Raw genomic sequence first — 56044 nt, 5'->3', positions numbered from 1 at the left:
GCCGCCACGCGGGCCGTTTCGAGCCGGAATATTGCGATGACTGTGGCGTCCCGCTCTATGCCGACCCGCTCGGCGAAATCGTCCACGCCGAAATGCCTGAGGACGCGGAGCCCGCGCAGCCGCATTTCCATTGACCCATCGGCGCGGGCGCCATTGCGCCGCACTGTCGAAATCGGAAAGCCCCGCCTCGCGCGGGGCTTTTTTTATGTCATTCCTCTTATGCCTTTTGGACAGGCCGTCAAGTTGCAGGGAATTTGTCATCATAGGGCCGGTGACGCATCGTGACGCCTTCGGCTCCTTCGCCGGGCGCCTGCATCGCGTCACTTCGCCCGATTCATCTGGAGACATGGCATGCGATTCTCAATACTTAACTCAAACGCGGAACGACGCGATGGGCTCAAAGCACTACTGCGGCAAATCGACCGGCTGGCGCGTTTTAATGAAGCACAAGATTGGCGTCAGGTTGAACGCACGCTCAAGCGTCAGCGTCCCGACTTGCTCGTGATCGATTGGCAGGACTGGATGTCGGTCGCGGATACCCGTCATCTGCTCAGCCGCTACCCAGACCTGCGCATAGCCGTGCTGGCCGACGAAGTCTCGCCAACTGCCGTACGAAATCTTATGGACGAAGGCGTGCTCGGTGTGGTGCCGCGCGAAACCGACCCGTCCCTGATCGTGCGCGCTTTCGAGATGGTACTGCTGGGCGGCCACTATGTGCCGGCCGGAGCGTTGGCGCTCAGTCCGCCGCTGCCGCCGGATGCCACCATCCGGCCATTCGATGAGAAGAGCCCTCCACCGCGCCGCGTAAAACTTTCCAACGGCTTGTCGCCGCGCCAGGAGCAGATCATGCGCTGCGTCCATATGGGCAGCACCAACAAGATGATCGCGCGCACGCTCGGCATCAGTGAAGGCACGGTCAAGATCCATCTGACCAGCATATTTCAGCAACTCGGAGCGCCTAATCGCGCTGCTGCGGTCGCGCTATACAACGGTTGGCTGTCGGTCCATTTGCAAGTACTGCGCAACGATGGCGTAGGTCCGGTTCATCCTGTAATGGGGCAGGCCGGGGTGGTGCCGTTGCGGCGCCACACGGGGCGGCGCTTCCAGTATCCGTTGCCGTGTAACGACACGGTCGACACACTGCCAATGGCGGCCGAGCCGAGTACGCCTTATGGCGAGGTTCCAGCCGGGCCGCCGTCGGAGCCAGTTAAGCCAGGTTCCAAATGATGTCCGCCGGCGCGCGCGCCAGAATCGGAACGCGCACTTTCCGGCAGCGTTCGCGCCGGCTGGCATGGAATCCGCTCACACCTTTTCTCGTCCAACGAGTAATATGAGATACATGGGTTTCCTCTACACACCGCTTCCGTTCTGGGTCGCTGTCGGTGGCTGGATCGCCACTGCGATAGTGGTCGCGCTCGCGCTGTGGAAAAATCCTTTCAAACGACTTCAGGACGGCACACTTCAGCATGTCTGGCTCGCGATCATCGTCGCGGTGTCGGTGCTGTGGGCGAGCAACGCTTGGCTCGACGACGGCACCGTCATGCATCTGCTCGGCGCCACGCTGGTCGTCACCTTATTCGATTGGGCACTGGCGCTGATAGCAATGGCGATAGTCACCGGTCTTGCCGCTGTCGTCTTCGACGCCCCTTGGCAGGGCATCGCGCTGACTTTCCTCGTGTTCGGTGCGTTGCCTGTCGGCATCTCAACCTTGATTCAGCGCGCCAGCATTGCGTGGCTGCCGCGCAACCTCTTCATGTTTATCTTCGGCCAGGGTTTTGTCTCACCCGCGATTGCCGTATCGCTCACGGCGACTGCGGCGCTCGGCATTCACATCGCGCTCGCTGACGGTTCAATGACGGTGGTGCCGGCCGGCTACGCGCTCAGCGTACTTCTGCTAGCCACCGGCGAGGCCTGGTTCACGGGCATGTCGACCGCGTTGATCGCAGTCTACCGCCCGGCGTGGGTCACCACTTATGATGTGCGTCGATATCGATTGGGCGGACCACGCACCTGACACGGGCACGGCGTCGAGCACGTTTTCCGCGGCAATCGGCCATCTGGACACATGCACGCCTGAGCTCAGGCACCACGACGGGACAAAATATTTGTGTCAGGATTGAACTCATCCCTCTCGCCAGGCATCTTACGTGCCTTATGTCTTATTAGCGCCTAACGAAGAACTAGATGGATCGCACCAACGTACCGCGCCGATTGCTGCGGGTGGTCGGCTTGTTAGCAACATTTGCAGCGGGTCTCTCGCTCATCTGCACTGCTCCCGCATTCGCCGATCAACTCGAACAGCACAACGATCTCGTCAACAAATTTGTCAATGACATGCATGCAGACCCGCTAGTCGCGGACTGCGCCGCGCATGGCAATTTTGTTGCAAGCACATCGACTGCCTTCGATCATGTCGAGTTTCCACCTAGTTCTTTCGACAGCGCGCATGCGTCGGTCACGCCCTGGAACGACTCGTTCGACGAGGGCAAGCAGCGCGTCAAGGTAGACAACATCGTTACCGTCGAGGGTCTTGGTGTCCGCCAGAGCGGCGGCGGAGACCCCGCCGATCTCAAGTTCCGCTGCGGCTACGTCGGCACCCAGATGCTGGCGTTCAGCTGGAACGATCCGGTGCCGCCGGCCCGTGCGCATAGCTCCGGGTCTACGGGGTCGCGAGCGTCGTCGGGAAAGCATAAAAGTGTGAAGGGCAAGCACTCGGGAAGCGGCAAGACCACGAAGAAAGCGACCGGAAAGTCTTCGAAGGCAAGCTCGGGCAAATCTTCGAGAGCGACTTCCAGCAAGTCTTCGAGCAAATCGGCCACGAAGAAGGCACCGGCGAAAAAGCATCAATAACGGGCAAGCCCCGCAGCCGAGTCAAGCAGCCCGCACCACGGGCCATGCCCATGCCGGCACTCAACAAAAATCGGGGCACACACTTCCAGAGTGTGTGCCCCGTTTCTTTATTGAGCGTCCTGTTAGGCGAACGTCTCCACGTGCCGCAAAATCGCCTGCAGCATCGCGGCGCCCAGCGACGCGCTGCGTTCGCCGTTCCACCCCACCCGCTCGTCAGGCAGATTGGCGTTGTCCTTGAACGGCATCTCCAGCGTCAACGACAGACAGCCGAATTCGTTGCCGATGTACTTCGAAGCCAGCTTGAGCGCGTCCTCGCGATACTTGCTCGCGGCGTAGCCATGTTTGTCCTGGAAGTCCGGACTCGCATGCTTGAACGCTTCAATGAACGCCTTCTGCTCCTGCCCCTGCCGCTCGGTGAAACCCGGCAGCATTTCGGAGCCGGCCACGAACACGTACGGGAGTGCCTCGTCGCCGTGGATATCGAAAAAGAGATCGCAACCGGTCGCGTGAATTGCATCACGCACCACCAGCACCTCGGGACTGCGCGCGGCGTCCGGCGCCATCCACTCGCGATTCAGGTTCGCACCGGCCGCGTTGGTGCGCAAATTGCCGTGCACGCTACCGTCCGGATTCATGTTCGGCACGATATAGAACACCGCGTGATCGTAGAGCTTGCGCGCGACCGGATCACCCGCCCAATCGCCCCAACCCGCGAGGCGTTTTACGAGACCTTCGATAAACCATTCGGCCATCGTCTCGCCAGGATGCTGGCGCGCGATCAGCCAGATCTTCTTCTTGGGCGTGTCACCGGTTTGCGGCGTGCCCAGCGTCAGCAGCGACATCGGCCGGCCTTCGACAGTCCGGCCCAATTCTGTGAGCGTGGCCTGCGGCATCTGCTGAACCGCGCCTAGAAACTCCGAGTGACGTTCCTCGCTATACGGCTCGAAATACGCGTAGTAAACGCGATCGAAATCCGGCGTGTGGTCGATCGTCAGCACGCGGCCGTCGTAGGAAGTCGGCACGCGGAACCAGTTCACGCGGTCATAGCTGGCCACCGCCTGATAGTCGCGCCAGCCTTCGGCGAAGGCGCACGCCGCGGCATTTTCGAAACTCATCACGCAACGCTCGCCTGCCGCGCCGGACAACCTGAAATAAAACCACTGCGCGAATTCGGCGTGACTGTCGGGCCGCACGCGTAGACGGATATTGCCAGCGTCTTCGCAAGACAGCACTTCGATCGCACCTGCGTCGAAGTTGCTCGTAATCGATAACGTCATGATGTTGTTCCCTGCTTGTGTGTGCGGCAATCGCTTAGTCAGCGATGCGGCGGCGGAATACGTAAGTGGAATCGTTCGAGGCTTCGGCGTCGAACGCGTAGCCCTCGTAATCGAAGTCCTTCAACTGCTCGGGCTTGTCGAGGCGGTTTTCGACCGCGTAGCGCGCCATCAGGCCGCGCGCGCGCTTTGCATGGAAGCTGATGATCTTGTAGCGGCCGCCCTTCCAGTCTTCGAACACCGGCGTGACGATGGGCGCGTCGAGCAGCTTGGGCTTGACCGACTTGAAGTACTCACCCGAAGCGCAGTTGACCAGCACGCGCGACGCGACAGCGTTCTTCTTCAATTGCGCGTTCAAGGCCTGCGTGATCCGCTCGCCCCAGAATGCGTAAAGATCCTTGCCGCGCGTGTTGGCAAAGCGCGTACCCATTTCGAGCCGGTACGGCTGCAACAGATCGAGCGGGCGCAGCAATCCGTAGAGGCCGGAAAGCACTCGCACGTGGCGCTGCGCGTAATCCAGATCCGCCGACGACAACGTCTTCGCGTTGAAGCCTTCGTACACGTCGCCATTGAACGCGAGTACCGCCTGCTTGGCGTTGTGCGTGCCGAAGGTCGGCGACCAGTCCGCGTAACGCTGGAAATTGAGGTGCGCAAGCTGATCGGAGATGCTCATCAACGAGCCGATCTGCTGTGGCGACAAACGGCGCAATCCGCCGATCAATTCGGCCGCGTCGTCGACGAAATCGGGGATCGTGTGCTTTTTGACGTGCGGAGGGGTTTCGTAGTCGAGCGATTTCGCCGGCGACAGAACGATTATCATAGAGGCTTGCAGGCACGCCGTGCCTGGCGGTCAAAGACGAAAGCCAGATTGTAACGAATGCCCGGTTCCCATGCCTCACACGGCGCTTTGCGCGTTGTCCTCGATTCCAATGTGTGGATCGATATTCTCGTGTTCGACGATCCGCACACGCGGCCGATCCGCGCCGCGCTCGAAAGCGGTGCGCTGGCTGCGCTGATCGACGCGCGCTGTCTCGCCGAACTCGCCTACGTGCTCGACTATCCGCAATTCGTGCATCGAAATGTCGACAAGGCGACCGCGCTTGCCGTCGTCGCGCGGCTCGCGCAGCTGGTCGAACCCGCGGCGCCGGCGGAAGATGGCAGGCCTTTGCCCAAATGCAAAGACCGCGACGACCAGAAATTTCTCGAGCTCGCCCACGCCGCGCAGGCTGACTGGCTGGTGTCGAAAGATCGTGCGGTGTTGAAGCTCGCCAAGCGGATTGCGCGTGACTTCGGTTTCCAGATTGCGCAGCCGGCGCCGTTCGTCAGCGCCTATATGACAATTGCGGACGAGCCCGCGCCGGTATGACCCCTGGCCGGATGGCCAATGTCGGGCCGACTGCGCGCACACGGCGCCGCGATTCCCTACAATCAGGCTTCGCCCGTTTAAACGACGTCTTTCACCACCACCCGCCCACGCTCCGGACAGCGCCATGAATGCACCGCACGAAACGCCCATGAGTCCCTCGTTTCCATCGCGCCTGCCGGATGTCGGCACGACGATTTTCACCGTGATGAGCGCGCTCGCCGCCGAAAAAGGGGCGGTGAATCTCGGCCAGGGCTTTCCCGACTTCGGCTGCGATCCCCGCATTGTCGACGCGGTCGCGAACGCGATGCGCGACGGCCACAATCAATATCCGCCGATGGCAGGCGCAGCGCCACTGCGCCAGGCGATCTCGGACAAGATTGCGAACCTGTATGGCCGCCGCTACGATGCCACCAGCGAGATCACCGTGACGGCCGGGGCCACCCAGGCGCTGCTGACCGCGATTCTCTGCACGGTGCATCCGGGCGACGAAGTCATCGTGGTCGAGCCGAACTACGACAGCTACCTGCCGTCGATCGAACTGGCCGGCGGCAAGCCGGTTTTCGTCACGCTGGACGCGCCCGACTACAAAATCCCCTTCGACAAGCTCGCCGCCGCGATCACGCCGAAAACGCGACTCCTGCTGATCAACACGCCCCACAACCCGACCGGCACAGTCTGGCGCGCCGAAGACATGCGCAAGCTCGAAGAAATCGTGCGCGGCACCAACGTGCTGATTTTGTCCGACGAAGTCTATGAACACATGGTGTACGACGGCGCGCCGCACGAAAGCGTCGCGCGTTATCCCGAACTGGCGCAGCGCAGTTTCGTGGTGTCGAGCTTCGGCAAGACCTATCACGTCACCGGCTGGAAAGTCGGCTACGTCGCCGCACCCGCCGCGCTCACAGCTGAATTCCGCAAGGTGCACCAGTTCAACGTGTTCACGGTCAACACGCCCATGCAGATCGGCCTTGCGGAGTACATGAACGACCCGGCACCGTATCTCGATCTGCCCGCGTTTTATCAGAAGAAACGCGACTTCTTCCGCGCCGGCCTCGCGAACTCCCGCTTCAGGCTGCTGCCGTGCACGGGCACGTACTTTCAGTGCGTCGACTATTCGGCGATCAGCGATTTGCCCGAAGCCGAATTCGCGCAATGGCTGACCGGCGAGATCGGCGTGGCGGCGATTCCAGTGTCGGCGTTCTATCACGAGGCGCATGAATCGGGCGTGGTGCGCTTCTGCTTTGCCAAGCAGGAAGGCACGCTCGCCTCCGCGCTCGAGCGGCTGGCGCGGCTCTAGGATGCCCCTCGCGATGCCGCGAACGAGCCCACGTTCCTCGCCATCGCGCGCAGCAGCTCGGGCGTGTGTCGAACGTCCGGGTTCATTCCATCTGCGCCACCGGCCGTCAGGCGGCGCGCGACGCCGCGATATACGCCTGACGGTCTTCCGTCACGCGCTGCGCAGCAGGCCGTGCGTTGATCATCTTCACATAGCTTTTCCAGTCCACGCCGGCGTCGAGCAGAAAATCGCGGCCGTAGATGGTCTGCGTCGCCATGCCCACCAGCGGCAAGCTCACGTAACCTGCCGCGTCGGCAACACTGAAACGCTCGCCGCGCAAATACGGCCCGAACTTCGCAATCCGCTTGAAGCCGGCGATGTGATGCGCGAGCAGTTTCTCGACACGCCCCTTGGTCGCCTCGGTCACGGTGCCGCCAAAGAACGCCTCTTTGTAGAGATTGCGCGCGGTCAGTTCGAGATGCACGTCGATGAACATGATCAGTTCCCGCTCCTTGGCCGCCTCCCATGGGTCGGCGGAAAAAATCGCCTTGTCGGGAAATCGCGCGGCCAGATACTCGACGATGCTTTGCGATTCGCACAGATCGCCATGTTCGGTCTGGATATACGGCACTTTGCCGAGCGGGGAATGGCCGAGCATGGTCTCTTCCTGGCTCGGCAGCACGGACACTTCCTCAAACGGAATACCGTGTTCGAGGAGCACGAACTTCACTTTGTTGTAATAGTTAGAAAGCGCGAAACCGCACAGCTTGATCATCGGGTGTCTCCTTCCTTCGGGTTGTTTGAGACCGCTCGTCACAATCAAAGCAGCGGCCTTCGATCAATCATCCAGTAAATTGCACGATCGTGCTATTCTAAAATAATCATGGAGCCGAGCATCACAATGACCTCTCGCAATTTCAGCATCGAGACTATCGGCATTGTCGGAACCGGTGCAATGGGCCGCGGCATTGCCCAGATTGCCGCGCTGGCGGGCCTCACCGTGCGGCTGTACGATACGAACCCTACCGCGATCGGCGCCGCGCGTGACTACCTTGCCGAGACTTTCGCCAAATTGACCGCTAAAGGCAAGCTCGACCAGGCCCGCTCGCTCGCCGCTTTGGCGAACGTGAGCGCCGCGCAGGCCATCGGCGATCTGGCCGATTGCGATCTGGTCGTCGAGGCGATCGTCGAAAAGCTCGACGTGAAGCAGGCCCTCTTCCGCGAACTCGAAACCGTGGTAAGCGGGCGTTGTGTGCTGGCGTCGAATACATCGTCGTTGTCGATCACCGCGATTGCCGCGGGATGCACGAATCCGTCGCGCGTGGCCGGCTACCATTTCTTCAATCCAGTCCCGTTGATGAAGGTCGTCGAAGTGATCGACGGCCTGCGCGGCGACCCCGCCGCCGGCGACGCGCTGATGGATCTCGCGCGCCGCATGGGCCACACGCCGGTACGCGCGAAAGACATGCCCGGGTTCATCGTCAATCACGCCGGCCGCGGCATGAATACAGAGGGCTTGCGCGTGGCGGGTGAAGGCGTTGCGAGCTTCGCTGACATCGACCGCATCATGCGCGAGCAGGCAGGCTTTCGCCTCGGGCCGTTCGAACTGCTCGATCTGACCGCGCTAGACGTCTCGCATCCGGTGATGGAATCGATCTACCACCAGTTTTATGAAGAACCACGCTTCACCCCCTCGCCGATCACGGGCACGCGGCTCGCGGGTGGATTGATCGGCCGCAAGACGGGCGAAGGTTTTTATCGCTACGAAAACGGCAAGCAGCAAGTGCCCGCCGAAGCGCCCGCGCCGTCTGAACTGCCGCAACGCGTATGGGTCAGCAAGCGTTATCCGCAAGCGCATGAAGCCGTCGTGCAACTCATCGCCAAAGCCGGCGTGAAGCTCGACGAAGGCGCTACGCCCGCCGCGGATTCGCTGATCGTCGTCACACCGTTCGGCCATGACGCGACCACTGCCGCGGTCGACGAAGCGCTCGATGCAAGCCGCGTCGTCGCGCTCGACGCCCTATTCCCGCTGGTCACCGCGCAGCGCCGCACGCTGATGACGACACCCGCCACCAGCCGCGCCGCACGCGATACCGCGCACGCCCTATTCGCTGCCGATGGCATTCCGGTCACTGTGATCCACGACTCGACTGGCTTTGTCGCACAACGCGTGGTGGCGACGATTGTCAACATCGGCTGCGATATCGCGCAAAAGCAGATCGCAACGCCGGACGATATCGATCTCGCCGTGACGCTCGGCCTCGGCTACCCGCGCGGACCGCTTGCACTCGGCGACGCGCTCGGCGCGAAAACAATCCTCACGATCTTGCGCAACATCTTCAGCGTGCTCGGCGACCCGCGCTATCGTCCGTCGCCCTGGCTTGCACGGCGAGCGCAACTTGGCCTGTCGCTGACGCAACGCGACGCTGCGGATACCCAAACGGAGACACGACAATGAGCGCCGAACTGCTGACCTCGCGCCCGACCGAAAGCGAATCGACACTAGTCCTCACACTGTCGAACCCCGGCGCACGCAACGCGTTGCATCCGGACATGTACGCCGCGGGCATCGAAGCGCTCGACTCGGTGGAGCGCGATCCGTCGATCCGCGCCGTCGTGATTACCGGCGCGGACAACTTTTTCTGTGCCGGCGGCAATCTGAACCGATTGCTGGAAAACCGCGCGAAAGATCCCTCGGTGCAGGCCGGGAGCATCGACCTGCTCGGCGAATGGATTTCGGCGCTGCGCCTGTCTTCCAAGCCGGTGATCGCCGCCGTTGACGGAGCCGCCGCCGGTGCGGGCTTTTCGCTGGCGCTCGCGTGCGATCTGATCGTCGCCGCGGAAGACGCCAAATTCGTGATGTCCTACGCGCGTGTCGGCCTGACACCGGATGGCGGCGGCTCGTGGTTTCTCGCGCAAGCGTTGCCGCGTCACCTGGCAACCGAGGTGCTGATCGAAGGCAAACCGATCGGCGCCCCGCGTCTGCACGATCTCGGCGTCGTCAACAAACTGGCGAAAACCGGCACGGTGCGCGATGCCGCTGTCGCTTGGGCCGACGAGCTTGGCAAGATTTCGCCGAATTCGGTCGCGCGCATCAAGGGATTGATCGGCGCGGCAGGCACGCAGCCGCTCGCTGAGCACCTGGTTGCCGAGCGCGACAATTTTGTCGCGTCGCTGCATCACCGCGAAGGCCTTGAAGGGATTTCCGCGTTCCTCGAAAAACGCGCTCCGGTCTATAAGTGAACGAAGTGACAATGCCTGAATTTCAACTCCCCAAACGCCGCCGCATCTTCCTGATGCGTCACGGCGACGTGACCTACTTCGACGACTCCGGCCGCGCGATCGATCCTGATACCGTACCGTTGAACGCCAACGGCCGCGAGCAGGCGAGCGCGGCAGGCCGCGTGTTCGCCGAGCAGCAAGTCCGGTTCGATCGGGTGATCGTGAGCGGTTTGCCGCGCACGGTCGAAACCGCGCAGCGCGTGCTGGCCGGGACGGGCCAGCAGATCGAACTCGAAATCGAGCCTGCATGGCAGGAAATCCGCGGCGGCAAGCTCAGCAACATTCCGCTGCAAGATATCGAAGCCGCATTTCTCGGCGTGTTCGACGGCATCGTGCCGGAAAGCACGCGCTTTCTCGACGGCGAAACCATCGGCGCGTTATTCGATCGCGTGTTGCCCGCAGTGGCGGCGTTGCGTGAGGACACATCGTGGGACACCGTGCTGCTTGTGCTGCACGGCGGTGTGAACCGAGCGATTCTGTCGCACGCGCTCACTGCCGGCGGCCGCACGTTCTTTGGCCATCTGGCGCAGGCCACCGGTTGTATCAACGCGCTCGACGTCGGCGCCGCGCCGCGCGACTGGGTGCTGCGCATAATCAACTATTCACCGCCGTCGCCGCTGCATCGCGACGTCCGCAATACGACGATGGAAATGCTCTACGCACAATTCATTCAATACAAGCGTAGCTGAACCGAACTGGAGGAGACATATGGTGCAAGCCACACAGACTGGCGAACCAGAACACAAACCCGATTACTCGGCTTTCGAGGGCACACGTCCGGTCAACGAGCGGCAACGCTTCGACAGCGACGTGCTCGCGGCGTGGCTAGCCCAGCATGTCGACGGATTTTCCGGACCGCTCACGTTGGAACAATTCGCCGGCGGTCAGTCCAACCCCACGTTCAAACTGGTCACGCCGTCGCGCTCGTATGTGATGCGCGCCAAGCCTGGGCCGGCTGCGAAGTTGCTGCCTTCTGCGCACGCCGTCGAACGCGAATACCGCGTGATGCATGCGCTTGCCGACACCGACGTACCGGTCGCGAAAATGCTCGCCTTGTGCGAGGACGAAAGCGTGATCGGCCGGGCGTTCTACGTGATGGAGTTCGTCGAAGGCCGCGTGTTGTGGGATCAGTCTTTGCCCGGCATGGCGCCTGCGGAACGCACGGCGATTTACGACGAAATGAATCGCGTGATCGCCGCGTTGCATAGCGTCGACGTGACGGCAGTCGGTCTTGCCGGCTACGGCAAACCGGGTAACTACTTCGCACGCCAGATCGGCCGCTGGAGCAAGCAGTACATTGCGTCCGAAACCGAGCCCATTGATGCCATGCAGCGTCTGATCGAATGGCTGCCGCAGCATATGCCGGCCGAAACGAGCGAGCGCGCGTCGGTCGTACATGGCGACTACCGGCTCGACAATCTGATCTTCCATCCCAACGAGCCGCGCGTACTCGCCGTACTAGACTGGGAACTGTCGACGCTCGGCGATCCGCTCGCCGACTTCGCCTATCACTGCATGGCGTGGCACGTGGATCCGAAGCAGTTCCGTGGCATTGCAGGGCTCGATTGGGCAGCACTCGGCATTCCCGACGAAGCACAGTACGTCGAGCGCTATTGCAAACGTACCGGCTTCGAAATTCACGGCGACTGGAATTTCTATCTGGCGTACAACATGTTCCGTATCGCCGCGATCCTGCAAGGGATCATGAAGCGCGTCGTCGACGGCACTGCGGCCAGCGCCCAGGCGCTCGACGCCGGTCGTCGCGCGAAGCCGATGGCCGAACTCGCCTGGCGCTACGCACAAAAGGTCCGCTAACCGAAATCCGCGTACCGAGTTGCGCTCCCGATCAAACGTCATCTGTCATCCGTCATCCGCGAGGTCATACATGAATTTCGATTACACCCCGAAGGTTCAGGCGCTGCGCGAGAAACTGCTCGCCTTCTTCGACGAGCACATTTATCCGAACGAGCAAGCGTTCTACGCCGAAATCGCGCGCAATCGCCAGAACGGCAACGCGTGGTTGCCGACCGAGCTGATCGAACAACTGAAACAGAAGGCGCGCGACGCCGGCTTGTGGAATCTGTTCCTGCCTGAATCCGTACGCGGCGCCGGCCTGACGAATCTCGAATACGCACCGCTGTGCGAGATCATGGGCCGGGTGCCCTGGGCACCGGAAGTATTCAACTGCAACGCGCCCGACACCGGCAACATGGAAACGATCGAGCGCTACGGCAGCGACGACAACAAACGCGAGTGGCTCGAACCGTTGTTGCAAGGCCAGATCCGCTCGGCGTTTCTGATGACCGAGCCGGACGTGGCGTCGTCGGATGCGACCAACATCCAGACGAGTATCGTGCGCGATGGCGATTACTACGTGATCAACGGCCACAAGTGGTGGTCTTCCGGTGCGGGCGATCCGCGCTGCAAGGTGTACATCGTGATGGGCAAGACCGACTCTGAGGCGCCACGCCATCAGCAGCAGTCGATGATTCTGGTACCCGCCGACGCGACCGGCATCACTGTGCACCGCCCTCTCACTGTATTCGGCTACGACGACGCGCCGCACGGCCACATGGAAATCACGCTCGAAAACGTGCGCGTGCCGGCCTCCAACATGCTGCTCGGTGAAGGACGCGGCTTCGAGATTGCGCAAGGCCGCCTCGGACCGGGACGCATCCACCACTGCATGCGTTTGATCGGTCTCGCTGAACGCGCGATTGAATTGATGGCGAAGCGCTCGCTGCAACGCGTGGCGTTCGGCAAACCCGTCGCTGCGCAGGGCGTCACGCAGGAGCGTCTTGCCGAAGCACGCTGCATGATCGAGCAAGCGCGTCTGTTGACATTGAAGACCGCGTACATGATGGACACGCTCGGCAACAAAGGCGCACGCGGCGAAATCGCGATGATCAAGGTGGTCGCACCAAATATGGCGTGCCAGGTCATCGACTGGGCGATTCAGGCACACGGCGGCGGCGGTGTCAGTGACGATTTTCCGCTGGCGTATGCGTATGCATGCGCCCGAACGTTGCGCTTTGCCGATGGCCCCGACGAAGTGCACCGCAATGCGATCGCGAAACTCGAACTGGCGCGCCATATGGATGCCGGCGCGGCGGCTCGCGTCGAGACGCCGATTACGCGGGTTTGAAATCGAGGTTGGGGCAGTAGCCGGCGTCACGGCCAGCAGCATCGTTCGATCTGTGCTTTAATTTTCGTCAATTGCGGCGCCCTCTGCGGCGCCGCTTTCACGAAACAACGGAGCCACGATGATCGACGTCTATAGCTGGGCAACCCCGAACGGCCACAAGGTTCACATCATGCTCGAGGAAACGGGGCTCGCGTACGCCGCGCACGGCGTGGATATCGGCGCAGGTGACCAGTTCAAACCTGAGTTCCTGACTATCAGCCCGAACAACAAGATTCCGGCAATCGTCGATTCCGAGGGTCCCAAAGGCGCCGATGGCAAGCCGTTCGCGCTATTCGAATCGGGCGCGATTCTGATTTATCTCGCCGAAAAAACCGGCAAATTCCTGCCGACCGATCCGATCGCACGCTATGCAACACTGCAATGGCTGATGTTCCAGATGGGCGGCTTGGGTCCGATGCTTGGGCAAACGCATCACTTTCGCATCTACGCGCCGGACCCGATCGAATACGCGATCAATCGCTATACGAACGAGACGCGGCGCCTCTATGGCGTGATGGAAACACAACTCGGCAAGACGCGATATCTGGCCGGCAACGACTATACGATCGCGGATATCGCCGCGTTTCCGTGGACGCGCTCGTGGCAAAACCAGGGCGTCGAACTCGATGCGCTTCCGAATGTGAAACGCTGGCATGAGGAGATTGCCGCACGTCCGGCGGTGGTGCGCGGCGTTGAAGTGCTGGCATCGGCCCGCAAGCCACTCATGGACGATAAGGCTAAAGAAATGCTGTTCGGTGCGACGCAGTACGCGAAGCGTTAGTTTTGACGCGGCGTAGGCATCAGCGTCGGCAACGGCAACGATAAAAAAACGCGAGTCGGCATCACTGCCGCTCGCGCTGATTTGCTAGCGCGTACGCGCCGAAACGCTAGAAGTAATGCCGCGTGATGAACTCCGCAACACATACCGGCCGCTCACTCCCCTGCCGCTCCAGCGTCACATTCCACACGACCTGCACGCCGGCGTTGTCGACCTCGGTGACGGATGCCACCGCAAACTGCGCGCGCAATTGCGAGCCGACCAGCACCGGCGACGTAAACCTCACGCGATTCAGTCCGTAATTGACGCCCATGCGCTGCTTAAGCGCCACCGTCTTTCCGAGCAAGGCCGGAATCAACGACAGCGTCATGAACCCATGTGCGACCGGACCGCCGAACGGCGATTCACGTCGCGCCCGTTCGGGGTCGACGTGAATCCATTGGTGATCGCCGGTGGCTTCGGCGAAACGATCGACGCTTGCCTGATCGACCGTCAGCCATTCGCTAACGAGCGGCTCAGCGCCCACCAAAGCACGCAACGCCGATGCATCGCCAAACTTCGCGGCAGCCGCCGCACCGTTCGTCACGAGGCCGCTCCCGGATTGCGCAGTCCGAACAGCGCTTTCGAACGGACAGTGATCACCGTTTCGCCGTGCTGATTGATACCTTCCCACTGCGTCGACACAATGCCGCGATCCGGCTTGCTCGCCGAAACTCGCTTGTCAAGCACGGCGTTCATCATCGTGATCGTGTCGCCGACGCGCACCGGCTTCAGCCAGCGGATCTCGTCGATACCGGGCGAGCCCATCGACGTCGAGCCCGCGATTGCGTTGCGCACCAGCATGCCCATCATGACCGAGCACGTATGCCAGCCGCTCGCCACCAATCCACCGAACGGCGACTCCGCGGCTGCGGCGTCATTCAGATGAAACGGCTGCGGATCGAACTTTTCCGCGAACGCGACGATCTCTTCGCGCGTGAACGTATGCTTGCCGATTTCGGTACTCGTGCCGACCGTCATGTCTTCGAAACTCAAACCCATCGCCGCACCTCGTTTTTCAATTCGAAAGCTGATCAGGCTTCGGCCGTGACAAAGCCGGGCAGCGCGGCGAACCGCGCCAGATGGTGATCGACATCGCCCAATGTGGTTTCGATGATAGCAAGCCGTTTGAACAGATGCGCCGCAGCCACTTCGTTCGTCACACCCATGCCCCCGTGCAATTGCACCGCCTGCTGCCCGACGAAACGTGCAGCCTGACCGACTCGCGCCTTCGCGGCCGAGACTGCGCGACGACGTTCGTTCGCGTCTGCGCTGGGGTAACGCATGGCTGCGAGATAAGTGACCGAACGCGCCTGCTCGACGTGAATCAGCATGTCGACCATGCGGTGCTGCAACGCCTGAAACCGCGCGATCGGCTGGCCGAACTGCTGACGCGTCTTGGTGTATTCGAGGGTGGCGTGGTTCAGTGCGTCGAGCGCACCGACCGCTTCCGCGCACAGCAGCACCGTGCCGTAGTCAGCGATATGCTCGAGCGCCGCGGCGCCCGTATGTTGGCCTGCGAGCCGGCGTGCCGGTGTGCCATTGAACGCGAGCGTCGCGGCGCGTTGGCCGTCGATCGTGCGGTAATCGGTGATTTTGACGCCGGCCGCATCGCGCGCGACGACGAAGAGCGCGATCTCGCCATTCAGCCGAGCCGGCACGATCCAGTAATCCGCCTGCGCGCCATGCAGCACAACCGACTTTGTGCCGGTGAGCGTCTGCTGCTCTCCTTGCCCACTCGCTGCCGTCTCGACCTCGAACAGGTCGTAGCGTGCGTGTGGCTCGTGAAATGCCACTGCCAGCTTGATCTCGCCCTGGGCAGCGCGTTCGAGCAGCGCAGCATCTTCGCCCTGCCCGGTGCCCGCCAGTTGCAAGGCCTCGACACCCACCGCCGTTGCCCAATACGGCTCGACCACCAAAGCACGACCCAGCTCCTGCATAACCACCAGCATGTCGATCGGACTGCCGTTGAAACCGCCTTGACCTTCAGGCACCGGCAAGGCGGTCAGACCCAGTTCGGTGAAGGCCGCCCAGTGCGCATCCGACACGCCGGCTTCCGATTGCACAATCGCCTGGCGCGCTTCAAAACCGTAGCTCTTGTCCAGATAGCGGCGCAGCGCGTCAGCGAATTGTTGTTGTTCGTCGTTGAAAGTGAAGTCCATGCGCCGCTCCTCAAAGTCCGAGAATCATCTGCGCGATGATGTTCTTTTGAATTTCGTTCGAGCCGCCATAAATCGACGTCTTGCGGAAGTTGAAGTAGTACGCGGCCAGCGGTGCGGCGTCATCGTCGCCGGCGAGGCTATGTTCACGTTCGCCCTCAAGGAATGGCACGTCGAACGGTGCAGCGAGCGGCCCGATTGCTTCGACCATCAGTTCCGTCAACGCTTGTTGCACTTCCGTGCCCTTGATCTTCAGCATGGATGCCTCAGGTCCCGGCCCACGTCCGCCCGTTTCATTGGCCACCACGCGTTGCACGGTGACTTCGAGCGCCATCAGCTCGATCTCGAGGCTCGCGACTTTCGCTGCGAACACGGGATCTTGCAGCAACGGTTTGCCGTTTTTCTTCTGCTCCAGCGCGAGGCGCTTAAGGAATACGAGTTCGCGCTTCGATTGACCGACACGCGCAATACCCGTGCGCTCATGGCCGAGCAGGTATTTTGCGTAAGTCCAGCCACGATTCTCTTCGCCGACCAGATTCTCTACCGGCACCTTCACGTCCTCGAAAAACACTTCATTGACTTCGTGGTCTTCGTCGAGCGTGATGATTGGGCGCACGGTAATACCGGGCGTCTTCATGTCGATCAGCAGGAACGAGATGCCTTCCTGCTTTTTCGCGCCGCTGTCGGTACGCACGAGGCAGAACATCATGTCCGCGTACTGGCCAAGCGTGGTCCAGGTTTTCTGCCCGTTGACGACATAGTGATCGCCAACGCGCTCGGCGCGCGTGCGCAGCGAGGCCAGATCGGAACCGGAGCCCGGTTCGGAATAGCCTTGGCACCACCAGTCTGTACCGTCGAGAATGCGCGGCAAATAGTGACGCTTCTGCGCCTCGTTGCCGTACTTCATCAGAACCGGCGCCACCATCGAGACGCCGAACGGCAGCACGGACGGCGCGCCGATACGCGCGCACTCTTCCTCCCAGATGTGCCGTTGGGTCGCGTCCCAGCCGGGACCGCCGTATTCTTTCGGCCACGCGATGACCGACCAGCCGCGCGTGCCGAGCAGCGTGTGCCAGCCCGCGAAGTCTTTGCGGTTCAGACGCTTGTGGTTGAGTACTTTGTCGCTTAGCTCCTGAGGCAGATTCACTTCGAGCCAAGCGCGGATGTCTGCGCGGAACGCGTCTTCAGCGGGGGAATAGTCCAGATTCATGCGTAGTGTCTCCTGGCCGCAACCGCCCGCTGCCAGTGAGCCACTGCGCTATTGCAGCGGTTCCTTCAAGGCAGCCGGGATCGGCAGCGGCATCACTTCGATGCCTTCTTCGACCAAGGCTTTCGCGTCTTCCGGTGTCGTGACACCGCGAATATTGCGTGCAGGCGCTTCGTTATAGTGAATGCGCCGTGCTTCCTCGGCGAAGCGGTCGCCCACGTTCTCAGTCTTTTCCAGCACCTCGCGCAAGGCGCGCATCACACGCGCCTGCATTGCTCCCGTGCCCGCCGGGGCTTTCGTATCAGTCGCACCCGACAGATTCAGTCGAGGCGCCGACGGCAAACGGCTCACTTCGTTCGCACCGCAGATCGGACATTCGACGAGCTTACGGGACTGCTGCGATTCGAAGTCATCAGCCGAAGCGAACCAGCCTTCGAACCGATGGCCATGCGGACACTGTAAATCGAGGACCTTCATGTGGAATCAGGGCTTGCGTGCCAGTTTAGCGCAAAACGGAAATTTGTGAACGGTCGTTCGTAAATTTTTTACGGGCGGCACGTTGACGCCAGGCGTCGCTGACAAATCGAACGCGGTGGGCGATTTTAACGCTTTGCGCAACGGACTGCCGAAGACGGGTCCGATTGGCAAATGGCACACCGAACGCGGCCGTTGAATGGGCGCGCCAATCGCCTGGTGCTCGTGAGTTTGCGCGCTTACCTTTACCAGCTTCTACGCCACAAGGCATTCGAGTTGGCGGCCAAGCCGCGGCTCCAGTTCACGCGCCTCCTTGGCGAGGTTGATCTGCTTGGCCGATTTCGCGACATCGAATACGTTCGCCTTGATGTCATACCCGCCACGCGCGGTGAGCCAGCCAAGGATGTCCGACAGGTGCCACACCGACGCACTCCCTTCGTGGACCGGCGGCGGAAAATCGATTGCATGGTTCAGCATCAGCTTACGCATGTTTTGCCGCGATACGCCCGCGACCTCCGCGACATCCGTGAGGCCGACAAAATCAGGCCCCGCCTCGACAAGGCGCGCGGACGGCACCGCCCGCTTGATATCTTTAAGTGCGCTGACGAGCGCCTCGAACGCGGACGCCCCTTCGCGAGCAAAAACCAGCGCAAGGCGCCCCGGTTGCCCCACACCGATAGTAGCGTCGTCGCATCCGGCTTCGCCCAGCCGCTCGACGATCTCGTCAAGATCGCAGTCTTCCGTAGCGAGTCGGTATTTCAACGTGAACACATATTCCATAAACTACTCCTGCCTTCATTCAGCTTCGGCTTCCGCCCTTCGAACACTATGACTGCCGGCGTGTCGTGCAGTTGTCGACGATACGCCTGAGGTGCTTTGCGTGATTACCGGGATTCTTCGGCGTACTCCACACGCTCGATATGCAGAACTCTCCGCAACGACACTCTGCGTCGTTGTAAGGACCGTACATTTTCCCCCAGGCGTGACCTTTGCCACCGCCTTGCACACGCCAGCCGTTTTTTTCCGCGTAAGCCAACGCGGCCTCGACCTCTTTCTTGGAATGGATTCCACGAACCATCTATACCCTCCAATTTAGTGCGTGGGCGAATGGTTGTCAAGCGACAACCATTCGCCCACGCAACACAATCGAATCCGTCTCGCACTCTTCGTTATCCAAAATAAGTGAGATGGCAGACTCCGTTGTCAGACATCGATACTAGAGTGGCAATGGCGATGGGACGAGACTGTCAGATAGCATAAGACGAGAACCCCTTTTTTCGGACATGGTTAAAACACCCTCATCGATATCGCGCGCTGCAATAACAAAGCCCCTGCCGGTCATAGACCAACAGGGGCTTTTTGCAGACTTCCACCCGGCGCGTGACACGCGCCCATTCTGGACTGACGGCGCTACTGCGGCTCGGCGATCGGCCAGGTGCCCGACAAAACCTTCTCCAGCCAGAATGTTCCGATGACGGTTTTCACGTCCGTGATCTTGCCGGTGCGCACCCACTCCGACACGTCGGCAACACTCGCCGTGAACAGTTCGAGAAATTCGCCCTCGTCGAGTTTGCGCTCGCCCGCAGTCAGGCCGCGCGCGAGGTAAATGTCGATGAATTCGGTCGAGTAGGAAATGATCGGGTGAATGCGTGTCAGATAGACATACTCACGCGCCGTATAGCCGGTTTCTTCCCGCAGTTCCCGTTTCGCGCAGGCCAGCGCGCCTTCGTCAGGGTCGAGCTTGCCGGCCGGATATTCGACCATGACCTTGCCCATCGGATAGCGGTATTGGCTTTCCAGCAACACACGGCCGTCATCGAATAACGGAATCACCATCACGGCGCCCGGATGCTGGACGTATTCGCGAGTAGCGTGCTTGCCGTCCGGCAAGCGGACGGTATCGCACTTTAGCGTCAGGAACGGCCCTTGATGGATCGTCTTGCTCTCGAGACAGGTCTCGGCGAGCGCGGCGTCATGATCGGGAAGTTCAACCATATGCGACCTCAGGACAACCTGGTGCGCGACGGCGAGACGCCGTCAGCGGCGTTTGACAAGATACTGGAAGGTAAAGCCGGGGAATGCGAACACGACGAACAGAGCGAACGTGATCGCGTAAAACTGCCACCCCTGGTCGAAGCGGTTACCCGCGCGCGCTTCGAGCAGAAAACCGAGCGCGCCGACCACGAAGTACAGCGCGATCAATTCGGCAATCCGGATCCAGGCGCTCTTCTTCGCCGCTTTCAACGGCACAGCGGCGAAGAGGCGCTGATTCAGGAATGGCAGGTTGGCGCCCACCAGCGCCAACAGCACAATAAACCAACCCGCAGCCGACATCAGAGCAGCAGCGTGTGCTGGATAGCCTGCAGACAGGCTTTCAACAGCGGATCTGGCACGATACCGAGCACCAGCACGGCAACACCATTAAGCGCGAGCAAGGCACGCGTGCTGGTGTCGGCGAGGATCGGCGACTTGTCTTGCGGCTCGTCGAAGTACATCAGCTTGACGATACGCAGGTAATAAAACGCACCGAACAGCGAGGTGATCACGGCCAGCACGGTCAGCCAGGTCAAACCTGCGTTCATGGTTGCCTGCAGCACCGCTAGCTTGGCGTAGAAGCCGACCGCAGGCGGAATGCCGGCGAGCGAGAACATCATCACCATCATCACGAATGCGAACACCGGGCTACGTTGGTTCAGGCCCTTGAAGTCTTCGAGCGTGTCTGCCTCGAAATCGCGGCGCGCCAGCAGCATGATGATGCCGAAGGTGCCCATCGTCGTAATCAGGTAAATGATGCTGTAGTACATCGCCGAGCCGTATGCGTTGGCAGCGCCCGTCGTCTTGTGATCGACTACACCTGCCAGCAGGCCCAACAGCACGAAGCCCATGTTCGAGATCGCCGAGTACGCGAGCATCCGCTTGACGTTGCGTTGCACGATACCGGTGATATTGCCCACGATCAGCGACAGCGCAGCCAGGATCACCAGCATTTCCTGCCATTCGACTGCCAGCGGCAGCAGACCCATCACGAGGAAGCGCAGGCCCCACGCGAAAGCCGCGACCTTTGGACCACCGCCGACCATCAACGTCATTGCCGTCGGTGCGCCCTGGTACACGTCAGGCACCCACATGTGGAACGGCACCGCGCCCATCTTGAACGCCACCCCTGCCACGATGAAGATCACGCCGAACAGCAGCACGCTCGGATCGTAGTGGCTCGTGCCGATCGCCTTGAACACTTCGTTCAGGTCAAGCGAGCCGGTCGCGCCGTACAGCATGGAAATACCGTACAGCAGGAAGCCGGAAGCCAGCGCGCCGAGCACGTAGTACTTCATTGCAGCTTCGTTCGACGGCGCTGCGTCACGGCGCAACGCGATCGCAGCGTACAGCGACAGCGACATCAGTTCCAGACCGAGATACAAAGTCAGGAAGTTGTTGCCGGAGATCATCACGAGCTGGCCGAGCAACGAAAACATGCCCAACAGGAAGAACTCGCCGCGGAACAACCCGCGATCTTCCAGGTAGCGGCGCGAATAGACGATCGACACGGCATAACCGAGCGTCACCACCGCTTTCATCACACTGGCGAACGAATCCACCACGTACATGTGACCGAAGAAGTAATGCACTTGTGGGTCGAACGCATTCACCGCGAACCAGATGCCGGCAATCAGCGTCGAAAAGAACGCGATGAAATACGTGGTACGGCGACCGGCCTGGCCGACGAACGTGTCGTTGAGCCACGCGAGCACAACGGCGAGCATCACCAGTGCGTCGGGCAACAGAGCAGTCATAGGGGCGTTTTGCATGGTCTTTAAATTCCTCCGCTCTGCATTACTGTGGCAACGGCAGCTTGGACTGCGCGACGTGGGAGAGGAGGTTTTCCACGGATACGTGCATCACATCGGTAAAGGGCTTCGGATACAGACCCATGAACAACGTCAGTGCGGCGAGCACTGCCAGCATGAAAAATTCGCGGCGGTTGATGTCGACGAGACTTTTCACGTGATCGTTGGCGATCGCGCCGAAGTACACGCGCTTGTACATCCACAGCGTGTAGGCCGCGCCAAGAATCAGCGTGAAGGCCGCGCCGCCTGCGATCCAGAAGTTGTACTGGACGGCAGCCAGAATCACCATGAACTCGCCGACGAAACCGGAGGTACCCGGCAAGCCGCAATTGGCCATCGAGAACAGCATCACGAACGCCGCGAACTTCGGCATTACGTTGACGACACCGCCGTAATCCGCGATCTGACGCGAGTGCATACGGTCGTACAGCACGCCGATGCTCAGGAACATCGCGCCCGACACGAAACCGTGCGAGATCATCTGTACGATCGCGCCTTCCACGCCGAGTTGATTGAAGATGAAGAAGCCGAGCGTCACAAAACCCATGTGCGCGATCGACGAATACGCGACCAGCTTCTTCATGTCGGCCTGCACCATCGCGACCAGACCGATGTAGATCACCGCGATCAGCGACAGCGTGATGACGACCGGCGCCAGGAAGTGGCTCGCGTCCGGCGCGATTGGCAGCGAGAAGCGCACGAAACCGTATGCGCCTAACTTCAGCATGATCGCGGCCAGAACAACCGAGCCGCCGGTCGGTGCTTCCACGTGGGCGTCAGGCAACCACGTGTGAACCGGCCACATCGGCACCTTCACGGCGAAGGCCATGAAGAACGCTATAAATAACAATATCTGCGGGGTCATGCCGATCTGCGCGTTCTGCCACGTAGCCAGATCGAACGTGCCGGTCTGGATGTACAGGTACAGCAATGCGACCAGCATCAGCAGCGAACCCATCAGCGTGTAGAGGAAGAACTTGAACGCCGCGTACACGCGGTTCGCCCCACCCCACACACCGATGATGATGTACATCGGAATCAGCGTCGCTTCGAAGAACACGTAGAACAGCATCCCGTCCGCCGCGCTGAACACGCCGACCATGATGCCGGAGAGGATCAGGAACGAAGCGAGGTACTGCGACACGTTCTTCGTGATGACTTCCCACGCGGAGATCACGACGATCACCGTAATCAATGCGGTCAACACGACGAACCACATCGAGATGCCGTCGACACCGAGGTGGTACGTGATATTGAAGCGCTCGATCCAGTTCGCCTTTTCGACGAACTGCAGATCGGCGGAACTCGAATCAAAACCAGTGATCAGCGGGATCGTCACGATGAAGCTGACGACCGAGCCGATCAGCGCAGTCCAGCGAGCCGGAGCCGGGTTCCGGTCGGAACCGATAGCCAGGACCAGGAGACCTACGAGAATCGGTAACCAGATCGCAATACTGAGAATCGGATAAGCGTGCATTAGTGTCCCTCGCCTTATTTGCCGCCGAGCGTTACAAACAGGGTCAGGAGCCCCAACATGCCGACAATCATGGCAAACGCGTAGTGGTAGATGTAGCCGGATTGGAGGAAGCGGATCACGCCGGCAAACCAGCCGATAAAGCGTGCGCTGCCGTTGACGATACCGTCGATGACCACGACGTCGCCTTCCTTCCAGAGACCACGGCCAATCGCCACGGCGCCCCGCGCAAACACGACTTCGTTGATCTTGTCCATGTAGTACTTATTGTCGAGCAACGTGTAGATCGGACCGAACGCGCGCTTGATGACAGCCGGCAGATCAGGACGAACCAGGTACAGGAACCACGCCACCAGGATACCCGAGAGCGCCAGCCAGACCGGCAGACCTGCGACCGAATGCAGACCCATCGACGCCCACCCCTGGAATTCTTCAGCCATTTCATGCAGCGCAGGATGGTTTGCGCCGATGAAGATCACTTTGTCAAAGGCCACGCCGTGCTGGAAGAAATCGCCGAACAGCAGCGGACCGATACCGATCGCGCCAATCACCACCGACGGAATGGCGAGCAGAACCAGCGGCAACCACACCACCCACGGCGTTTCATGCGGCTCGTGCGCGTGGTCGTCGTGGCCATGGCCATGTGCATCGTGGCCATGTGCAGGGTGAGCGTGCCGCGCGGCTTCAGCGCCCATCGGCGAATCCGGATGCTTCGGATCGCGGAACCGCTCCTTACCGTGGAACACCATGAAGTACATACGGAACGCATACAGCGCAGTGACGAACACGCTCGCCACCACAGCGAAGTACGCGAAACCCGAACCCGGCAGATTCGACAGCTTCACTGCGTCGATGATCGAGTCTTTCGAGTAGAAGCCCGAGAAGAACGGGGTACCGATCAGCGCCAGCGAACCGATCAGCGACGTGATCCACGTGATCGGCATGTACTTGCGCAGGCCGCCCATGTTGCGCATGTCCTGATCGTGATGCATGCCGATGATCACGGAACCCGCGCCGAGGAACAGCAGCGCCTTGAAGAATGCGTGAGTCATCAGGTGGAAAATGGCGACCGGATAAGCCGACACGCCAAGTGCAACCGTCATGTACCCGAGCTGGGACAGCGTCGAGTACGCGACCACACGCTTGATATCGTTCTGGACGATCCCGAGGAAGCCCATGAACAGCGTGGTAATCGCACCAATCACCGTAATGAACGACAGCGCGCTATCCGACAGCTCGAACAACGGCGACATGCGTGCGACCATGAAGATACCGGCCGTCACCATGGTTGCCGCGTGAATCAGTGCGGAAATCGGCGTCGGGCCTTCCATCGAATCCGGCAGCCAGACGTGCAGCGGGAACTGCGCCGACTTACCCATCGCGCCAATGAAGAGGCAAATGCAGGCCACCGTCAGCAGGCCCCAGTCCGTACCGGGGAAACTCAATGCCGCGAGTTCGGTGCGCTTCGCGAACACGTCGCCGTAGTTCATCGAACCGGCGAACGCGAACAGCAGGCCGATGCCGAGCAGGAACCCGAAGTCACCGATGCGATTCACGAGGAACGCTTTCATGTTCGCGTAGATCGCGCTCTCACGGGTGAAATAGAAGCCGATCAGCAGGTACGACACCAGACCCACCGCTTCCCAACCGAAGAACAGCTGCAGGAAGTTGTTGCTCATCACGAGCATCAGCATCGCGAACGTGAACAGCGCGATATAGGAGAAGAAGCGCTGGTAGCCGTCCTCGTCGGCCATGTAGCCGATCGTGTAGATGTGCACCATCAGCGACACGAAGGTCACCACGCACATCATCATCGCCGTCAGCGAGTCGACCAGGAAGCCGATCTCGAACTTCGTCTTGCCGATCACCATCCATTCGTAGACGGTCGCATTGAAACTCGCGCCGTCCATCACCTGGAAGAAGACGATGGCCGAGAGGATGAACGAGATCGCGACGCCAAGAATCGTGACCGAATGCGCGCCGGCTCGCCCTACCGCTTTCCCGAACAGCCCCGCGATCAGGGAGCCGGCCAGCGGTGCCAGCGGAATCGCCAGCAGCAGGTTTTCATTGAGTATCGTTGACATAACCGCTTTACCTGAAATTAACCTTTGAGCTGATCGAGATCCTCGACATTGATCGTGTCGAGGCTACGGAACAGGGTCACCAGAATTGCGAGGCCGATCGCCGCTTCCGCTGCCGCAACCGTGAGCACGAAGAAGACGAAGATCTGGCCATGCACGTCGCCGAGGTAATGCGAGAACGCGACGAAATTGGTGTTCACCGCCAGCAGCATCAGTTCGATCGCCATCAGGATGATGATGACGTTGCGACGATTCAGGAAAATCCCGACGATGCTGATCGCAAACAGGATCGCGCCGAGGACAAGGTAATGAGCAAGGGTCAACATGATTTCTATCTCCTGTCCGCTCAGCTGTTCTTGGCGGGTGCCGAGTCGGCCGCTGCTGCGGCCTCTTCTGCCGCGACGGTCGCCGCGGTCTTTTCCGATGCCATCTTCACGATGCGCACGCGGTCCTGAGCACGCACCTTGACCTGCTCGCTGACGTTCTGGCGCTTGCTGTCTTTCTTATGGCTCGTGGTCAACGCAATCGCGGCGATGATCGCGACCAGCAGCACGAGGCCGGCCACTTCGAACGCAAAGATGTAGTCGGTGTAGATGACCTTGCCGATGATGCGGGTGTTCGACCAGCCGGCCATACCGTTCGCGGCAGCCGTGGTGTCGCGCAGCGCCGTCGCGGTCGCGCCGTAGCCGTGCCACAGGATCAGCGCGGTCTCGATCACGATGATCGCGCCCACCAGCGTCGCCATTGGCACGAAGCGTTTGAAGTCTTTTCGCAGCACGTCGATGTTGATGTCCAGCATCATCACGACGAACAGGAACAGCACCATCACCGCGCCAACGTAGACCAGCACCAGCAGGATCGCGAGGAACTCGGCTTGCAGCAACATCCAGATCGCGGCTGCGTTGAAGAACGCCAGCACCAGAAACAGTGCGGACGATACCGGGTTGCGCGAGGTGATCACCTTCAGCCCTGAAACAACCAGGAGCAGCGCGAAGATGTAGAACAGTACGGTCGTGAATTCCATGATTACCGGTTCATCGTTAGGCCATCGTCAGGCATTGTTCTTTGGCACGTGCGTTTGGCAAAACTGCCAGAACAGCCACACAGGTGCGCCGTGCCGCGGCGGTCAGGCCGCGGCGCTCGGCCCGACAACAGGCCGTGTTATTGCTGCATTTACTGCCGCATTTACCGCTTAACAGAAGCGCTTCAACGATACGGTGCGTCGGCTGCCTTGTTCGCAGCAATCTCCGCTTCATAGCGATCGCCCACGGCCAGCAGCATGTCTTTCGTGAAGTACAGGTCGCCGCGCTTTTCGCCGTGATATTCGAGAATGTGCGTCTCGACGATCGAATCGACCGGGCAGCTTTCTTCGCAGAAACCGCAGAAGATGCACTTGGTCAAGTCGATGTCATATCGCGTAGTACGGCGCGTATTGTCCGCACGGGTTTCCGATTCGATCGTGATGGCGAGCGCCGGGCACACCGCTTCGCACAGCTTGCAGGCGATGCAGCGTTCTTCGCCGTTTTCATAGCGGCGCAGCGCATGCAGGCCGCGGAAACGCGGCGAGATCGGGGTCTTCTCTTCCGGGAACTGCACCGTCACCTTGCGCTGAAACGTATAACGTCCGGTCAGCGCGAGGCCTTTGAGCAGCTCCGTCAGAAAGAAGGTCTTGAAAAAATTTTGGATTGCGGTCATAGGTTCATCCGCCCTTTATTTCCAGATATTCAACGGCGACATGATCCAGAAGCCGACCACCACCAGCCACACCACGCAAACCGGAATGAAAATCTTCCAGCCCAGACGCATGATCTGGTCATAGCGATAGCGCGGGAACGTGGCACGCGCCCAGATGAACACCGACAACAGGAAGAAAACCTTGGCGACGAGCCAAACGATGCCCGGGACAAACGACAGGAAGCCGAACGGTGCGCTCCAGCCGCCGAGGAACAGTGTTGCAGCCAATGCCGAGATCACGATCATGTTGATGTACTCGGCGAGGAAGAACAGCGCGAACGCCATCCCCGAGTAATCGATCATGTGGCCCGCGACGATTTCCGACTCCCCCTCTACCACGTCGAACGGGTGACGGTTCGTTTCGGCGATGCCCGAGATGAAGTACACGACGAACATCGGCAACAGCGGCAGCCAGTTCCACGACAGGAAGTTCAAGCCGTAGCCGGCGAAGATGCCGCGCTCTTGCGAAGTCACGATGTCCGACAGATTCAGGCTGCCCGAGGTCATCAGCACGACGACGAGCGCGAAGCCCATCGAAATTTCGTACGAGACCATCTGAGCTGCAGCGCGCATCGCGCCGAGAAACGCGTACTTCGAGTTGGACGCCCAGCCGGCGAGGATCACGCCGTACACGCCGATCGACGAAATCGCGATCGCGTACAACAGACCTGCGTTGATGTCGCCGAGCACCGCACCCGCCTGGAACGGAATCACTGCCCAGACCGCGAAGGCCGGCACCACCACCATGATCGGCGCGATCAGGTAGATCCAGCGGCTTGCCTGGGCCGGCTGAATCACTTCTTTCAGCAGCAGCTTCAGCACGTCGGCAATCGGCTGCAGCAGACCTGCAGGGCCGACGCGGTTCGGGCCGAGACGCACGTGCATCCAGCCGATCAGCTTACGCTCCCACAGAATCAGGTAAGCCACGCATAGCAGGATCACGACAGCCACCACCAGGATGCGCACCAGCGCCCACACCGTAGGCCATGCCACACCGAGAAGCTGGGTGCCGCCCGAGTTGATCGTATCGAACAAGCTCATTTACGCCTTCTCCACCACCAGTTCACCGAACAGGCTGCCCAGCGCCGCACCGGCAGGCGTAGCCGCCGATACGCGGACGACCGTCTCCGCAAGATTTGCATCGCGCACGGCCGGCAACTGCACCGATTGCTCGCCCTGGCGCACGCGCACTGCGTCGCCTTCTTTCAAACCCAGCTTGTCGAACAGTGCGGCCGGCAGACCGACCGAGTTCGCCGCACGTGCCGCTGCCGTCAGATGCAGCGACTCGGCGCGACGCACCAGCGCATCAGCGTGATAGATCGGCACGTCGGCGATACGCTCGAACTTGCCTTCTGCTGCCTTCACTGCCTTGCCACGTGCAACCGCCACGCCCGTCTTGTTCGACAGACGCGACTTCAACTCGCCGTCGCCGAGTGCCGCCGTGCGCACTTCTTCCGACGTGTCGAATTCGAAGCCCGGCACGCCCAACAAACTGCCCAACACACGCAACACCTTCCATGCCGGACGCGTGTCGCCCAGCGGCCGCACGACGCCGTTGAACGTCTGCACCGTACCTTCGGCGTTGACGAACGTACCGGCCGTTTCCGTGAACGGCGCGATCGGCAGCAATACGTCGGCGTACTCGGCGCCCGTCTGGAACGGCGACATCACGACGACCATTTCAGCCTGCTTCAGCGCGGCCAAAGCCTGCGCCGGATTGGCGGTGTCGAACTCGGGTTCGACGTTCATCAGCACATAAGCCTTGCGCGGTTGCTCGAACACTTCGCGAGCATTCAGGCCACCGTCGCCCGGCAATGCGTTCACGAGATGCGCACCGACCGTGTTGGCTGCTTCCGTGAGGAAACCCAGCGTCGCGCCGGTCGCATCTGCGATCCATTGCGCCGCCGCGTGAATGGCGGCGAAGTCCGGATGACGGACCGCGCCGTTGCCAAGCAACACCACGCGGCGTTCGCCGGTGGCCAGCGACTTCGCTACCTGCTTGTTGGCGTCAGTCGGCTGGGTGCCGGCGAAGGCTTCCGGCAGCGCAGCGCCGTTTGCCTCCGAGACCGCGCCGGCGATACCAGCCAGCGCGCCGAGCCATGCCGACGGCGCTGCAACCACACGTTGCGATTGCGGAATCAGCGCGTCGTCATGGGTGGCTTGCACGAGCGTGAGCTTCGTGCCGCTCTTTGCAGCCTGACGCAGACGCGCTGCGAACAGCGGATGATCACGGCGCAGGTCCGAACCGATCACCAATGCAGCGTCGACGTTCGACAGATCGGCGATCATCGTGCCGAGCCACGGCGCACCGTTGACCGGCGCGGAGAAATCCGACTGACGCAGACGGAAGTCGACGTTCGGCGTGCCCACCGCCTGCGCCAATTGCTTCAACAGGAACAGTTCTTCGACAGTGCTGTGGGCGCTGCCAAGTACGGCCAGCGCGCTCGCGCCATGGTCGCCCTTGATGCCCTTCAGCCCCTTGACCACATATTCAAGCGCGGTCTGCCAGTCGGTCTCGACCCACTTGCCGCCTTGCTTGAGCATCGGCTGCGTCAGACGTTCCGGGCTGTTCAGGCTTTCGTACGAGAAGCGGTCCTTGTCCGAAATCCAGCATTCGTTGATGGATTCGTTTTCGAACGGCAGAACACGCATCACGCGGTTGTTCTTTACTTGCACCACAAGGTTCGCGCCGACGGAATCGTGCGGGCTCACCGACTTGCGGCGCGACAGTTCCCACGTGCGGGCGCTGTAGCGGAACGGCTTGCTTGTCAGCGCGCCGACCGGGCACAGATCGATCATGTTGCCCGACAGTTCGGAGTCGACCGTCTTGCCGACGAACGACGTGATTTCCGAATGCTCGCCGCGGCCCAGCATGCCGAGCTCCATGACGCCGGCGACTTCCTGACCGAAACGGACGCAACGCGTGCAGTGGATGCAACGCGACATTTCTTCCATCGAGATCAGCGGACCGACGTTCTTGTGGAACACGACGCGCTTTTCTTCGCTATAGCGCGACGCCGACTTGCCGTAACCCACTGCCAGATCCTGCAACTGACACTCGCCGCCCTGGTCGCAGATCGGACAATCCAGCGGGTGGTTGATCAGCAGGAATTCCATCACGGATTGCTGGCCCTTCACCGCCTTCTCGGACTTGGTGCGCACGATCATGCCCGCCGACACCGGCGTGGCGCATGCAGGCACGGCCTTCGGCATCTTTTCGACATCGACCAGACACATCCGGCAGTTGGCCGCGATCGACAGCTTCTTGTGATAGCAGAAGTGAGGAATGTACGTGTCGACCTTATGCGCAGCCTGGATCACCATGCTGCCTTCAGGCACCTCTACTTTCTTGCCGTCTATTTCAAGTTCAACCATGATGGTCAATCTTCCTTAACCTGTTACCGCTCAATCGTTCGCCCTGTTCACCGCCCGTTTCAGGCGATGAATCCCGCGGTTGACGTGTTCTGGCGCGTACCTGTTCAGCGTACTTAAGCAGCCACTGTTTCCGCCGCTGCCGCCGCACCGGCGTGACCGCCGACAAGGCAATGCTTATGGGCGACGTGATATTCGAATTCGTCCCAGTAGTGCTTGAGCATGCCGCGCACCGGCATGGCCGCTGCATCGCCGAGCGCGCAAATCGTGCGGCCCATGATGTTTTCAGCGACCGAGTTCAGCAGATCCAGATCTTCCGGACGGCCGAGGCCGTGCTCGATACGATGCACGACGCGGTACAGCCAGCCGGTGCCTTCACGGCACGGCGTGCATTGACCGCAGGACTCTTCGTAATAGAAATACGACAGGCGCAGCAGCGAACGCACCATGCAGCGCGTCTCGTCCATCACGATGACCGCGCCGGAACCGAGCATCGAGCCGGCCTTGGCGATCGAGTCGTAGTCCATGTCGGTCTGCATCATCATCTCGCCGGGGATCACCGGCGCCGACGAACCGCCAGGAATCACGGCCTTGATCTTCTTGCCGCCGCGCATGCCGCCGGCCAGTTCCATCAGCGTCGCGAACGGCGTGCCGAGCGGAATTTCATAGTTGCCCGGACGCTCGACGTCGCCCGCGATGGAGAAAATCTTGGTGCCGCCGTTATTCGGCTTGCCGATTTCGAGGTAATTCTGCGGACCGATTGCGAGCAGGAACGGCACTGCGGCGAACGTCTCGGTGTTGTTGATCGTGGTCGGCTTGCCGTACACGCCAAAGCTCGCCGGGAACGGCGGTTTGAAGCGCGGCTGGCCCTTCTTGCCTTCGAGCGATTCGAGCAGCGCGGTTTCTTCGCCGCAAATGTAGGCGCCGTAACCGTGGTGCGCATGCAGTTCGAACGAGAAGCCCGAACCCATGATGTTGTCGCCGAGGAACCCGGCGCGACGGGCTTCGTCCAACGCTTCTTCAAAGAGCTTGTAGACTTCCCAGATTTCGCCGTGGATATAGTTGTAGCCGACCGTAATGCCCATCGCGTACGCGCCGATGGCCATGCCTTCGATCAGCGAATGCGGATTGAAACGCAGGATGTCGCGGTCTTTGAACGTGCCCGGCTCGCCTTCGTCCGAATTGCAAACGAGGTACTTCTGCCCCGGGAACTGACGCGGCATGAAGCTCCACTTCAGACCGGTCGGGAAGCCCGCACCGCCACGGCCGCGCAGACCCGACGCCTTGACGTCGGCGATCACCTGCTCGGGCGGAATCTTCTCTTCAAGAATGCGGCGCAGCTGGGCGTAACCGCCGCGCGCCACATAGTCTTCGAGATGCCAGTTGTCGCCGTTCAGGCCAGCGAGAATCAACGGTTTGATGTGACGATCGTGTAAAGACGTCATTTCGAAAGTTCCTCGAGCAGCTGGTCGATCTTCGCGCGGCTCATGAAGCTGCACATGCGATGGTTGTTCACCAGCATCACCGGCGCGTCGCCGCACGACCCCATGCACTCACCTTCTTTCAAGGTGAACTTGCCGTCAGCCGTGGTTTCGCCGAAGTCGATGCCGAGCTTCTGCTTCAGATATTCGGCAGCACTGTCGGAACCGCCGTCCGGACCGAGCTGGCACGGCAGGTTCGTGCAGAGCGTGATCTTGTACTTACCAACCGGCGAGGTCTCGTACATCGTGTAGAAGGTAGCCACCTCCTGCACGGCGACCGCCGGCATGCCGAGATAGTCCGCGACGAACTGCATGAGTTCGGGCGACAGCCAGCCATGCTCTTCCTGAGCAGTGGCCAGCGCCGACATCACGGCGGACTGTTTCTGATCGGCGGGGTACTTCGCGATCGCACGATCGATTTCTTTCAGGCCTTCAGCTGAGATCATTTTCAGACACGACTCTTTCAATTCCTACCGAACGAAAACCCGTCGCTCACGTCTTGCCGCGACAGACCCGGCGTTCCTTTGCTTGACGCGCGCTTCGGTGAAAACTGAAGACACACGCCGATGAATACGTCCTAGCGATCTACTTCGCCGAACACGATGTCCTGCGTGCCGATGATCGTCACAGCGTCGGCGATCATGTGGCCGCGCGCCATTTCATCGAGCGCGGACAGGTGAGCGTAGCCCGGTGCGCGGATCTTCAGGCGATACGGTTTGTTCGCGCCGTCCGAGATCAGGTAAATACCGAACTCGCCCTTCGGATGCTCGACCGCTGCGTATGCTTCGCCTTCCGGCACGTGGAAGCCTTCGGTGAAGAGCTTGAAGTGGTGAATCAGCTCTTCCATGTTCGACTTCATGCCCACACGCGACGGCGGAGCAACCTTGTGATTGTCGACCATCACAGGACCAGGATTCTTACGCAGCCACTCAATGCACTGTTTCACAATCCGTGTGGACTGGCGCATTTCTTCGACGCGAACCAGATACCGGTCATAACAATCGCCATTCACGCCGACCGGAATGTCGAAATCCATCTTGTCGTAGACTTCATACGGCTGCTTCTTGCGCAGATCCCACTCGATACCCGAGCCGCGCAGCATGGCGCCGGTCATACCGAGTTGCAGCGCACGTTCCGGGCTGACCACGCCGATACCGACCAGACGTTGTTTCCAGATCCGGTTGTCAGTGAGCAGCGTTTCGTATTCGTCGACGCACTTCGGAAAACGCGTGAAGAAATCGTCGATGAAGTCGAGCAGCGAACCTTGGCGGTTCTCGTTCATCCTCGACAAGGCCTTCGCATTGCGAATCTTCGATGCCTTGTACTGCGGCATTGCGTCCGGCAGATCGCGATACACGCCGCCCGGACGGTAGTAAGCAGCATGCATCCGGGCGCCGGACACCGCTTCGTACACGTCCATCAGGTCTTCACGTTCGCGGAACGCATACAGAAACACGGCCATCGCGCCGACGTCGAGCGCGTGTGCACCGATCCACATCAGGTGGTTCAGCACACGCGTGACTTCGTCGAACATCACGCGAATGTATTGCGCACGAATCGGCACTTCGATGCCGAGCAGCTTCTCAATCGCCATCACGTAGCCGTGCTCGTTGACCATCATCGACACGTAGTCGAGACGGTCCATGTACGGCACGGACTGAATGAACGTTTTGGTTTCCGCGAGCTTTTCGGTCGCGCGATGCAGCAGACCGATGTGCGGATCGGCGCGCTGGATGACTTCGCCGTCGAGTTCGAGCACGAGGCGCAGCACACCGTGCGCGGCCGGGTGCTGAGGGCCGAAGTTGAGCGTGTAGTTCTTGATCTCTGCCATGGCGTTCTCTTAGTGTTTCAGACCGCCATAGCGATCCTCGCGGATCACGCGCGGCGTGATTTCCCGCGGCTCGATCGTCACAGGCTGATAGACGACGCGCTTCTCTTCCGGGTCGTAACGCATTTCGACGTAGCCGGAGACAGGGAAATCTTTACGGAACGGGTGACCAATGAAACCGTAGTCGGTCAGAATGCGGCGCAGGTCCGGGTGACCCTCGAAGACGATGCCGTACAGGTCGAACGCTTCGCGCTCGTACCAGTTGACGGAATTCCAGATATCGACGACGGAGGCGATGATCGGCACTTCGTCGTCCGGCGCGAATACGCGCAGACGCAGACGCCAGTTGTTCTGCACCGACAACAAATGCAGAACGGCCGCAAAACGCGGACCTTCGTATGCGCCATCGGCGTAGGTCTGATAGTCGACGCCGCACAGATCCACGCACTGCTCGAAGCCGAGCGAGCGGTCGTCGCGCAGACGCGTTGCCACATTGAGGTAATCGCTCGCCTTCACGACGATCGTCAACTCACCGATTGCCTCGGTGGTGCTCAACAGGAGGCCGCCAAAGGCCGCCTCGAGGTTCGCTTTCAGGGTCTCGAGTTTGCTTGCCATATTGTGGGGAAGACGTTGGCCTTATTGACGGGCGATTGTGTTGGTGCGGCGGATCTTGGCCTGCAACTGGATCACGCCGTACACCAGTGCTTCCGCCGTAGGCGGGCAACCCGGCACGTAGACGTCGACCGGCACGATCCGATCGCAGCCACGAACCACCGAATACGAGTAGTGGTAGTAGCCGCCGCCGTTTGCGCACGAGCCCATTGAAATCACCCAGCGCGGCTCGGCCATCTGGTCGTAGACCTTGCGTAGAGCCGGCGCCATCTTGTTGCACAGCGTGCCGGCTACGATCATCACGTCCGACTGACGCGGACTCGGACGAAACACCACGCCGAAACGGTCAAGGTCATAACGGGCAGCACCCGCATGCATCATCTCGACCGCGCAGCACGCAAGACCGAACGTCATCGGCCACAACGAGCCGGTGCGCGTCCAGTTGATCAGCTTGTCTGCCGTAGTGGTGACAAACCCTTCCTTCAAGACCCCTTCGATACTCATTTGCTTTCCACTCCAGACGGGGTGGCAAGCCTTGGCCACCCACGCAAACCGGCGATTAATCCATCATTCCCAGTCGAGGCCGCCCTTCTTCCAGATATAGGCAAAGCCCAGCAGGAATTCGAGCAGGAAAATCATCATCGCCATGAAGCCGGGCCAGCCGATATCGCGCAGCGCTACGCCCCACGGGAACAGGAACGCGGTTTCAAGATCGAAAATGATGAAGAGAATGGCGACGAGGTAGTAGCGCACATCGAACTTCATACGCGCATCTTCGAATGCTTCGAAGCCGCACTCGTACGGTGCGTTTTTCTCGGTATCGGGCTTATTGGGACCGAGGATCTTGCCGATACTGACCAGTGCTACGCCTAAACCGGTGCCCACGAGGAGGAACAACAAGACGGGGAAATAGGCTGCGAGGTTCAAGACAATCCTCAATCGGTTGGTTCTGAGTGCCGCCAAGAGCATAGCACTCCTGACGCGAAATCACTTCGGCAACACACATGCCGTAAGCCCAACGCAAGTAGCGCGTCAGAAGTGAAAATGCCAGCCGAAGCGAAGCAAGCGGCTGGCATTAGATAACATTTGGTGCCGACGGCGAGACTCGAACTCGCACAGCTTTCGCCACTACCCCCTCAAGATAGCGTGTCTACCAATTTCACCACGTCGGCACTATATGCAATCCGGGAAAACAACTTATAAAACCCGCGAATCGCTTCAAGACTTAGATTGTAACTGGTCTAAACAGTTTGTTCAACGCACAAAGGCACGCTGAACGAAAATTTATTTCGGCACGTCTGTAGCGGGAACGGACGCGGCCGATGCCGGCAATACTGCCGAACCACCCGCCGGTGCGGATGCAGCGGACGCAGCGACCGGCGCGGTCACCGCCGCGCCAAGCAGGCCTGCGGACGGTTTCGAACGATACGCGCCGAGGTATGTGAGCGTCAGCGTCGTTACAAAAAACACCGCGGCAAGTACCGCCGTTGTACGCGACAGAAAGTTTGCCGAACCGGTCGCACCGAACAGGCTGCCCGATGCGCCACTACCGAAAGCAGCGCCCATATCGGCGCCTTTGCCGTGTTGCAGCAAGACAAGGCCGATGACCCCAAGTGCCGACAACAGCTGAACGACGATAATCAATGTTTTCAAATACAGCATCACACTCACCTGAGTCTTTATTTAACCGCGCCACACAAAGTGTGCCGCGCGGGATTGGGTCATCCTTGCGGAAGCGCCCTGCTTAACTGGCGACGCTCGTCGCGCCGGCCGCCTTGCAGATCGCCAGGAAATCCTGGTCTTTCAACGACGCGCCGCCAATCAGGCCACCGTCGATATCCGGCTGGCGGAACAATTCTTCCGCGTTCTCCGGCTTCACGCTGCCGCCATACAACACCGGTACATCCGCTACCGCCGCGCCCTTTGCCGCAAGACGCGAGCGCAGGAACGCATGCACTGCCTGCGCCTGGTCCGACGTGGCGCTCTTACCCGTACCGATCGCCCAGACCGGCTCGTATGCGACAACGAGGCGCGCCGCATCTTCCGCCGACAATTTCGCCAGCACTTCATCCAGTTGCGCGCCGACCACTTGCTCAGTGGAACCGGCGTCGCGCTCTTCGAGCGTTTCGCCGACGCATACGATCGGCGTCAACCCTGCTTCCAGCGCACGCTGCGTCTTCACCGCGACCAGTTCCGAGCTTTCACGATGGTAGGCGCGGCGCTCCGAATGTCCGACGATCGCCAGCGTTGCAGCGAAATCGACTGCCATCTGCGCCGCCACTTCACCGGTATAGGCGCCGTGCGTGAACGCGGACACGTCCTGCACGCCCCACACGACCCGGCCACCGTCCAGCAACGATTGAGTCTGCGCGAGATACGGACACGGCACACAGACACCGACGCGCACATTGGCCGGCAATTCGCTTGCGCCTTGTGCTACCGCCTGCAACAGCGCTGCGTTCTCGGCGAGGCGCCCGTGCATCTTCCAGTTACCGACTACCAGCTTGGCTCGTTGTTTCGACATCGTCTCGTCTTGTCTTGGCGGCGGACTTGGTTTGCGCTTACAGCCCGCCTTTCGGATTCATGCGGCGTGCGCAAAACGCGCAATTTTACTGCGTGGGGTGGATCGGGTCAAACCAACCGTGTCAAGCGTCCTGACCCCAAGTCAATACGATCTTGCCGACGTGCGTGCTGCTTTCCATCAGCGCATGCGCAGCGGCCGCCTGCGCGGCCGGAAATACACGATGCACCACCGGCTTGATGCGGCCGTCTTCAAGATGCGGCCACACGCGCTCTTTCAACTGCGCGGCGATCTTCGCCTTGAATTCGATCGGCCGCGGACGCAACGTCGAACCGGTCACCGTCAAACGGCGCCGCAGCACTTCGTTCAGATTCAACTCCGCCTTCGCGCCACCCAGCAATGCGATCAGCACGATACGGCCGCCGTCGGCCAACGCGGTCAGCTCACGCGGCACATAACTGCCCGCCACCATGTCGAGGATGACATCGACACCGCGATCGTTCGTCAGCGACTTGATGACCTCGACGAAATCTTCAGTCTTGTAGTTGATCGCCCGTTCGGCGCCCAACGCTTCACACGCACGGCATTTTTCATCCGACCCAGCCGTGGCGAACACGCGAAAGCCGAGCGCGTGCGCGATCTGGATCGCCGTCACGCCAATGCCGCTCGAACCGCCCTGCACCAGCAGCGTTTCATTCGGGGCACCTTCGCCCTTGCCCAGTTGCGCACGGTCGAACACATTGCTCCATACCGTGAAGAATGTTTCCGGCAGCGAAGCTGCCTCGACATCCGACAAACCCGTCGGCACCGGCAAACACTGCAGCAGCGGCGCGGTCGCATATTCCGCGTAACCGCCGCCTGCCAGCAGCGCGCACACGCGATCGCCGACTTTCAGACCGAACGGATTGTTTTTCTCGTCGAGCGTGCCGCCAACGATCTCACCCGCCACCTCCAGTCCCGGCAGATCCGAAGCGCCCGGCGGCGGCGCATAGCCACCTTTGCGCTGGAACACGTCCGGACGGTTGATGCCGGACGCCGCCACCTTGATCAGCACCTCGCCCGCTTTCGGCTGCGGCATGGGCCGCTCCGCGAGCTTCAGGACTTCCGGCGCACCAAATTCGGTGATTTCGATCGCTTTCATCTGCGTCAACTCCAAGATTGGATTGCGTTGCCTACCGACATGAAGCGGCACGAATCGTCCGAACCGCGACGGAGCGCTTCATGCATACAGAGTACCCGCTTGTGGTCACTTGCACCCGTCTGCATCCATTTGCAGCGCAATCCACCCTGCACCCTTCATGAAAAACGGCCGGCGCGCATTCGCGCTGCCGGCCGTCGCCCTGCTACCGCATTACTGCGGCGTCGGTTCGCCTTGCGGCGCGCCGTTCGAGGCATCGTTCAGCAACGCCTTGGCCGACAAACGCACACGACCCTTTTCGTCCGTCTGGATGACCTTGACCTTCACTTGCTGGCCGTCCTTCAGGTAGTCGTTGATGTCCTTGATACGCTCGTTGGCGATTTCGGAGATGTGCAGCAGACCGTCCTTGCCCGGCAGGATGTTCACGATCGCGCCGAAATCGAGCAGCTTGAGCACGGTGCCTTCGTACACCTGGCCCACTTCGACTTCCAGCGTGATGTTCTCGATACGCTTCTTCGCTTCGGCCATCCCTTCGCTGCTCGTGCTGGCGATGGTGACGACACCGTCGTCCGAAATATCGATCGTCGTGCCGGTTTCTTCGGTCAGCGCGCGGATCACCGAACCACCCTTGCCGATCACGTCGCGGATCTTTTCCGGATTGATCTTGATGGTGATCATGCGCGGTGCGAACTCGGAGAGTTGCGTGTTCGCGCCCGACACAGCCGAGGTCATCTTGCCGAGAATGTGCATACGGCCTTCCTTCGCTTGCGCGAGGGCGACCTGCATGATTTCCTTGGTGATGCCCTGGATCTTGATGTCCATCTGCAGGGCGGTCACGCCCTGTTCCGTACCCGCTACCTTGAAGTCCATGTCGCCGAGGTGATCTTCGTCGCCGAGGATGTCGGTCAGCACGGCGAAGCGATTACCTTCGAGGATCAGGCCCATGGCGATGCCGGCGACGTGTGCCTTCATCGGCACGCCGGCGTCCATCAGCGCGAGGCAGCCGCCGCACACCGAAGCCATCGACGACGAACCATTCGATTCGGTGATTTCCGACACGACGCGAATCGAGTAGCCGAATTCGTCAGCGCTCGGCAGGCATGCCGCCAGTGCGCGCTTGGCCAGACGGCCATGACCGATTTCACGGCGCTTCGGCGAACCGACGCGGCCCGTTTCGCCGGTCGCGAACGGAGGCATGTTGTAGTGGAGCATGAAGCGCTCGCGGTACTCGCCTTCGAGCGCGTCGATGTTCTGCTCGTCGCCCTTGGTGCCCAGCGTTGCGACAACCAGTGCCTGCGTTTCGCCACGCGTGAACAGTGCCGAACCGTGCGTACGCGGCAATACGCCGGTGCGGATTTCGATCGGGCGCACGGTGCGCGTGTCGCGGCCGTCGATACGCGGCTCGCCGTTCAGGATCTGGGTACGGACGATCTTTGCTTCGATGTCGAACAGCACGTTGCCGATGGTTGCCTTGTCGGCGGCCACCGTACCGCTGGCCGCCGCATCTTGCTCGAGGCCAGCCGACGTCGCTGCGTAGACTTCCTTCAGCTTGGCCGAACGCGCCTGCTTGTCGCGGATCTGATAAGCGGCGAGCAGATTGGCTTCCGCCAGGTCCGTCACGCGGGCAATCAGCGGCTCGTTCTTCGCAGCGGGCTTCCAGTCCCATTCCGGCTTGCCGCCTTCGCGGACCAGCTCATGGATCGCGTCGATCGCGATCTGCATCTGTTCGTGGCCGAACACCACGGCGCCGAGCATCACTTCTTCGGTCAGCTGTTGCGCTTCCGATTCCACCATCAGCACCGCGCGTTCCGTACCGGCGACGATCAGGTCGAGCGCCGATTCCTTCATCTGCGGACGCGTCGGGTTCAACACGAATTCGTTGTTGATGTAGGCCACGCGTGCTGCGCCGACCGGGCCGTTGAACGGCAGACCGGAAATGGCGAGCGCCGCCGACGCGCCGATCAGCGCGGGAATGTCAGCGGGGATTTCCGGGTTCAGCGACAGGACGTGGATCACGACCTGAACTTCGTTATAGAAGCCTTCCGGGAACAGCGGGCGCAGCGGACGATCGATCAGGCGCGAGGTCAGCGTTTCGCCTTCCGACGGACGGCCTTCGCGACGGAAGAAGCCACCCGGAATCTTGCCGGCGGCGTAGGTCTTTTCGAGGTAATCGACGGTCAGCGGGAAGAAGTCCTGACCCGGCTTGGCGGTCTTGGCGCCGACCACGGTAGCCAGCACAACGGTATCTTCGATGTCGACGATCACGGCACCGCTCGCCTGACGAGCGACTTCGCCCGTTTCGAGGCGGACGTTGTGTTGTCCCCACTTAAATTCTTTGACGATCTTGTTGAACATAGTCATTGCTTTTCCTCATCGTTATGCCGCGCGGACCAGAAGCGGCGCGGCAACGCCAGGACCGGCGCCGCATGGGAAGAGGAGTGTTATGCCATTCCAGAGAACCACGCCCTACGTTGCGTACGTGCGCGAACCGCTGGAATGACACAAAGCTCTGCCCTGAAGCCCGGCCGTATTTCTGTTTTTTGCTGCCCTTTTACTGCTTTTCCTGTTAGCCGCTGCATGAATCGTCACGCTGCCGCAGCCGACAGGCGGTGCGCCTCACATGAAGCGCACCGTGCAAAAACAAAATGCCTGTATCAGTGGAACTGACACAGGCATCTTGCTGAACGACTGGCCGATTACTTACGCAGACCCAGCTTCTCGATCAGTGCGCGGTAACGATCCGCGTCCTTACCCTTCAGGTAGTCGAGCAGCTTACGACGGCGGCTCACCATGCGCAGCAGACCGCGGCGGCTGTGGTGATCTTTCGTGTGTGCCTTGAAGTGAACGGTCAGTTCGTTGATGCGGGTCGTGAGCAGCGCGACCTGAACTTCGGGGGAGCCGGTGTCGTTAGCTGCGCGTGCGAATTGCGCAACGACTTCGGACTTCTTGCTTGTTTCAACTGCGGACATGTCGATTTCCTTAAGAACTAGACAGGCGGTCACGGAAGAAAGGCCGTGCCGTGGGTTACCCGTGCGCGCATGACAACCATGCCTCACAAGGGACGCGTATTGTAGCACAGCCCAATCCGGCCGCGAACCCGGCTGCGCCGGGCCGGATCATGGGCGCGTTGCCGTTGCTCAAGGCCCGCTTTACGGACGTTTCATCTTGCACACGGTCGGCGGGACGGTACGCGCGGCCGGCAACGCCAGTACCGTGCGGAAACCGTATCCGGAGCCTTCGTTGTCGAAATGCACGCCCGGCGTGCCAGCCTTATCCATCTCCATGACGTAAAGGGGCTGGATCAACTGGTGGTCCTCGGCGCGCATCCACGACGCGTGGAAACCGTTGTCGAATTTGCTGCCTTCGAGTGCTTTGGCGACAGCCGTCGGGTCAGCGCTACCGGCGCGGTTCATCGCCGCGGCGAGCGCTTCGATCATCAACGGCATGCGCAGTACCGGGTAATCGTCCCGCGCAGCCGGGAAACGGGCCCGGAACGCCGCGTACCAGGCGTCGGAGGCCGCGCCGCCGGCATTCGGATGCCAGTCGGCTACCGCGATCACACGCTTGACGCCGGCGTCACCCAACGCAGCAGGCGCGCCAAGACTGTTGCCATAGAACGTGTAGAACCTGGTATCCAGGCCCTGCTCCCTTGCCGCCTTGACGAGCAGTGTCAGATCGTTGCCCCAGTTGCCGGTGATGACTGCGTCCGCGCCGCTCGTGCGGATCTTGGCGATGTACGGCGCAAAGTCCTTTACGCGACCGATCGGATGAAATTCGTCACCAACGACCGCAATATCGGGCCGCTTCGTAGCCAGCGTCGAACGCGCGAGGCTGCTGACATCGTGGCCAAAGCTGTAGTCCTGATTCAACAGATAGACCTTCTTCACCGCTTTGTCGCGCTGGATCACGTCAGCCAGCGCATCCATACGCATGCCCGCGTGCGCGTCGAAGCGAAAGTGCCAGAAGCTGCAATTGGCGTTGGTGAGGGCGGGATCGTCGGCGGAATAGTTGAGGAACAGTTCGCGATTGCCCGGCTCGCGGCTGTTCTGCTTGTCGATCGCGCCGATCAGCGCCGCGGCGACCGCCGAACTGTTGCCTTGCATGATGAAACCGATGTGCTGGTCAGCGGCGGCGCGCAATTGCACCAAGGCCTCTTCGGTGCTGCCCTTGCTGTCGAGCACAACCAGTTCGAGCGGATGCGCGCCGTCGGCGAGCTTCACCCCGCCTTGGGCGTTCACCTGTTCGACGCCGAAGCGCAAATTGCGCTCCACCGCCGCGCCCGCGTTCGCGAAGGGACCGGACATGCCTTCGATCAGCGCGAGCTGAATCGGCGTGCCCATGGGGCTGGTTGCCGGCTTGCCAGCCTGACTGGATGCCGTTTCGCCCGCAGCGTGAGCCACCGCCGCGGCCATCGAAACCGCCACCAGCGTTGCCGCTGCCACCCGTTGCCACTTCGCCATGGTCATTGCCCCGCTTGAATCGTCGAAGCGCGGATCATAGGGCGTTCACGGCGGAATAAGCAAGCCGGCGAATCCGTTACCGTGTTTCCAGCGGGGGCTTGTACGAAGCACAAATCTTTTGCAGCCGACCGTGTCAAAATAATGTGTCTCGATGATAAAAACCGCTACCTCAAATGCCATCGGAGGAATTCATGTTCAACCGCCACCCATCCACGGCGGCCTCGATCGAAGCGCCGCCCGCAACGGGCCTGCGCCGCGCCGCACTCGTCTGCCTGAGCGCGCTCACGCTCACGGTTGCGCTTGCCGGCTGCGCGCAGCCATGGCAGCAATACAGCCAAGGCGCGGACGAATCGACCATCGTCGCCCGCCTTGGCGCGCCGCGTGAAAGCTATGATCTGCCCAACGGCGGCAAGCGGCTGATGTGGCCGACCCAGCCAATGGGCGAAACCACCACCGCCGCGGACATCGACGCCTCCGGCAAGATCGTCACGGTGCGCCAGGTGCTCCAGCCCAACGAGTTCTACCGGGCGGAAATCGGCAAGTGGACGAAGAGCGACGTGCTGGTGAACTTCGGCCGCCCGGTCGAAACTTCGTACTTCCCCTTGATGAAGCGCGAGGTCTGGACGTATCGCTATCTGGAAGACAACGTCTGGTACATGATGTACAGCTTTTATTTCGACGATCAGGGCATTGTGCGGCTCACGCAGAAAACACCTGATCCGCTGCACGATCCGGATCGGCGCAGCCTGTTCTGAGCGCCTGCTCGCACCAATGCGCATGGATCCACGAAGCCGCCTCCTCAGGCGGCTTTTTCGCCTCGGTTTAGCGTGTGCCCTTCAAGGCACGCGGCACGGTGAAGAGAAATCACCACAAAAACAAGAAGCCCCATGCTTTTTTTCAGGGCACGGGGCTTCTCGTCAATCTGCATGAGCGGGCACGCGACCAGCGTGCCCTCCCCATCACTCCGAACGTTGCGGATTCAACTTATCCACGTTCGAATACAGCTTGTTCAGCGCCGAGATATACGCCTTCGCCGAAGCGGCGACGATATCCGGATCGGTGCCGACGCCGTTGACGATGCGTCCGCTCTTCGACAAGCGCACGGTCACTTCGCCCTGCGCCTGCGTACCGGTAGTGATGGCGTTCACCGAGTACAGCAGCAGTTCCGACCCGCTACCCACTTCCGTTTCGATCGCATTGAGCGTGGCATCCACCGGACCGTTGCCGCGCGCTTCACCCGTCACTTCCTTGCCTTCAACCGAGAACACGATCTTCGCGTGCGGCTGCTCGCCCGTTTCCGAATGCTGCGACAGTGACAGGAACTTGTAGTGCTCCCTCTCCTGCGCTTCAGCCGATTCTTCAGTGACGATCGCGATGATGTCTTCGTCGAAAATTTCCGACTTGCGATCGGCCAGTTCCTTGAAGCGTGCGAACGCGGTATTCAGTTCACCTTCGCTATCGAGCGCGATGCCCAGTTCCTGCAAACGCTGCTTGAATGCATTCCGACCCGACAATTTGCCGAGCACGATCTTGTTCGCGCTCCAGCCGACGTCTTCGGCACGCATGATTTCGTACGTGTCGCGCGCTTTCAGCACGCCGTCCTGGTGAATGCCCGATGCGTGCGCGAACGCGTTCGCGCCGACCACCGCCTTGTTCGGCTGCACGACGAAACCGGTGATCTGCGACACCAGCTTCGAAGCCGGCACGATCTGCGTGGTATCGAGACCGATATCGAGGCCGAAGTAATCCCTGCGGGTCTTCACGGCCATCACGATTTCTTCGAGCGACGTATTGCCCGCGCGCTCGCCCAAACCATTGATCGTGCACTCGACCTGACGCGCGCCGCCGATCTGCACGCCGGCCAGCGAGTTCGCCACCGCCATGCCAAGGTCGTTATGGCAATGCACCGAGAACACGGCTTTATGCGAGTTCGGAATGCGCTCGCGCAGCGTCTTCACCAACTGGCCGTACAGTTCCGGCACGCCATACCCGACGGTGTCCGCGATGTTGATGGTGGTCGCGCCTTCGGCGATCACCGCTTCCAGCACGCGGCACAGGAAATCCATGTCCGAACGGCTGCCGTCTTCCGGCGAAAACTCGACGTCGTCCGTAAACTTGCGGGCGAAACGCACGGCCAGCTTCGCCTGTTCGAACACCTGGTCCGGCGTCATGCGCAGCTTCTTTTCCATGTGCAGCGGCGACGTGGCGATGAACGTGTGGATGCGGAAATGATCGGCCGGCTTGAGTGCGTCAGCCGCGCGTTGGATGTCTTTGTCGTTCGCACGAGCCAGCGAGCAGATCGTGCTGTCCTTGATCAGGCCCGCGATGGTCTGGATCGAATCGAAGTCGCCGTTCGAGCTGGCCGCAAAGCCCGCTTCGATCACGTCCACCTTCATCCGTTCGAGCTGCTTTGCGATACGGATTTTTTCTTCCTTCGTCATCGACGCGCCGGGCGATTGTTCGCCGTCACGCAACGTGGTGTCGAATATGATCAGTTTGTCGGCCATGTCGGGTCTCCTGAGGAGTCGGTCAATTGTGGGGATCGGATAGTGGAATTCGGGCGTTTGCGCCACCGCTGGCGACGCTAAACCACAGACGAGGCAGACGGAAGGCGGAAAAACGATCAGCGCGTTAGACGCGCCAGCATTAGTGCGCTTAGGGGTGCGCCGGCTTGTCGAGGCTCGAGTTGCAGCTCAAATGGGAACGTGAACGCATTCATCGAACGACTATAGCGGCATTCCCGTCATCGTGCAATTGGCGTCAGACCTGCCCGCCGCGGGCCGCAGGACGGACTTGAAAATCGAAAAACGGCAACCCTGAGGCTGCCGTTTTTTCATGTCGCGGGCACGCAGCGAGCGTATTGCCGTTACCTGTCCCGCACAACCGACCGAGCCGGATTGGCCCTGCCCCGCAGTGCCTGGTAGCCCCAGAACACATAACCCGACAGACCGTACAGCACGAACAGGCCGAACAGCATCAGCGGCGGATCGGACGAGACCAGCACGAACGCCACCACCACCAGCAGAATCACGCCGAACGGCACGCGATGCCGCACGTCGAGCGCTTTACCGCTGTAGAACGGCGCGTTCGACACCATCGTCACACCGGCGTAGATGGTCAGCACGAAGGCGACCCACGGCAGCCACACCAGCTTGAGCGGCACGCGGTTATCGGTGGCGAGCCACACGAAACCGGCGATCAGCGCCGCGGCAGCCGGGCTCGGCATACCCTGAAAGAAACGCTTGTCGACCACGCCGATGTTCGTGTTGAAGCGCGCGAGACGCAACGCCGCGCCCGAACAGTAGACGAACGCCGCAAGCCAGCCCCAGCGGCCGAGGTCCTTCAGGATCCACTCGTACATGACGAGCGCCGGCGCCACGCCGAACGACACCATGTCCGAGAGGCTGTCGAACTGCTCACCGAACGCGCTTTGTGTGTGCGTCATACGGGCGACGCGGCCGTCCATGCCGTCGAGCACCATGGCCACGAAGATCGCGATCGCCGCGATTTCGAAGCGCACGTTCATCGCCTGCACCACGGCAAAGAAGCCGCAGAAAAGCGCGGCGGTAGTGAACGCGTTCGGCAGCAGGTAAATGCCGCGCTTTCTCAGGAACTGCTGACGCTGGGCGCGCCGGCTATCGACTGCCACCGACTCCGTCGCGATCGGCTTATTTCGGCGAAACGGACGTGGCAGCGGTCCACTGCTGCGGGGGCGACGCGGTTTGAATGCGGCCATTCGGAAAACCTCCTTGATGCCGCTTTATAGTTCAGCGAGGATCGTGGACGACGCGGAAACCTTCTCGCCGATCGACACACGCGGACGGCTGCCAACCGGCAGATACACGTCGACGCGCGAGCCAAAACGGATAAATCCATAACGTTGACCACGTGTGAGCGGCTCACCAGCTCTTACGTAGCAAAGAATGCGCCGCGCGATCAAACCGGCGATCTGAACCGAGGTGACGGTCTGTCCGCTGGCCATTTCGATGACCAGCGCATTGCGTTCGTTTTCGGTCGAAGCCTTGTCCACCGCCGCATTCAGATACGCGCCCGGGAAATATTCGACCCTGGAAATCGCACCATCCACCGGCGAGCGCTGCGAGTGGACGTTGAAGACGTTCATGAACACGCTGATTTTCAGCGCTTCACGGTTGGCATACGGATCATGCGCGGTTTCGACTGCGACGATACGGCCGTCGGCCGGGCACAGTACGGCGTTCGCCTGAGTCGGAATCGGACGTGCCGGATCGCGGAAGAACTGGACAACGAAGATCAGGATCAGCCAGAACAGCCATGCAAAGCCGAACCCCGCGAAGGCGTGAACCAGTAATGCAACGACGGCCGCGATGGCGATGAACGGCCAGCCTTCTCGCGCGATGATCGGATGAGGGTAATTCATGGATGGCTTCTGTATTTTTGTAAAACCGTAGGATAGCAAAAGCCGCCCAGGGTTCAGCACCCTTGGACGGCTTTTTGATTTGTCCGGCTAATACGACACGGCGGCGGCAGTGCGCCGCGCCGGACACGAGCCAGGACTCGCTTAGTTCTTCGACTGATCGACCAGCTTGTTTGCAGCGATCCACGGCATCATCGAACGCAGCTTCGCACCAACCGTTTCGATCTGGTGTTCGGCGGTCAGACGGCGGCGCGATTGCAGCGTCGGCGCGCCGGCCTTGTTTTCGATGATGAAGCTCTTCGCGTACTCGCCGGTTTGAATGTCCGTCAGCACAGCCTTCATCGCCTTCTTCGTTTCAGCCGTCACGATCCGCGGACCCGTCACGTACTCGCCGTATTCGGCGTTGTTCGAAATCGAGTAGTTCATGTTCGCGATGCCGCCTTCGTAGATCAGGTCGACGATCAGCTTCAGTTCGTGCAGGCACTCGAAGTACGCCATTTCCGGCGCGTAGCCCGCTTCCACCAGCGTTTCGAAGCCAGCCTTGATCAGGTCGACCGTACCGCCGCACAGCACGGCTTGTTCGCCGAACAGGTCGGTTTCGGTTTCTTCGCGGAAGTTCGTTTCGATGATGCCGGCACGGCCGCCGCCGTTCGCTGCTGCGTACGACAAAGCGATGTCACGTGCTGCGCCCGACTTGTCTTGCGCAACGGCGATCAGGTGGGGCACGCCGCCACCTTGCGAGTACGTGCCGCGAACCGTGTGGCCCGGCGCCTTCGGCGCGATCATGATCACGTCGAGGTCGGCACGCGGGATCACTTGACCGTAGTGCACGTTGAAGCCGTGCGCGAAAGCCAGCGCTGCGCCTTGCTTGATGTTGGCGTGCACTTCTTTTGCGTAGACTTCGGCGATCTGCTCGTCCGGCAGCAGCATCATGACGACGTCCGCACCCTTGACGGCTTCCGCCACTTCCTTGACTTGCAGGCCGGCGTTCTCAGCCTTGCTCCACGATGCGCCGCCCTTGCGCAGACCGACCGTGATGTTCACGCCGCTTTCCTTCAGGTTCAGCGCGTGAGCATGGCCTTGCGAGCCGTAGCCGATGATGGTGACTTGCTTGCCCTTGATAAGGGAGAGGTCGGCGTCCTTGTCGTAGAAAACTTTCATGTCGGTTCCTTGGCTAAATTCGGTGAAGTCAGTGAAATACAAATATTGCGAATGGTGTGTTGCCTGGCCGGGATAGTACGAGCCGCCCGGCCCCGATCGAGACGGTATGTCGGCTCGCGCGTCAAACCTTCAGAATGCGCTCGCCGCGGCCGATGCCCGAGCTGCCCGTACGGACGGTTTCGAGAATCGCAGTGGCGTCGATCCCTTCGATGAAGGCATCGAGCTTGTCGCTCGCGCCCGTCAGTTCGATCGTGTAGGTCTTTTCGGTGACGTCGATGATGCGGCCGCGGAAAATATCCGACATCCGTTTCATCTCCTCACGCTCCTTGCCGACCGCCCTCACCTTGATCAACATCAGCTCGCGCTCGATGTGGGCGCCCTCGGTAAGGTCGACCACTTTCACCACCTCGATCAGGCGGTTCAGATGCTTCGTGATCTGTTCGATCACGTCGTCCGAGCCAATGGAGACGATGGTCATGCGCGACAGCGAACGGTCTTCGGTCGGAGCCACCGTCAAGGTTTCGATGTTGTAGCCGCGTGCCGAGAAGAGACCGACCACGCGTGACAACGCGCCCGGTTCGTTTTCCAGCAGGACTGAAATGATGTGTCTCATGTTTCGCTTCTTCCAGATGTTTTGTCGATGTATGCGAGCGGCTTCGCGCCGCCTCGTCCGCTTGCGCCCTTTGTGGAGGCGCGCATGACGAAGCCAACGCAGATGCCGTCGTTATAGATCTTCCGAACCCATGAGCATCTCAGTGATGCCCTTGCCGGCCTGGACCATCGGCCAGACGTTTTCGGTCGGATCGGTCTGGAAGTCGAGAAACACCGTGCGATCTTTCAGGCGCAGCGCTTCTTTCAGCGCCGGCTCCACATCGGCCGTGCGTTCGATACGCATGCCGACGTGGCCGTACGCTTCGGCGAGCTTCACGAAATCCGGCAGCGCATCCATGTACGAATGCGAATAGCGCTTGCTGTATTCGATCTGCTGCCACTGGCGCACCATGCCCAGATAGCGGTTGTTCAACGAGATGATCTTCACAGGCGTCTCGTACTGCTTGCAGGTCGAGAGCTCCTGGATACACATCTGGATCGAGCCTTCGCCAGTGATGCAGAGCACGTCGTCGTCCGGGTGCGCCATCTTCACGCCCATCGCCGCCGGCAGGCCGAAGCCCATCGTGCCGAGACCACCGGAGTTGATCCAGCGGCGCGGCTTGTTGAACTTATAGAACTGCGCCGCCCACATCTGATGCTGGCCGACGTCGGAACACACGAAGGCATTGCCGTCGGTCAGTTCCCACGCCTTTTCCACCACGTACTGCGGCTTGATGATCTTGCTCTTGCGGTCGAATTTCAGGCAATCTTTGGCGCGCCAGGCTTCGATGTCCTTCCACCAGTCGGCGAGCGCCGCGGTGTCCGGGCCATGCTCGGCCGTTTGCAGCTGCTCGATCAACTCCTTCAGCACTTCCTTCACGTCGCCGACAATCGGAATGTCGACCTTGACGCGCTTGGAGATGGAGGAAGGATCGATGTCGATATGGATGATCTTGCGCGGACGCGACGCGAAGTGCGCCGGGTCGCCGATCACACGGTCGTCGAAGCGCGCGCCGATGGCGATCAGCACGTCGCAGTGCTGCATCGCCATGTTGGCTTCGTACGTGCCGTGCATGCCGAGCATGCCGAGGAATTTCTTGTCGCTCGCGCGGTAGCCGCCCAGACCCATCAGCGTATTGGTGACGGGATAGCCGAGCAGGTCGGCGAACTGGTTCAGCTCACGCGATGCATCCGCGAGAATGATGCCGCCGCCGGTGTAGATATACGGACGCCTGGCCGACAGCAGCAAGGCCACCGCCTTGCGAATCTGGCCGGAGTGACCTTTCGTGACCGGATTGTACGAACGCAGCGAAACGCTCTTGAGCGGTTCGTACTGGCACGGCGTCTTCGACACGTCTTTCGGAATGTCGATCAGCACCGGACCGGGACGGCCGGTACGGGCAATGTAGAAGGCTTTCTTGACGGTAGCGGCGAGATCGCGCACGTCCTTCACGAGGAAGTTGTGCTTCACGCAGGGACGCGTGATGCCGACCGTATCGCACTCCTGGAACGCATCCTGGCCGATCGCGGCGGTAGGCACCTGGCCGCTGATCACCACCATCGGAATCGAATCCATGTAGGCGGTGGCGATGCCGGTCACCGCATTGGTGACGCCGGGGCCGGAGGTCACGAGGCACACGCCCACTTTGCCGGTGGAACGCGCATAGGCGTCGGCGGCGTGGACTGCGGCTTGTTCGTGGCGCACGAGGACGTGCTGGAATTTGTCCTGCTTGTACAGCTCGTCGTAAATGTAGAGTACCGAGCCGCCGGGATAGCCCCACACAAACTCGACGTCTTCGTCGGCCAAAGCGCGCATGAGCACGGTGGCGCCGATAGAGTCAGCTTCAGGATGGGGTGTCGTATCCGACGTGGAGAATTCCGCGCTGGGCATATTCATTTATTCACCTTTCGAATTTTCGGCAAAAAATTGATCGGGTGCTCTCTGCCGGGCTTGTGGCTCGGGTTCAAGCGGCGCGTCCAGTTGACAGGTGAGCTTCTTGGGCCACACCTCAATTGAGACAAGTCACTTATGTTGCGAACCAGCGACAATATCTTCAGAAAGCCGCGCGGTCAAGCAAATATTGCCGTGGCGCCCTGCCCCTCAATCCCGTTATTGACCGAAAGCGAGTTATCGGGACGCAGAGTGGGCCATGTTTCGCCCCAGCGGCACGAAATTTTGTTAGCATCCGCGAGTTTTTACGACATTTTTCGAACGTTTACGCGCACGCACGCTGCGCCGACCCCCAAACGGATGGCATCAGACAAGGAACTCGCCGATTTTCTGGCGGGCGTCGAAAGGCGCGCATTCAAGCAGACGGTCTACGCCGTGCGGGACGACGACGCCGCGCTCGACATCGTGCAGGACGCGATGATCAAGCTCGCCGAAAAATATGGCGACCGTCCTCCCGCCGAACTTCCGCTCCTGTTTCAGCGTATTCTCCAGAATGCGATGCACGACTATTTCCGTCGTGCCAAAGTGCGCAATACTTGGGTTACTCTCTTCTCGTCGCTCGGCAACGCCGATGACGACGAATTCGACCCGCTCGAAACATTCGAGGCACAGCAAGGCTCGGCGGGCTCCGAGAGCAACGAACAGAAACTCGAACGCGAACAGGTCTTACAGTCGATCGACGACGAGATCCAAAAATTACCGGCACGTCAACGGGAGGCGTTTCTCATGCGTTATTGGGAAGATATGGATGTCGCCGAGACTGCCGCCGCGATGGGCTGCTCCGAGGGCAGTGTTAAAACGCACTGTTCGCGGGCCACCCACACGCTGGCGCAAGCGCTCAAGGCCAAAGGAATTACGCTATGAGCTCCCTCGAAACTAAAGAACTCGAGTTCGCCCGCCAGGTGCGCCGCGCGCTCGACGAAAACGCCGCCAGTATTCCGTCCGCCACCGTCGACCGGCTCGCCGTGGCGCGCCGCGCCGCGCTTGCCCGCAAGAAGCCTGAAACCGTGACTGCGCCGGTGTTCGTGCCCGCTTTCGCCGGTGCGGGCATGCCGGCCGGTATGCCGCAACGGGAAGCGCCGCAGCGCCGCCGTTCGCCGCTGCGCCGCTTTGCGCTCGCGTGGCCGCTCGCCGCGCTGGTCGTGAGCCTCGTCGGCATCGCCTACTGGGAAGACCAGCAGCGCACCGCCGAACTCGCCGATATCGATGCCGCCATGCTAAGCGACGACTTGCCGCTCAATGCCTATCTCGACCACGGCTTCAACGCGTACCTATCACGCGCCCACTGAGCGGGAGATTCCTCGGGTGAGTTACAAGCGCGGCCTGGCCGTTGTTTTCGGATGCGCAATTGCGGCCCTGGTGTCGTTTGCCGCGACGTATCCGCGCTTTTATCCGAGCCCGTCGACCGCGAGCGCGCCTGTCGCCGGCAGCAATGCGACTGCCAAGGCGCCCACGCCTACTCTCGCCGTCAATCTGCCGAGCCTGTCCGACAGCAATAGCCCGATGGCATGGTCGCGTCTGAGCTCGGCCGAGCACATTGCGCTCGCGCCGTTCGCCAGCGAATGGGATTCCTTCAGCGACGAACGCAAGCGAAAATGGATCAAGATCGCGTTGCGTTACCCCAAATTATCGCCAGATGCCCAAAAGCGTCTGCATGACCGAATGACTGAATGGGTGCGCATGACGCCTGATCAGCGGCGCGTCGCACGCGAAAATTACCAGGTGTCGAAGGAACTGCCGCGCGAAGCCCGCCAGAATGCGTGGAAGGCTTATCAGCAGTTGCCGGAAGAACAGAAGGAGCGGCTCGCCGCGAGCGAGCGCAAGCGGCGGCCCAGCGTGGTTAGCGCGCCGCCGTCGGGCAGGACCGAAATCAAGGGGCTGGACCGTCTGGTCAATGCCCGCGACCATGGCGCAAGCGGCGCCGCATCGGCGAGTGCCGCGGCGGCCGCCTCATTGCCGAGACCGGCTTCCATGCCGGCGATTCCCGCCGCAGGCAGCTTCGTGCCTGCCACGCCGGTGCCGGTTTCCCCGGCCGAGGCGCCGTCGATCTTCAACGGCTCCTGATCCGCACCCGACCACCATGTCCCAGTCGCTCGCCACTCCGCCCCTTGCCGCCGATTCATCCGTCACCACACCCACCGTTCGCCGGCGCCTCGCCGCGTTGCTCTACGAAGCCGTGATCCTGTTCGGCGTGGTGTTCATCGCCGGCTATCTGTTCAGCACCTTGACACAGCAGCGCAACGGCCTGACCCATCACAACCTTCTCGCGGCATGGATCGGCCTCGTGGTCGGTCTCTATTTCGTCTGGTTCTGGACCCACAGCGGCCAGACTCTGCCGATGAAAACGTGGCACCTACGCGTCGTTGCCGCTAACGGCGCCCCGCTATCCGCCAGCCGCGCGATGGTTCGTTACGTGCTGGCGTGGCTATGGTTTTTGCCGCCCCTGGCGCTGCATCCGTTGCTGAGCCTCGCCGTGCCGCAAACGCTGGTGATCGCCGCGATCTGGTTCGCGCTGTGGGCCGCCACCGGCCGCGTCGGTCCGCAACGTCAATTCCTGCACGACCGTCTCGCCGGCACGCGCGTGATCAGCGTCGCAGGCTGAGCAAACTCGCCGTCCTTCTCCCCACTTCGCCGCTCCCCTAACGTAGCCTCCCTCACCCGACACAGTCAGAAGAACTTCTCGTGACTGTCACGGCACGGTCACGCGCAACTGGCGCAATACGGGCACCGCAACTCGACGCGTGAGCCATGGACCCCAAAACGTCCGCGACTTCCCTGTTCCGTCAGACCGGCCCGAGCGTCGACCCCGTCGCGTTCCGCCCGGACCTCAATCCAAGTCACGGACTGCCGTTACCTGTACCGTCGTTACCGCTCGACTCGCACGCCGGCCATCACGACGATGAGCACGCCGAACCGCATCGCTATCGCACGATCTGGCTGTCCGACATCCATCTCGGCTCGAGCGGTTGTCAGGCGCCCTATCTGCTCGACTTCCTGCGGTATAACGAGTCGGAATACCTGTACCTCGTCGGCGACATCATCGACGGCTGGCAGCTGAAAAAAGGCTGGTACTGGCCGCAGGCGCACAACGACGTCGTGCAGAAGGTGCTGCGCAAAGCGCGTAAAGGCACCCAGGTCATCTACGTGCCGGGCAATCACGACGAAGCCGCGCGCCAGTTCTGCGATCTCGCGTTCGGCGATATCCACGTGCGCGGCGAAGCGTTCCACACGACGCTCGCCGGCAAGCGCCTGTGGATCGTGCACGGCGATCTGTTCGACGGCGTGATCCAGCACGCGAAGTGGCTCGCTTATCTCGGCGACACGCTCTACACGATGATCCTGATCCTGAACCGCTGGTTCAACCGGATCCGCAGCCGGCTCGGCTTTCCGTACTGGTCGCTGTCGCAATACCTGAAGCATCAGGTGAAGAACGCAGTGAATTTCATCTCGTCGTTCGAACGCGTGATGACCGACGAAGCACGCCGCCGCGGCTGCGACGGCGTGGTCTGCGGACATATCCACAAAGCTGAGATCCGCGACATCGACGGCGTGCTGTATTGCAACGACGGCGATTGGGTCGAAAGCCTGTCGGCACTCGTCGAGACGTATGAAGGCGAACTCAAGGTGATCTACTGGACCGTGATGCGCGCACCGGAAGTCGGCGTGCAAAAGGCCCGGGCGACCGCGTAGTCCCTCTCCACTTCTATTAAGCCGAAACCGATGAAGATCATGATCGTCACCGACGCATGGGAACCGCAGGTCAATGGCGTCGTGCGCACGCTGAAAAACACCACGCGCGAACTCATTGCGCTTGGCCACCGCGTCGACCTTCTGACGCCGCTCGAATTCAGGACGATTCCGTGCCCGACTTATCCCGAGATTCGCCTGTCGCTGTTGCCGCGCCGCAAGCTGCGTCAGCGTATCGACGAGTTCGCGCCCGACGCGCTGCATATCGCCACCGAAGGCCCGCTCGGCATGGCCGCGCGCGCTTATGCCATCCAGCATAAGCTGCCGTTCACGACGGCCTACCACACGCGCTTTCCCGAATACGTCCAGGCGCGTTTCGGCATTCCGCTCGCGGCGACCTACAAGTTTCTGCACTGGTTCCACAAGCCGTCGCTGGCGGTCATGGCGCCCACGCCCGTGGTCAAGACCGACCTCGAAAAATTCGGCTTCACCAATGTCGTGCTGTGGACCCGCGGCGTCGATCTGGAGATCTTTCACCCGATGGACTCGAAGGTCCTCAACACCGCGCGGCCGATCTTTCTGTATGTGGGACGCGTGGCGGTCGAGAAGAACGTCGAGGCGTTTCTCAAGCTCGATCTGCCCGGCTCGAAGTGGGTCGCGGGCGAAGGTCCGGCGCTTGCCGAACTGAAATCGCGCTATCCGCAAGCGAATTACCTGGGCGTGCTGACGCAAGCCGAACTGGCCAAGGTCTATGCAGCCGCCGACGTATTCGTGTTCCCGAGCCGCACCGATACCTTCGGCCTCGTGTTGCTCGAAGCGCTGGCCTGCGGCACGCCGGTCGCGGCGTATCCGGTGACCGGCCCGATCGACGTACTCGCCGACGGCGGCGCGGGCGCCATGCACGAAGACTTACGCGAGGCTTGTCTCGAAGCGCTGAAAATCGATCGCGGCCATGCGCGCGCGTGGGCTGAACGCTTCTCGTGGGCCGCCGCATCCGAACAGTTCGCCGCGCATCTGAAGCCGCTGCCGCGCACGTCGTACAGCGAGGAAAGCGCCGCCGCATGAGGCGACGCGCCGAGCCGTTTATGCGAACCCGAAACTCTACCGTGGCACGCGCCTCGAACGGCGCGTTGCACGCCGTTGATGCCGACGCCGGCACTGAAAGCATCGAACCGTTCGACGACGTGAGCGAGCATGGCACGCCCGATCATGTCAGTCATGCGAATGGTTTGCATGGCATGAACGGCGCGAGCTTCGACAGCGAAACCCACCCTGAACCGCTCAGCCCCGACGATCCGCTCGCGCCGCTCCCCTTCAATCCGTACAAAGGCAATCGCGGCCTGACCCGCGCGTGGCACGCGATGAAAAATTCGCTCGCCGGGTTTCGGGTGGCGATCCGCGAGGAAAGCGCGTTCCGCCAGGAACTCACGCTCGCCGCGATCCTGATTCCGTGCGGCGTGCTGGTGCCGGTCGATCCCGTGTCGCGCGTGTTGCTGCTCGGCTCGGTGCTGCTGGTGCTGATCGTCGAGTTGCTGAATTCGAGCCTGGAAGCGGCCATCGACCGGATTTCGCTCGAACGCCACGAGTTGTCGCGCCGGGCCAAGGATCTCGGCAGCGCGGCGGTAATGGTCGCGCTCGGCATGTGCCTGATGACCTGGGTGCTGATTGTCGGACCGCTCGCCGTGCGCTGGCTCAAAGCGTGGCTATGAAGCCGAGGCGCCCCCCTCCAGGGCGCCCTGAGCAATGAAAACCCTGAGTATCCGCTTGATATAAGAACGGTCGGTTTATAATCGACCGATAGTCTCACAGGAAAACGCTGGGTC

The 56044-nt window shown here is 61.0% G+C and carries 58 protein-coding genes and 1 tRNA gene (1 of these 59 running past the window's edge); 20 read left to right on the top strand and 39 right to left on the bottom strand.

Annotated elements, in window-relative coordinates; genetic code table 11:
• From ACAX43_RS22555 to ACAX43_RS22540, 4 genes are all read left to right on the top strand, one after another.
• Positions 1 to 134 carry the 3' end of a DUF2863 family protein gene (locus ACAX43_RS22555; protein ID WP_370710625.1) on the top strand. It extends 1081 nt beyond the left edge of the window, so the window shows 134 of its 1215 coding nt (coding positions 1082-1215); its start codon lies off the left edge, out of view; the stop codon is at positions 132 to 134.
• Positions 135 to 351: 217 nt separating this feature from the next.
• Positions 352 to 1227 (top strand): LuxR C-terminal-related transcriptional regulator, encoded by an 876-nt coding sequence (locus ACAX43_RS22550; protein WP_370710624.1) that lies wholly within the window; start codon positions 352 to 354, stop codon positions 1225 to 1227.
• Positions 1228 to 1339: 112 nt separating this feature from the next.
• A complete protein-coding gene (locus ACAX43_RS22545; protein WP_370710635.1) occupies positions 1340 to 2014 on the top strand; it encodes an energy-coupling factor ABC transporter permease in 675 nt (224 codons plus the stop codon).
• Positions 2015 to 2184: 170 nt separating this feature from the next.
• Positions 2185 to 2850 carry a BspC domain-containing protein gene (locus ACAX43_RS22540; protein WP_370710623.1) on the top strand — a complete coding sequence of 222 codons (666 nt, stop codon included), beginning with the start codon at positions 2185 to 2187 and terminating at the stop codon, positions 2848 to 2850.
• 122 nt (positions 2851 to 2972) lie between these two features.
• On the opposite strand, the gene ACAX43_RS22535 is transcribed toward ACAX43_RS22540, so the two are convergent.
• Entirely contained in the window at positions 2973 to 4127 is a 1155-nt protein-coding gene (locus tag ACAX43_RS22535) for a M14-type cytosolic carboxypeptidase (protein WP_370710622.1), read from the bottom strand.
• Between the two features lie 34 nt (positions 4128 to 4161).
• Entirely contained in the window at positions 4162 to 4944 is a 783-nt protein-coding gene (gene yaaA / locus ACAX43_RS22530; RefSeq protein ID WP_370710621.1) for a peroxide stress protein YaaA, read from the bottom strand.
• A 57-nt stretch (positions 4945 to 5001) separates the two neighbouring features.
• Between yaaA and ACAX43_RS22525 the strand changes: the two genes are divergently transcribed.
• Together ACAX43_RS22525 and ACAX43_RS22520 are read left to right on the top strand one after the other, a co-directional pair.
• Complete coding sequence (locus tag ACAX43_RS22525; RefSeq protein ID WP_370710620.1) at positions 5002 to 5490, top strand: putative toxin-antitoxin system toxin component, PIN family; 489 nt, start codon at positions 5002 to 5004, stop codon at positions 5488 to 5490.
• A gap of 124 nt (positions 5491 to 5614) precedes the next feature.
• On the top strand, positions 5615 to 6787 hold the full coding sequence (locus ACAX43_RS22520) for a pyridoxal phosphate-dependent aminotransferase (RefSeq protein WP_370710619.1): 1173 nt from the start codon (positions 5615 to 5617) through the stop codon (positions 6785 to 6787).
• Between the two features lie 106 nt (positions 6788 to 6893).
• Here the strand turns inward: ACAX43_RS22520 and ACAX43_RS22515 are convergent, their stop codons facing one another.
• Positions 6894 to 7541 carry a glutathione S-transferase family protein gene (locus tag ACAX43_RS22515; protein WP_370710618.1) on the bottom strand — a complete coding sequence of 216 codons (648 nt, stop codon included), beginning with the start codon at positions 7539 to 7541 and terminating at the stop codon, positions 6894 to 6896.
• Between the two features lie 126 nt (positions 7542 to 7667).
• On the opposite strand from ACAX43_RS22515, the gene ACAX43_RS22510 reads away from it, so the two are divergent.
• The 6 genes from ACAX43_RS22510 to ACAX43_RS22485 all read left to right on the top strand — a co-directional run bounded on the left by ACAX43_RS22510 (position 7668) and on the right by ACAX43_RS22485 (position 14013).
• Entirely contained in the window at positions 7668 to 9224 is a 1557-nt protein-coding gene (locus ACAX43_RS22510; protein ID WP_370710617.1) for a 3-hydroxyacyl-CoA dehydrogenase, read from the top strand.
• Positions 9221 to 10009: an oxepin-CoA hydrolase, alternative type gene (locus tag ACAX43_RS22505; protein ID WP_370710616.1), complete on the top strand. Its 789-nt coding sequence runs from the start codon at positions 9221 to 9223 to the stop codon at positions 10007 to 10009. Before ACAX43_RS22510 ends, ACAX43_RS22505 begins: the two co-directional genes overlap by 4 nt.
• An 11-nt stretch (positions 10010 to 10020) precedes the next feature.
• Positions 10021 to 10737 carry a histidine phosphatase family protein gene (locus ACAX43_RS22500; protein ID WP_370710615.1) on the top strand — a complete coding sequence of 239 codons (717 nt, stop codon included), beginning with the start codon at positions 10021 to 10023 and terminating at the stop codon, positions 10735 to 10737.
• Between the two features lie 19 nt (positions 10738 to 10756).
• Positions 10757 to 11863: a phosphotransferase gene (locus tag ACAX43_RS22495; protein ID WP_370710614.1), complete on the top strand. Its 1107-nt coding sequence runs from the start codon at positions 10757 to 10759 to the stop codon at positions 11861 to 11863.
• 70 nt (positions 11864 to 11933) lie between these two features.
• Complete coding sequence (locus tag ACAX43_RS22490; RefSeq protein WP_370710613.1) at positions 11934 to 13193, top strand: acyl-CoA dehydrogenase family protein; 1260 nt, start codon at positions 11934 to 11936, stop codon at positions 13191 to 13193.
• Between the two features lie 118 nt (positions 13194 to 13311).
• On the top strand, positions 13312 to 14013 hold the full coding sequence (locus ACAX43_RS22485; RefSeq protein WP_370710612.1) for a glutathione binding-like protein: 702 nt from the start codon (positions 13312 to 13314) through the stop codon (positions 14011 to 14013).
• 106 nt (positions 14014 to 14119) lie between these two features.
• Here ACAX43_RS22485 and ACAX43_RS22480 read toward each other — a convergent pair whose 3' ends face one another.
• The 30 genes from ACAX43_RS22480 to ACAX43_RS22335 form a co-directional block, all read right to left on the bottom strand.
• Positions 14120 to 14596 (bottom strand): MaoC family dehydratase, encoded by a 477-nt coding sequence (locus ACAX43_RS22480; protein WP_370710611.1) that lies wholly within the window; start codon positions 14594 to 14596, stop codon positions 14120 to 14122.
• Entirely contained in the window at positions 14593 to 15051 is a 459-nt protein-coding gene (locus ACAX43_RS22475; RefSeq protein ID WP_370710610.1) for a MaoC family dehydratase, read from the bottom strand. The genes ACAX43_RS22480 and ACAX43_RS22475 overlap by 4 nt, the downstream gene beginning before the upstream one ends.
• Before the next feature lie 32 nt (positions 15052 to 15083).
• Complete coding sequence (locus tag ACAX43_RS22470) at positions 15084 to 16211, bottom strand: acyl-CoA dehydrogenase family protein (protein WP_370710609.1); 1128 nt, start codon at positions 16209 to 16211, stop codon at positions 15084 to 15086.
• Between the two features lie 10 nt (positions 16212 to 16221).
• The gene (locus ACAX43_RS22465; RefSeq protein WP_370710608.1) at positions 16222 to 17418 is read right to left on the bottom strand and encodes an acyl-CoA dehydrogenase family protein; all 1197 of its coding nucleotides are present in this window, start codon (positions 17416 to 17418) and stop codon (positions 16222 to 16224) included.
• A 48-nt stretch (positions 17419 to 17466) separates the two neighbouring features.
• Positions 17467 to 17892, bottom strand: coding sequence for a DUF1178 family protein (locus ACAX43_RS22460; protein ID WP_370710606.1), 426 nt, complete (start codon positions 17890 to 17892; stop codon positions 17467 to 17469).
• A gap of 252 nt (positions 17893 to 18144) precedes the next feature.
• Positions 18145 to 18669, bottom strand: a complete 525-nt coding sequence (locus ACAX43_RS22455) for a helix-turn-helix transcriptional regulator (protein ID WP_370710605.1) — start codon at positions 18667 to 18669, stop codon at positions 18145 to 18147.
• 46 nt (positions 18670 to 18715) lie between these two features.
• A complete protein-coding gene (locus ACAX43_RS22450) occupies positions 18716 to 18967 on the bottom strand; it encodes a hypothetical protein (protein ID WP_370710604.1) in 252 nt (83 codons plus the stop codon).
• 332 nt (positions 18968 to 19299) lie between these two features.
• Positions 19300 to 19884 carry an NUDIX domain-containing protein gene (locus ACAX43_RS22445; RefSeq protein WP_370710603.1) on the bottom strand — a complete coding sequence of 195 codons (585 nt, stop codon included), beginning with the start codon at positions 19882 to 19884 and terminating at the stop codon, positions 19300 to 19302.
• A gap of 42 nt (positions 19885 to 19926) precedes the next feature.
• Positions 19927 to 20223, bottom strand: a complete 297-nt coding sequence (locus ACAX43_RS22440) for a DUF2818 family protein (protein WP_370710602.1) — start codon at positions 20221 to 20223, stop codon at positions 19927 to 19929.
• Positions 20223 to 21695 (bottom strand): NADH-quinone oxidoreductase subunit NuoN, encoded by a 1473-nt coding sequence (nuoN, locus tag ACAX43_RS22435; RefSeq protein WP_370710601.1) that lies wholly within the window; start codon positions 21693 to 21695, stop codon positions 20223 to 20225. Before nuoN ends, ACAX43_RS22440 begins: the two co-directional genes overlap by 1 nt.
• Before the next feature lie 25 nt (positions 21696 to 21720).
• Entirely contained in the window at positions 21721 to 23211 is a 1491-nt protein-coding gene (locus tag ACAX43_RS22430) for an NADH-quinone oxidoreductase subunit M (RefSeq protein WP_370710600.1), read from the bottom strand.
• Between the two features lie 14 nt (positions 23212 to 23225).
• Positions 23226 to 25292: an NADH-quinone oxidoreductase subunit L gene (gene nuoL / locus ACAX43_RS22425; RefSeq protein ID WP_370710599.1), complete on the bottom strand. Its 2067-nt coding sequence runs from the start codon at positions 25290 to 25292 to the stop codon at positions 23226 to 23228.
• 17 nt (positions 25293 to 25309) lie between these two features.
• Positions 25310 to 25615: an NADH-quinone oxidoreductase subunit NuoK gene (gene nuoK, locus ACAX43_RS22420; protein ID WP_006052894.1), complete on the bottom strand. Its 306-nt coding sequence runs from the start codon at positions 25613 to 25615 to the stop codon at positions 25310 to 25312.
• A gap of 20 nt (positions 25616 to 25635) precedes the next feature.
• Complete coding sequence (locus tag ACAX43_RS22415) at positions 25636 to 26313, bottom strand: NADH-quinone oxidoreductase subunit J (RefSeq protein ID WP_370710598.1); 678 nt, start codon at positions 26311 to 26313, stop codon at positions 25636 to 25638.
• 182 nt (positions 26314 to 26495) lie between these two features.
• Positions 26496 to 26984, bottom strand: coding sequence for an NADH-quinone oxidoreductase subunit NuoI (gene nuoI / locus ACAX43_RS22410; protein WP_012432383.1), 489 nt, complete (start codon positions 26982 to 26984; stop codon positions 26496 to 26498).
• Positions 26985 to 26999: 15 nt separating this feature from the next.
• On the bottom strand, positions 27000 to 28064 hold the full coding sequence (gene nuoH / locus ACAX43_RS22405) for an NADH-quinone oxidoreductase subunit NuoH (RefSeq protein WP_115102490.1): 1065 nt from the start codon (positions 28062 to 28064) through the stop codon (positions 27000 to 27002).
• Positions 28065 to 30398 (bottom strand): NADH-quinone oxidoreductase subunit NuoG, encoded by a 2334-nt coding sequence (gene nuoG, locus ACAX43_RS22400; protein WP_370710597.1) that lies wholly within the window; start codon positions 30396 to 30398, stop codon positions 28065 to 28067.
• A 113-nt stretch (positions 30399 to 30511) separates the two neighbouring features.
• A complete protein-coding gene (gene nuoF / locus ACAX43_RS22395) occupies positions 30512 to 31840 on the bottom strand; it encodes an NADH-quinone oxidoreductase subunit NuoF (RefSeq protein WP_370710596.1) in 1329 nt (442 codons plus the stop codon).
• Complete coding sequence (gene nuoE, locus ACAX43_RS22390) at positions 31837 to 32322, bottom strand: NADH-quinone oxidoreductase subunit NuoE (protein ID WP_054034960.1); 486 nt, start codon at positions 32320 to 32322, stop codon at positions 31837 to 31839. Before nuoE ends, nuoF begins: the two co-directional genes overlap by 4 nt.
• A 131-nt stretch (positions 32323 to 32453) precedes the next feature.
• Complete coding sequence (locus ACAX43_RS22385) at positions 32454 to 33707, bottom strand: NADH-quinone oxidoreductase subunit D (RefSeq protein WP_370710595.1); 1254 nt, start codon at positions 33705 to 33707, stop codon at positions 32454 to 32456.
• Positions 33708 to 33716: 9 nt separating this feature from the next.
• A complete protein-coding gene (locus ACAX43_RS22380) occupies positions 33717 to 34319 on the bottom strand; it encodes an NADH-quinone oxidoreductase subunit C (protein WP_370710594.1) in 603 nt (200 codons plus the stop codon).
• 21 nt (positions 34320 to 34340) lie between these two features.
• The gene (locus ACAX43_RS22375; protein ID WP_006052903.1) at positions 34341 to 34820 is read right to left on the bottom strand and encodes an NADH-quinone oxidoreductase subunit B family protein; all 480 of its coding nucleotides are present in this window, start codon (positions 34818 to 34820) and stop codon (positions 34341 to 34343) included.
• A 63-nt stretch (positions 34821 to 34883) separates the two neighbouring features.
• Positions 34884 to 35243, bottom strand: coding sequence for an NADH-quinone oxidoreductase subunit A (locus tag ACAX43_RS22370; protein WP_013587773.1), 360 nt, complete (start codon positions 35241 to 35243; stop codon positions 34884 to 34886).
• A 160-nt stretch (positions 35244 to 35403) separates the two neighbouring features.
• Positions 35404 to 35488, bottom strand: a tRNA-Leu gene (locus ACAX43_RS22365).
• 112 nt (positions 35489 to 35600) lie between these two features.
• Positions 35601 to 35978, bottom strand: a complete 378-nt coding sequence (gene secG / locus ACAX43_RS22360) for a preprotein translocase subunit SecG (RefSeq protein ID WP_370710593.1) — start codon at positions 35976 to 35978, stop codon at positions 35601 to 35603.
• Positions 35979 to 36060: 82 nt separating this feature from the next.
• A complete protein-coding gene (tpiA, locus tag ACAX43_RS22355) occupies positions 36061 to 36840 on the bottom strand; it encodes a triose-phosphate isomerase (protein WP_370710591.1) in 780 nt (259 codons plus the stop codon).
• 121 nt (positions 36841 to 36961) lie between these two features.
• Complete coding sequence (locus ACAX43_RS22350) at positions 36962 to 37978, bottom strand: NAD(P)H-quinone oxidoreductase (protein ID WP_370710590.1); 1017 nt, start codon at positions 37976 to 37978, stop codon at positions 36962 to 36964.
• 210 nt (positions 37979 to 38188) lie between these two features.
• Positions 38189 to 40336 (bottom strand): polyribonucleotide nucleotidyltransferase, encoded by a 2148-nt coding sequence (gene pnp, locus ACAX43_RS22345; RefSeq protein ID WP_370710589.1) that lies wholly within the window; start codon positions 40334 to 40336, stop codon positions 38189 to 38191.
• A 335-nt stretch (positions 40337 to 40671) separates the two neighbouring features.
• Positions 40672 to 40944 carry a 30S ribosomal protein S15 gene (rpsO, locus tag ACAX43_RS22340; RefSeq protein WP_011487489.1) on the bottom strand — a complete coding sequence of 91 codons (273 nt, stop codon included), beginning with the start codon at positions 40942 to 40944 and terminating at the stop codon, positions 40672 to 40674.
• 180 nt (positions 40945 to 41124) lie between these two features.
• Positions 41125 to 42441 (bottom strand): branched-chain amino acid ABC transporter substrate-binding protein, encoded by a 1317-nt coding sequence (locus ACAX43_RS22335; RefSeq protein WP_370710588.1) that lies wholly within the window; start codon positions 42439 to 42441, stop codon positions 41125 to 41127.
• A 185-nt stretch (positions 42442 to 42626) separates the two neighbouring features.
• Between ACAX43_RS22335 and ACAX43_RS22330 the strand changes: the two genes are divergently transcribed.
• Positions 42627 to 43190, top strand: a complete 564-nt coding sequence (locus tag ACAX43_RS22330) for a hypothetical protein (RefSeq protein ID WP_370710587.1) — start codon at positions 42627 to 42629, stop codon at positions 43188 to 43190.
• Positions 43191 to 43394: 204 nt separating this feature from the next.
• On the opposite strand, the gene ACAX43_RS22325 is transcribed toward ACAX43_RS22330, so the two are convergent.
• The 6 genes from ACAX43_RS22325 to ACAX43_RS22300 form a co-directional block, all read right to left on the bottom strand.
• A complete protein-coding gene (locus ACAX43_RS22325; RefSeq protein ID WP_370710586.1) occupies positions 43395 to 44942 on the bottom strand; it encodes a 2-isopropylmalate synthase in 1548 nt (515 codons plus the stop codon).
• Between the two features lie 359 nt (positions 44943 to 45301).
• Positions 45302 to 46171, bottom strand: coding sequence for a CDP-diacylglycerol--serine O-phosphatidyltransferase (gene pssA, locus ACAX43_RS22320; RefSeq protein ID WP_370710585.1), 870 nt, complete (start codon positions 46169 to 46171; stop codon positions 45302 to 45304).
• 24 nt (positions 46172 to 46195) lie between these two features.
• Positions 46196 to 46834 carry a phosphatidylserine decarboxylase gene (locus tag ACAX43_RS22315; protein WP_370710584.1) on the bottom strand — a complete coding sequence of 213 codons (639 nt, stop codon included), beginning with the start codon at positions 46832 to 46834 and terminating at the stop codon, positions 46196 to 46198.
• Between the two features lie 141 nt (positions 46835 to 46975).
• A complete protein-coding gene (gene ilvC / locus ACAX43_RS22310; RefSeq protein ID WP_012432364.1) occupies positions 46976 to 47992 on the bottom strand; it encodes a ketol-acid reductoisomerase in 1017 nt (338 codons plus the stop codon).
• Positions 47993 to 48113: 121 nt separating this feature from the next.
• Complete coding sequence (gene ilvN, locus ACAX43_RS22305) at positions 48114 to 48605, bottom strand: acetolactate synthase small subunit (RefSeq protein WP_011487482.1); 492 nt, start codon at positions 48603 to 48605, stop codon at positions 48114 to 48116.
• Between the two features lie 111 nt (positions 48606 to 48716).
• Positions 48717 to 50480: an acetolactate synthase 3 catalytic subunit gene (locus tag ACAX43_RS22300; protein ID WP_370710583.1), complete on the bottom strand. Its 1764-nt coding sequence runs from the start codon at positions 50478 to 50480 to the stop codon at positions 48717 to 48719.
• Between the two features lie 354 nt (positions 50481 to 50834).
• On the opposite strand from ACAX43_RS22300, the gene ACAX43_RS22295 reads away from it, so the two are divergent.
• From ACAX43_RS22295 to ACAX43_RS22265, 7 genes are all read left to right on the top strand, one after another.
• The gene (locus ACAX43_RS22295) at positions 50835 to 51398 is read left to right on the top strand and encodes an RNA polymerase sigma factor (protein WP_370710634.1); all 564 of its coding nucleotides are present in this window, start codon (positions 50835 to 50837) and stop codon (positions 51396 to 51398) included.
• Entirely contained in the window at positions 51395 to 51823 is a 429-nt protein-coding gene (locus ACAX43_RS22290) for a DUF3619 family protein (protein WP_370710582.1), read from the top strand. The genes ACAX43_RS22295 and ACAX43_RS22290 overlap by 4 nt, the downstream gene beginning before the upstream one ends.
• Before the next feature lie 16 nt (positions 51824 to 51839).
• Positions 51840 to 52598 carry a DUF3106 domain-containing protein gene (locus tag ACAX43_RS22285; RefSeq protein WP_370710581.1) on the top strand — a complete coding sequence of 253 codons (759 nt, stop codon included), beginning with the start codon at positions 51840 to 51842 and terminating at the stop codon, positions 52596 to 52598.
• Between the two features lie 16 nt (positions 52599 to 52614).
• Positions 52615 to 53136, top strand: a complete 522-nt coding sequence (locus ACAX43_RS22280; protein WP_370710580.1) for an RDD family protein — start codon at positions 52615 to 52617, stop codon at positions 53134 to 53136.
• Positions 53137 to 53282: 146 nt separating this feature from the next.
• The gene (locus ACAX43_RS22275; RefSeq protein WP_370710579.1) at positions 53283 to 54224 is read left to right on the top strand and encodes a UDP-2,3-diacylglucosamine diphosphatase; all 942 of its coding nucleotides are present in this window, start codon (positions 53283 to 53285) and stop codon (positions 54222 to 54224) included.
• Between the two features lie 30 nt (positions 54225 to 54254).
• On the top strand, positions 54255 to 55286 hold the full coding sequence (locus ACAX43_RS22270) for a glycosyltransferase family 4 protein (RefSeq protein WP_370710578.1): 1032 nt from the start codon (positions 54255 to 54257) through the stop codon (positions 55284 to 55286).
• A 20-nt stretch (positions 55287 to 55306) separates the two neighbouring features.
• Positions 55307 to 55930 (top strand): diacylglycerol kinase, encoded by a 624-nt coding sequence (locus ACAX43_RS22265; protein ID WP_370710577.1) that lies wholly within the window; start codon positions 55307 to 55309, stop codon positions 55928 to 55930.
• Positions 55931 to 56044: the final 114 nt, after the last annotated feature.

It is taken from the genome of Paraburkholderia sp. IW21 (assembly GCF_041321145.1).
GTDB lineage: Bacteria > Pseudomonadota > Gammaproteobacteria > Burkholderiales > Burkholderiaceae > Paraburkholderia.
The sequence above is the reverse complement of the archived record's forward strand: the minus strand, read 5'-3'. Positions and strand labels throughout refer to the sequence as shown.

What these genes read in the sequence shown, in the direction of transcription:
- nuoE (WP_054034960.1), bottom strand. Translation starts at nt 32,322, where the DNA reads ATGATCTCAGCTGAAGGCCTGAAAGAAATCGATCGTGCGATCGCGAAG.
- tpiA (WP_370710591.1), bottom strand. Translation starts at nt 36,840, where the DNA reads ATGTCGAAACAACGAGCCAAGCTGGTAGTCGGTAACTGGAAGATGCAC.
- ACAX43_RS22520 (WP_370710619.1), top strand. Translation starts at nt 5,615, where the DNA reads ATGAATGCACCGCACGAAACGCCCATGAGTCCCTCGTTTCCATCGCGC.
- ACAX43_RS22300 (WP_370710583.1), bottom strand. Translation starts at nt 50,480, where the DNA reads ATGAATATGCCCAGCGCGGAATTCTCCACGTCGGATACGACACCCCAT.
- ACAX43_RS22315 (WP_370710584.1), bottom strand. Translation starts at nt 46,834, where the DNA reads ATGAATTACCCTCATCCGATCATCGCGCGAGAAGGCTGGCCGTTCATC.
- ACAX43_RS22490 (WP_370710613.1), top strand. Translation starts at nt 11,934, where the DNA reads ATGAATTTCGATTACACCCCGAAGGTTCAGGCGCTGCGCGAGAAACTG.
- ACAX43_RS22270 (WP_370710578.1), top strand. Translation starts at nt 54,255, where the DNA reads ATGAAGATCATGATCGTCACCGACGCATGGGAACCGCAGGTCAATGGC.
- ACAX43_RS22330 (WP_370710587.1), top strand. Translation starts at nt 42,627, where the DNA reads ATGTTCAACCGCCACCCATCCACGGCGGCCTCGATCGAAGCGCCGCCC.
- ACAX43_RS22385 (WP_370710595.1), bottom strand. Translation starts at nt 33,707, where the DNA reads ATGGCAGAGATCAAGAACTACACGCTCAACTTCGGCCCTCAGCACCCG.
- nuoF (WP_370710596.1), bottom strand. Translation starts at nt 31,840, where the DNA reads ATGACGTCTTTACACGATCGTCACATCAAACCGTTGATTCTCGCTGGC.
- ilvN (WP_011487482.1), bottom strand. Translation starts at nt 48,605, where the DNA reads ATGAGACACATCATTTCAGTCCTGCTGGAAAACGAACCGGGCGCGTTG.
- ACAX43_RS22465 (WP_370710608.1), bottom strand. Translation starts at nt 17,418, where the DNA reads ATGAATCTGGACTATTCCCCCGCTGAAGACGCGTTCCGCGCAGACATC.
- ACAX43_RS22440 (WP_370710602.1), bottom strand. Translation starts at nt 20,223, where the DNA reads ATGTCGGCTGCGGGTTGGTTTATTGTGCTGTTGGCGCTGGTGGGCGCC.
- ACAX43_RS22325 (WP_370710586.1), bottom strand. Translation starts at nt 44,942, where the DNA reads ATGGCCGACAAACTGATCATATTCGACACCACGTTGCGTGACGGCGAA.
- nuoH (WP_115102490.1), bottom strand. Translation starts at nt 28,064, where the DNA reads ATGAGCTTGTTCGATACGATCAACTCGGGCGGCACCCAGCTTCTCGGT.
- ACAX43_RS22275 (WP_370710579.1), top strand. Translation starts at nt 53,283, where the DNA reads ATGGACCCCAAAACGTCCGCGACTTCCCTGTTCCGTCAGACCGGCCCG.
- ACAX43_RS22265 (WP_370710577.1), top strand. Translation starts at nt 55,307, where the DNA reads ATGCGAACCCGAAACTCTACCGTGGCACGCGCCTCGAACGGCGCGTTG.
- ACAX43_RS22350 (WP_370710590.1), bottom strand. Translation starts at nt 37,978, where the DNA reads ATGAAAGCGATCGAAATCACCGAATTTGGTGCGCCGGAAGTCCTGAAG.
- ACAX43_RS22510 (WP_370710617.1), top strand. Translation starts at nt 7,668, where the DNA reads ATGACCTCTCGCAATTTCAGCATCGAGACTATCGGCATTGTCGGAACC.
- ACAX43_RS22550 (WP_370710624.1), top strand. Translation starts at nt 352, where the DNA reads ATGCGATTCTCAATACTTAACTCAAACGCGGAACGACGCGATGGGCTC.
- ACAX43_RS22290 (WP_370710582.1), top strand. Translation starts at nt 51,395, where the DNA reads ATGAGCTCCCTCGAAACTAAAGAACTCGAGTTCGCCCGCCAGGTGCGC.
- ACAX43_RS22495 (WP_370710614.1), top strand. Translation starts at nt 10,757, where the DNA reads ATGGTGCAAGCCACACAGACTGGCGAACCAGAACACAAACCCGATTAC.
- nuoK (WP_006052894.1), bottom strand. Translation starts at nt 25,615, where the DNA reads ATGTTGACCCTTGCTCATTACCTTGTCCTCGGCGCGATCCTGTTTGCG.
- ACAX43_RS22450 (WP_370710604.1), bottom strand. Translation starts at nt 18,967, where the DNA reads ATGGTTCGTGGAATCCATTCCAAGAAAGAGGTCGAGGCCGCGTTGGCT.
- ACAX43_RS22470 (WP_370710609.1), bottom strand. Translation starts at nt 16,211, where the DNA reads ATGGACTTCACTTTCAACGACGAACAACAACAATTCGCTGACGCGCTG.
- ACAX43_RS22455 (WP_370710605.1), bottom strand. Translation starts at nt 18,669, where the DNA reads ATGGAATATGTGTTCACGTTGAAATACCGACTCGCTACGGAAGACTGC.
- ACAX43_RS22460 (WP_370710606.1), bottom strand. Translation starts at nt 17,892, where the DNA reads ATGAAGGTCCTCGATTTACAGTGTCCGCATGGCCATCGGTTCGAAGGC.
- nuoN (WP_370710601.1), bottom strand. Translation starts at nt 21,695, where the DNA reads ATGCAAAACGCCCCTATGACTGCTCTGTTGCCCGACGCACTGGTGATG.
- secG (WP_370710593.1), bottom strand. Translation starts at nt 35,978, where the DNA reads ATGCTGTATTTGAAAACATTGATTATCGTCGTTCAGCTGTTGTCGGCA.
- nuoL (WP_370710599.1), bottom strand. Translation starts at nt 25,292, where the DNA reads ATGTCAACGATACTCAATGAAAACCTGCTGCTGGCGATTCCGCTGGCA.
- yaaA (WP_370710621.1), bottom strand. Translation starts at nt 4,944, where the DNA reads ATGATAATCGTTCTGTCGCCGGCGAAATCGCTCGACTACGAAACCCCT.
- ACAX43_RS22475 (WP_370710610.1), bottom strand. Translation starts at nt 15,051, where the DNA reads ATGGGTTTGAGTTTCGAAGACATGACGGTCGGCACGAGTACCGAAATC.
- nuoI (WP_012432383.1), bottom strand. Translation starts at nt 26,984, where the DNA reads ATGACCGCAATCCAAAATTTTTTCAAGACCTTCTTTCTGACGGAGCTG.
- ACAX43_RS22280 (WP_370710580.1), top strand. Translation starts at nt 52,615, where the DNA reads ATGTCCCAGTCGCTCGCCACTCCGCCCCTTGCCGCCGATTCATCCGTC.
- ACAX43_RS22535 (WP_370710622.1), bottom strand. Translation starts at nt 4,127, where the DNA reads ATGACGTTATCGATTACGAGCAACTTCGACGCAGGTGCGATCGAAGTG.
- ACAX43_RS22380 (WP_370710594.1), bottom strand. Translation starts at nt 34,319, where the DNA reads ATGGCAAGCAAACTCGAGACCCTGAAAGCGAACCTCGAGGCGGCCTTT.
- ACAX43_RS22500 (WP_370710615.1), top strand. Translation starts at nt 10,021, where the DNA reads ATGCCTGAATTTCAACTCCCCAAACGCCGCCGCATCTTCCTGATGCGT.
- ACAX43_RS22445 (WP_370710603.1), bottom strand. Translation starts at nt 19,884, where the DNA reads ATGGTTGAACTTCCCGATCATGACGCCGCGCTCGCCGAGACCTGTCTC.
- ACAX43_RS22515 (WP_370710618.1), bottom strand. Translation starts at nt 7,541, where the DNA reads ATGATCAAGCTGTGCGGTTTCGCGCTTTCTAACTATTACAACAAAGTG.
- pnp (WP_370710589.1), bottom strand. Translation starts at nt 40,336, where the DNA reads ATGACTATGTTCAACAAGATCGTCAAAGAATTTAAGTGGGGACAACAC.
- ACAX43_RS22505 (WP_370710616.1), top strand. Translation starts at nt 9,221, where the DNA reads ATGAGCGCCGAACTGCTGACCTCGCGCCCGACCGAAAGCGAATCGACA.
- ACAX43_RS22375 (WP_006052903.1), bottom strand. Translation starts at nt 34,820, where the DNA reads ATGAGTATCGAAGGGGTCTTGAAGGAAGGGTTTGTCACCACTACGGCA.
- ACAX43_RS22295 (WP_370710634.1), top strand. Translation starts at nt 50,835, where the DNA reads ATGGCATCAGACAAGGAACTCGCCGATTTTCTGGCGGGCGTCGAAAGG.
- nuoG (WP_370710597.1), bottom strand. Translation starts at nt 30,398, where the DNA reads ATGGTTGAACTTGAAATAGACGGCAAGAAAGTAGAGGTGCCTGAAGGC.
- ACAX43_RS22540 (WP_370710623.1), top strand. Translation starts at nt 2,185, where the DNA reads ATGGATCGCACCAACGTACCGCGCCGATTGCTGCGGGTGGTCGGCTTG.
- ilvC (WP_012432364.1), bottom strand. Translation starts at nt 47,992, where the DNA reads ATGAAAGTTTTCTACGACAAGGACGCCGACCTCTCCCTTATCAAGGGC.
- ACAX43_RS22415 (WP_370710598.1), bottom strand. Translation starts at nt 26,313, where the DNA reads ATGGAATTCACGACCGTACTGTTCTACATCTTCGCGCTGCTCCTGGTT.
- ACAX43_RS22335 (WP_370710588.1), bottom strand. Translation starts at nt 42,441, where the DNA reads ATGACCATGGCGAAGTGGCAACGGGTGGCAGCGGCAACGCTGGTGGCG.
- ACAX43_RS22430 (WP_370710600.1), bottom strand. Translation starts at nt 23,211, where the DNA reads ATGCACGCTTATCCGATTCTCAGTATTGCGATCTGGTTACCGATTCTC.
- ACAX43_RS22485 (WP_370710612.1), top strand. Translation starts at nt 13,312, where the DNA reads ATGATCGACGTCTATAGCTGGGCAACCCCGAACGGCCACAAGGTTCAC.
- pssA (WP_370710585.1), bottom strand. Translation starts at nt 46,171, where the DNA reads ATGGCCGCATTCAAACCGCGTCGCCCCCGCAGCAGTGGACCGCTGCCA.
- rpsO (WP_011487489.1), bottom strand. Translation starts at nt 40,944, where the DNA reads ATGTCCGCAGTTGAAACAAGCAAGAAGTCCGAAGTCGTTGCGCAATTC.
- ACAX43_RS22525 (WP_370710620.1), top strand. Translation starts at nt 5,002, where the DNA reads ATGCCCGGTTCCCATGCCTCACACGGCGCTTTGCGCGTTGTCCTCGAT.
- ACAX43_RS22545 (WP_370710635.1), top strand. Translation starts at nt 1,340, where the DNA reads ATGGGTTTCCTCTACACACCGCTTCCGTTCTGGGTCGCTGTCGGTGGC.